Here is a 56204-nt window from a genome sequence, read left to right on the forward strand (position 1 = left end):
GACGCGCCAGTCCCGTTCCCGCGAGAGGCCGTCGGCGAGCTCGGCGATGATCTCGATGAGGTCGGCAATCTCTTTGCCGTCGCGCTTTCGGAGGTTGTCGGCTGACAGCAGGTACAGCGAGACCACGGCGACGCCGACATCGTCGCACCACCCCAGGAACTCGCGCATCTTGGCGGCCCCCGCGCGATGCCCGTGGGCGGCGCTCGCGTAGCCGAGCTGACGCGCCCAGCGACGGTTGCCGTCGATCATCATCGCGACGTGCTGGGGAACAGACTGAGCCGCGAGGCGCCGCCGAAGGCGGTTGATGTAGATGCGGTAGAGCGGCCCTCGCCCCTCGTTCGCACGCCCCGTGATCACGCCCCCACGCTACCGGCAGCCGGCTGTGTGCCACCATCGGCATGCTGTTGGCACTACTCTGTCTAGCCATGACCCGACGGCTCACGTCCCGACGGCGGGACGCTCGGACGCCCGATGTCCCGCAACTCCCTCTTCTGGAGTCGGCGGACGCCGACGCGCACGCCGAAATCAAGCCGACGTGGCGCGGCTGGATCCACGCCGGAACGTTCCCCGTGGCGATCGCCGCCGGCGCCGTGCTGATCGCGCTCGCCGACGGCACGCCCGCCAAATGGGCGTGCGCGGTGTTCGTGGCCTCGTCGCTGCTGCTGTTCGGCAACTCGGCGCTGTATCACCGCTTCGACTGGCAACCGCGCGCCAAGGCCGTGCTCCGCCGCATCGACCACGCCAACATCCTGCTGCTCATCGCGGGCACCTACACGCCGCTGGCCGTGCTCGGGCTTGCGCCCGAGAAGGGCACCGTGCTCCTGGTGGTCGTGTGGTCGGGCACGCTGCTGGGCATTCTGTTCCGGGTGTTCTGGACGCAGGCGCCGCGCTGGCTGTACGTCGCCCTCTACCTCGCGCTGGGCTGGGCGGCGGTGATGTACATCGTCGACCTGTTCCTGGCGAACTCCGCGATGATGCTGCTCGTCCTCGTCGGCGGCGTGCTCTACACCGTCGGCGCCGTCATCTACGCGCTCAAGCGGCCCAACCCGTGGCCGGGATCGTTCGGCTTCCACGAGATCTTCCACGTGTGCACGGTGCTGGCTTTCCTGTGCCACTGGACGGCGTGCCTGCTCATCGCGATCGAGCCGCTGCGCCCGTCGCTCGGAATGCCCGCCTAGCCAGCGGGGGGCGCGCCTCCCGGACGCGACGGCCCGGAGGAGGCATCCGGCCCCGCGTCGCCGGACTGCTCGGCCAGCTCAGCGTCGAGTTGCGCGCCGATCTCCGCCCGGTACCGGGCGCGGCGGATGCGGCGGAGCATGTCCCACACCAGCAGGATCACCGCCACGGCCATGAACACCACCGCGGCGAAGCCCCACGGGCCCGGTGTCACCAGATCGGGGTCGACCGGAGGCGCCGTTGGCGTCGGGGTTGCGGCGAGGACGGCGATGGTCAGAACGCGCATCGTGGTTCCCCGTTTCTGCGCCGCAGCGCCTAGCCTGGAATCCAGCCTAAGCCGACCACCGCGCCCGAGAGCACATGACGACGCCAGCCGATCTCGATGACCGATACGGTCGCCGCGCCGACCCGCGGCGCCGGCGCGCGGTCTGGATCGCGGCCGTCGCGGCCGCGGCGGCCGTGGTGGGATGGTTCGGCTGGCACACGGTCGCCAACCCGGACAACGGTGTGCGCGCCGATGGCACGTCGTTCCACCTCGAAGAGCGCGCCGTGACCGTCGACTTCCAGCTCACCGCCCCGCTGCGCTCGCGGGTCGCGTGCGCCATCGAGGCGCTGGACGAGGACTACGGAGTCGTGGGGTTCAAGGTCGTGGAGTACCCAGCCTCCGACTCCCCCGTGCGCGCGTACTCCGAGCGCGTGCCCACCCTCGCGGCGGCCACGACGGGTTTGGTGAACTCCTGCTGGGTCACGTAGCCTGGGTCGGACTCCACACTTGACGCCCTGGCGGACGCCGGGGCGTCTCGTTCATCCCGGCGGGATCGCACCCGCCGCAGTCCCCCGAAGGAGGCAGACGTGACCGACAGCCCAGTGACTTTCCTCACCCAGGACGCGTACGACCGCCTCGCCGCCGAGCTCGAGCGCCTGTCGACCGTCGGCCGCGAGGAGATCGCGAAGCGCATCGAGGCCGCCCGAGAGGAAGGCGACCTCAAGGAGAACGGCGGCTACCACGCCGCGAAGGACGAACAGGGCAAGCAGGAGGCGCGCATCCGCACGCTGCAGGCGCTGCTGAAGGACGCCACCGTCGGCGAAGCGCCGGAGAGCACCGGCACCGTGGAGCCGGGCACGGTCGTCACGGCGATCGTCGCCGGAGGCGAGGAGGTGTTCCTGCTCGGCAACCGCGAGATCGCGGCCAACTCCGAGCTCGACGTGTACAGCGAGGCCTCGCCTCTGGGCAGCGCGATCATCGGCCTCAAGGAGGGCGAGAAGTCGTCGTACACGGCCCCGAACGGCCGCGAGATCTCCGTCGAAATCGTCAAGGTCGAGACGTACGACGGGCGATAGCCGGCCTCGCTAGTCGGGGACGACCACCGGGGAGAACCCGGCGTCCTGCAGTGTCTTCAGCGTGAGGGCCTTGTGGTCCTCGCCGCGGGTCTCCACGCTCAACTGCAGCACCACTTCGCTGATCTGCATGCCCTGCCCGTGGCGGGTGTGCAGCACCTCGATCACGTTGGCCCCGGCCCGCGCGAGCAGCTCCGACACCCGCGCGAGCTGGCCGGGCCGGTCGGGCAGGCCGATGCGCAGCGTCATGTAGCGGCCGGCTGCAGCCAGGCCGTGGGCGACGACACGCTGCAGCAGCAGCGGGTCGATGTTGCCGCCGGACAGCACCGCGATCGTCGGGCCGGCCGCCTGCACCTTGCCCGCCAGGATCGCCGCGACGCCGACCGCGCCGGCGGGCTCGACGACGACCTTGGCGCGCTCGAGCAAGGCCAGGATGGCGCGCGCGATGTCGTCGTCGGTCACGGTGACCACGTCGTCGACGAGGTCTTTGATGATCGCGAACGGGATGTCGCCCGGTCGGCCGACGAGGATGCCGTCGGCGATCGTCGGCCGGGTCTCCACCTCGACGGGGCGCCCCGCCTGCAACGACGGCGGGTACGGGGCGGCGTTCTCGGCCTGGACGCCGATGACGCGGACGGTGCGGCCCGCCTCGGCGGCGCGGGCCTTGAGCGCCGCAGCGACGCCGGCGATGAGACCGCCGCCGCCGATGCCCATGACGACGGTGTCGACCTCGGGGAGGTCGTCGAACAGCTCGAGCCCGAGCGTTCCCTGGCCGATCACGACGTCGCGGTGGTCGAACGGGTGGATGAGGACCGCACCGGTGCGCTCGGCGAAGTCCGCGGCCAGCCGCAACGATGTGTCGACGGTCACTCCCTCGAGCACCACCTCCGCCCCGTACCCGCGCGTTGCGAGCAGCTTCGGCACCGGCACGCCGAGCGGCATGAAGATCGTGGCGGGGATGCCGAGCTCTTGCGCCGCCAGCGCGACGCCCTGGGCGTGGTTGCCGGCCGACGCGGCCACAACGCCGCGCGCGCGCTCCTGCGGTGTCAGCCGGGAGAGCCGGTAGGTCGCGCCGCGGACCTTGAACGAGCCGGTGCGCTGCAGGTTCTCGAGCTTGACGTGCACCGGCACGCCCAGCACGTCGGAGAGCGCCTGCGAGGGCTCGAGCGGAGTGTGCTCGATGAGGCCCGCAAGGGAGTTCGCGGCATCCTGGAACTCCGCCAGCGCCGGCACGTCCGTCATCGTCATCGGTTCCTCTTCCTCGGGACGGTGCTCCAGATCAGGTCGGCGTCCTCGGGACGCGCGCCCGTTTCCCATCCGCGAGCAGACAAGTACACCGCGACGACGTTGACGAACGCGGCCAGCGGCACGGCGAACAGGGCGCCCGGGATGCCGGCGATCATCGCGCCGCCGGCGACCACGAGCACGACCGCGAGCGGGTGCACCTTGACGGCCGAGCCCATGAGCAGCGGCTGCAGCACGTGGCCTTCCAGCTGTTGCACGCCGAGGACGACCACGAGCATCCACAGCGCGATCCACGGCCCGTTGTAGACGAGGGCCAGGAACACGGCCAGCGCGCCGGTGACCACGGCTCCGACGATCGGCACGAACGAGCCGAGGAAGACCAGCACCGCCACGGGAATGGCCAGCGGGACTCCGAGCAGGAACGCCCCGAGGCCGATGCCGACCGCGTCGATCGTCGCCACGAGCAGCTGTGTGCGCGCGTAGTTGACGACCGTCGCCCACCCGGCGCGACCGGCCCCGTCAGCGGCAGGGCGCGCCGTCTTCGGGAACAGGCGCACGCCCCACCGCCAGATGCCGTTGCCGTCGGCGAGCAGGCACAGCAGGATGAACAGCGACAGCACCAGCCCGGTCGCGACGTGGCCGAGAGTCGTGCCCAGCGCGAGGGCGCCCGACCACAGCAGCTCGGCCTGCTGCTGGAGGAGCGCCCACGCCTGCGCCAGGTAGCCGTCGATCTGGGCGGCAGTCAACTGCAGCGGGCCGTCGATGAGGTACTGCCGGAGCTGGCGCACCGCCGCGCCGGTGCGCTCCTGCACCGAGCTCCACTCGCGTGTGATCTGCCACACCGCCAACGCCAGCAGTCCCGCGACGATCGCGAGCGTGCCGACGACGGAGATCACAATGGCGAGCCAGCGCGGCACGCGGTGGCGCAGCAGGAACGAGAACGCCGGCCACAGCAGGGCGGTGACGAGGATGGCGACCAGCAGCGGGATGACGAGCAGCTTGAGCTGGATCACCAGCCACACGCAGAGGGCGATCGCGGCCGCCACGACGAGCAACCGCCACGCGTACGCGGTCGCCGTGCGCAGGCTGCGCGGCACGGTCGACCCGATGTCCGTCGTCACGGTGCGCTCGGGGCTGCGCAGCGCGTCCAGAAGCGAGCGGCGCGGCTTGTCGTTCTCGGCCACCCGGTCAGTCTATTTCGCGCGTATGCGCCGAGGGGAATGCCACGCTCGCGTCCCGCCCCGCGCGGATGTGGCGCTGCGCGCCGCATCCCTTCTCCTGACCCGGCACGGCCCGCCACCTTCGCCCCGCGAGCTGACGCCCGTCGGCACGATGTGGCTACGGTGGGAGGGTGAGGCGAGGGGCGGTCATCGGCATCGTCGTGGGTGCCGCTGTGCTGGCCGCCGGGGGCGGCCTCGCGTGGTGGCTCATGCACGGCGAGAGCGCCGCCGACGCCGCGCACCGCTATGTCCACGCCCTCGAGGAAGGCGATCGCGACACGCTCGCCGGCTTCTTGCCCGACGACGCCGATCGCGACCGGCTGTTGGACATGTTTGACGGCGCCACCGGGCGCGTCGCGGATGCGAAGCTGTCGGCGCCGGCGAGCGACGGCGGCTTCAGAGCCGCGGTGACGATCGACGGCCAGCCGGGCGTGGTGCTGTTCATGCTCGACGACTCGTCGGGCGCGTGGCGGCTCTCCGGCGACTACCTCGGCTCGCTCGAGGCCACCGCCACCATCGGCAACGGCGTCGAGATCGGCGGCGTCGCCGTCGCCGCCGGCGCGACGACCGTGCTCCCGGCGGTGTACCCGGTGCGCGCGTCGCCCGTGGAGATTCTCTCCGGCCAGGCGACCGTCGCGGTGACGAACGAGCGTCCCGTGTCGGTCCGGGTCGAGGCATCCATCTCCCCCGACGCGACCGCGCTCGCCCAGGCGCAGCTCGACGAGTACGCCCACCAGTGCGCGCGCTCGGCGACCGCGGTGCCCCCGCACTGCGGCCTCAAGGTGCCGTGGGGCGCCGACCTCGCCTCGCTGACGAGCCTCGACTTCCGCATCGAGCAGACGCCCCAGGTCGAGCTCGCCGCTGACGCGGCGTCGTTCTCCGCCACCGACGGCGTGATCGTCGCGACCGCGCGCGGAGTGGCCCGCGACGGCGGCGAGGGCGAGTTCACCTACCGCGCGGACGACTGGTCGCTGCGCGGCTCGGTGCGCTTCGACGAGAGCGGCATGGTGCTCGCCGTCCGCTGAGCCGCCCCCGAGCCACGCCACGCCCGACCGGCATCTGCGCGGCGGGGCCGCGCCTTAGAACTGGACGCGAGGCGGCTCGGAGATGGCGGCGCCGTCGACCACCTCGAAGAACTCGCGCTCGTGGAAGCCGAGATTGCGGGCGAAGAGGTTGTTCGGGAACACCTTGATCTTCGTGTTCAGCTCACGCACGCCGCCGTTGTAGAAGCGCCGCGACGCCTGGATCTTGTCCTCGGTGTCGACGATCGACTGCTGGAGCTGCAGGAAGTTCTGGCTCGCCTGAAGTTGCGGATATGCCTCAGCAACCGCGAACAGGCTTTTCAGCGCCTGTTGCAGGTGCCCTTCCGCGACTCCCGCGTCGGCGGGGCCGGACGCTGCCAGCGTTTCGGCGCGGGCTCGCGTGACGTTCTCGAACACGGCCTTCTCGTGCGCGGCGTACCCCTTCACCGTCTCGATGAGGCTCGGAATGAGATCGGCACGCCGTTTGAGCTGCACGGTGATGTCGCTCCACGCCTCGTCGACGCGCACATTCAACTGCACGAGCGAGTTGTAGGTCGCCCAGAGGTAGATTCCGACAATGACGAGAAGTGCGACGACGATCAGGACTGGTATCAGCCATTCCCACATGACAGGAGTCTCCGTTCGTTGGTGAGCACATTCTACCGACGAGGTCGCCGCCGCCGAGCGATGTGCGGACGACTCACAGCGACCCCGAGGCGAGGACGGAGCCAACACTTCGCCTACGAGCGGGCCCGCCAAGTCGCCGGCCGCGGGATCACGGTCAACGCGTACGATCCCGGGCTGATGCCGAGCACCGGCCTCGCGCACGGGTATCCACCCGCCGCCCGGGTCGCCCACCGGATGCTGGCTCCGGCGATCACGACCCTGCTGCCCGGCGCGCGCACGGCCCGCGGCGCCGCCCGGCATCTGGCCGAGCTCGTCGTCGGGGCACGCTTGGCCGGACGAACCGGGCTGCACGTGGTAGGGCCACGAGTCGCGGAGTCCTCGCCGCAGTCGCACGACGCCGAAGCGGCCGCGACGCTGTGGGCCGAGTCCGAAGCGCTCATCGCGGCGACCGCCGCGGATCAGGTCGGACAGGACTGATGGTGTTCGAGAGTCTGGGCCGGTTCACCTCCCGGCGACGGTGGTGGGCGCTGATCGCCGCGGTGCTGCTCACCGTTGGGTGCCCCCGCTGGGACTCGAACCCAGACTGGAGCGGGTTTAAGCCGCCTGCCTCTGCCGGTTGGGCTACGGGGGCCCTGTGCCCACCCTAGACGCGCCCGGGGGAGGACATGCGCCGAGCGCAGGAACACACCCACGGGAACATCCTGCGCCCGGCACATCTCCTGCGCTCGGGCGCGCGACGACCGCGGGCTACGCCGACGCGGCGGCCTTCTCGGTGCCCTTGCCGGCCTTCTCGGCGCCCTTGCCGGCCTTCGCGGGCGCCTCGTCCTTCGCGGGCTCGGCGGCCGGCTGCGGCGGACGCGGGCGGGCGGCGAACTCCTCGAACACGTAGCGCGGGTCTTGAACCGCCTCGAGGTTCACGAGGTCGCGGCCGAGCCACAGGTTGTTCCACCACCCCCACAGCACGCGCCACTTGCGCTCCCACGACGGCATCGCCAGGCCGTGGTAGCCGCGGTGCGCGAGCCACGCAATGAAGCCCTTGAGGGCGATGTTGCCCGACTGGAACACGCCGTTGTACAAGCCGAGGCCCGCGACCGCGCCCAGGTTGTGGTGCACGTACTCGCGCGGCGCTTCGCCGCGCAGCACGGCGACGAGGTTCTTGGCCAGCAGCTTCGCCTGGCGCACCGCGTGCTGCGCGTTCGGCACGCAGAACCCGCCGACCCCGCCGCCGGAGAGGTCGGGAACGGCGGAGATGTCGCCGGCCGCCCACGCGCCGTCGAGGATCTCGTCCTCGGTGCCAACCCGCAGGTCGGTGCGGGTGCGGATGCGGCCGCGCTCTTCGACGAGCAGGTCGCTGCCGCGCACGACAGTCGGGTTCGCCATGACGCCGGCGGTCCAGATGATGAGGTCGGACGGGATGACCTCCCCCGTCGACAACTCGATGTTGCCGTCGATCGCGCCAGTGACCTGGGTGTCGAGGTGCACGAACGCGCCGCGCTTGGCGAGGTCCTTCAAGACCCACTCGCTCGTGGGCAGCGACACCTCGGGCATGATGCGGCTCATCGCCTCGACCAAGTGGAAGTGCGTGTCGTCGAACGAGAGCGCCGGGTACTTCGAGATGAGGGCAGAGGCAAGCGAGCGCAGTTCGGCGAACACCTCGATGCCCGCGAAGCCGCCGCCCACCACGACGACGGTGAGCAGCCGGTCGCGCTCGGGGCCAGGGGGCAGCGCGGCCGCCTTGTCGAAGTTCGCCATCAGCCGGTCGCGGATCGCGACGGCCTCTTCGATGGTCTTCAGGCCAATCGCGTTGTCGGCGATGCCCGGGATCGGGAACGTGCGCGACACCGCGCCGGCCGTCACGACGATCTGGTCGTACTCGTGCTGCCAGGGCTCGCCGAGCGCGGGCGTGATGGTGGCGACGCGGTTCGCGTGGTCGATCGCGGTCACCTTCGCCGTCACGACGTTCGTGCGCTTGAGGTGGCGGCGCAGCGCAACGACCGCGTGGCGCGCCTCGATCGAACCCGCCGCGACCTCCGGCAAGAACGGCTGGTACGTCATGTACGGCAGCGGGTCGACGATCGTGACCTCCGCCTCGCCGCGACGCAAATGCTTCTCGAGCTTCCACGCGGTGTAGAAGCCGGCGTACCCGCCGCCGACGATGAGGATCTTGGGCACAGCCTTGCCCGCGGTGCTGGTCACGATCGGGGTACTCCTTGACGGTTCAACTGCTCGACGCGCCGGAGGAGCGCGCCGATCGGATGCGTCGGACAGCAGCGGTGACTCCGAGCCCGATCAGAATAGCAGGGACCGTCACGACGATGAGAGGCAATGTTCCGTAGCGGATCGTGTCCGGCGTGGGCAGCAGGGGCGAACCCGCCGCGGTGGGCGGCTCCGCCGGCGGGAGGGACGGGATGTCGACGGGGCCGACGGACGGCTCGTCGCTCGGCTGGGACGCCGCCCGGCGGAACACGCGGATCCACTCCGACAGGCTCCCCATCGGGTTCTCGTCGACGCGCTCAACCGTCGCCGAGACCGCTCGCTTCGCGTCGACGAGCCCGTGGCCGTAGAGCAGCGACGTCTTGCCCGAGTCGAGCCGCGCCGTCTCGACGATGCGGTTGATGACGTTGGCCGCGTCGAGGTCGGGATGCGCGGCCCGCACCAGCGCGACCACGCCCGCCACGATCGGCGCCGCGCCGCTCGTGCCGCGCCAGTCCACCACACGGCCGTCGGCGGAGACGCCCACCAGCTCTTCGCTGGGCGCGGCCACTCCCAAGGTGATGCCCTGGGTCGAGGCTTCGACGCTCGCCCGGCCCTGGCGATCGACGCCGGCCACCGTCAGCACGCCGGGAATCGTCGCGGGCGCGCCGACGCGCGTCGTGCCGGCGCCCCGGTTGCCGGCTGCGACGACGACCACAACGTCGTTGTCGAACGCGTGCAGGAACGCGTCGTCCCAGCTCTCGTCCCAATCGGGCCGGTTCGTGGTGAGCGACAGGTTGATGACGTCGGCCCCGTTGTCCACCGCCCAGCGCATCGCCTCGGCAATCTGGTCGGTGAACGGCGTCGTCGCCGACGACCCGAACCCCACCGAGATCGAGAGCAGTTCGGCGTCGGGGGCGACGCCGATCATGCCCTTGCCCTTGCCGGCTCCGCGCGCGGCGGCGAGCGAGGCGACCCAGCTGCCGTGGTCGCTGTCGGCCGAGCCCACCGGGGTCCGGCCGTCAGCCGAGCCGAGGCCGGAGACATCCGTGCCGCCGACGACCGCGCCCTCGAACTCGGCCGGCCCCTTGCCGATGCCGGTGTCGATGATGGCGATCTTCACTCCCTTTCCGCGCGTCGTCTTCCACGCGTCGCGGATGCCGTAGTCGTCGATCCAGTACTCGGCCGCGCGCACGGGGTCGCTGCTGTGCGCCAGGCCGGCGGAGACCGCTGCGGGCGCGGGATCGATCTGCGGGCCCGCCACGGCCCCTCCCGAATCCGCTCCCCCGGCCGCCACCGCCGCGCTCACCGCGGCGAGCGCGGCCGCGGCGGCGATGCGCCGCATCCCGACCGCTGTCATGCGGCCTCCCCCGGCGACGCGCACGCGCAGCGGCTGGGCGACCACCTCGACCGCGCGAGCGCGGCGTCGCCGATCGGGTTCACTCCGGCGCCGGCAGCCAGCGCGTGCGCGGCCAGCGCGTGCAGGCACTTCACCCGTGTCGGCATGCCGCCGGCCGAGACCCCCGCGATCTCCGGGACGTCGCCGTAGCGTGCGCGGTCGGCAAGGTACGCGGCGTGGGCGGCGCGGTACGCGGCGGCAGCCTCCGGGTCGTCGAGCGCGGCGGCCAGCTCGGGCATCGCCTGGTCTGCCTCAAGCCGCGACATCTCGGCGGTCGCCTCCGGGTGCGTCAGATAGTAGAACGTGGGAAACGGCGTGCCGTCGGGCAGTCGCGGCGCCGTGGCCACGACGGTCGGGTTGCCGCACACGCAGCGCGCCGCGACCCCCACCACTCCCCGCGGCGGGCGGCCGAGCTGCGCGCCGACGACAGCGAGGTCGATCTCCTCGACGGGCGCGTACGGGGGCGTTGGCACGGGCACTCCTCCGTTCGAGCCTGGCACTCCACGATCGGGGCCAGGCTACCCCGGCGCGCTGGGACGGGACTGTCAGCCGGTGCGGGTCGGCGTCGGGTCGGGCACGCCGACGGTGAGCTTGGTCCGGGCGGTGGTCGCCGTGCCGGCCGAGGCGACCGAGCGCACGAGCTGCGTCATCCAGTCGGACTTCGTCTCCTGCAGCGTGTCGCTCACCGATGCCTCCTCCTGCGGACGGTCGGCCGCGTCGAGGTCGTTGTCGACGAGGTAGACGATCTCGCCCGGCTTCACGTAGTACAGCCGCTCGCGAGCCTGCGTCGTGATGTAAGCGGGATCGTTCCAGCGCGACCGCTCCTGCTCGAGGGCGGCGACCTCGTCGGCGGTCACCTCGACCGACTCCTCGAGCGCGGCGATCTGCTGCCGCTGGTCGATGTACGTGCCCAGCGTGGGCACCAGCACGAACGCCGCCAGCACCACGAGGCCGAGCATGATGACCATGAACCCCGAGAGGCGGATGCCGCCGAGCCATCCGCGCACGTCGACGCGGCGCTCCGCCGCTCTCGCGCTCTGCCGCGCCCGGCGGGAGCGAGAAGGGGGAGCCGTTCTCGCCATCGGCTCCCCCTTTCCCTCTGGTGCGTCAGCCCGTGAAGCGCGGGAAGGCTGCCCGGCCGGCGAACTCCGCCGCGTCGCCCAGCTCCTCCTCGATGCGCAGAAGCTGATTGTATTTCGCGACGCGCTCGCTGCGGGCGGGCGCGCCGCTCTTGATCTGACCCGAGTTCACCGCGACGACGAGGTCGGCGATCGTGGTGTCCTCGGTCTCGCCCGAGCGGTGCGAGAACATCGTGGTGTAGCCGGCGCGATGGGCCATGTCGACGGCGTCGAGGGTCTCCGACAGCGTGCCGATCTGGTTGACCTTCACCAGCAGCGAGTTGGCGACGCCGAGCTCGATGCCCTTGCGCAGGCGCGCCGGGTTGGTGACGAACAGGTCGTCGCCGACCAGCTGCACGCGCGTGCCGAGCTTCTCGGTGAGCGCTCCCCAGGCATCCCAGTCGTCCTCGGCGAGAGCGTCTTCGATCGTGACGATCGGGAACGAGTCGACGAGGTCGATGTAGTAGTCGGTGATCTCCTCAGCGGTCCAGTCGCGGTTGTCGAGGCGGTAGACGCCGTCGTCGAAGAACTCGGTGGCGGCCACATCAAGGCCGAGCGCGATGTCGGCGCCGGGTGTGAATCCAGCCTTCTCGATCGCCTTGACGAGGAAGTCGAGGCCCTCGCGGTTGCTCGGCAGGTCGGGGGCGAACCCGCCCTCGTCGCCGAGGCCCGTGGCAAAGCCCGCGGCCTTCAGCTCGCCCTTGAGCACGTGGTAGGTCTCGGTGCCCCAGCGCAGCGCCTCGGCGAACGACGACGCCCCGATCGGGGCGAGGAAGAACTCCTGCATGTCGATGCCGTTGTCGGCGTGCTCGCCGCCGTTGATGACGTTGAACAGCGGCACCGGCAGCACGTGCGCGTTGGGCCCGCCCAGGTAGCGGAACAGCGGAAGGTCCGCGCTGTCTGCTGCGGCCTTGGCGACCGCGAGGCTCACCCCCAGGATGGCGTTCGCGCCCGCGCGCGACTTGTTCTCGGTGCCGTCGGTCTCGATGAGGATCTCATCGACAATGCGCTGCTCGCTCGCCTCGACGCCCTCGATCGCCGGGCCGAGCTCGTCGACGACCGCGTCGACGGCCTTTGTGACGCCCTTGCCGCCGTACCGCCCCTTGTCGCCGTCGCGCAGCTCGTACGCTTCGAATGCTCCGGTGGACGCGCCGGAGGGGACGGCCGCGCGCTGAACGGTGCCGTCATCCAGCAGCACCTCCACCTCGACGGTCGGGTTTCCGCGCGAATCCAGGATTTCGCGCGCGTTGACTGCCTCGATTAGTGCCACAGAGGACTCCTTGGGTGTGAGGGTGGTTCGCGGGCAGGTCGGCCCGGTCCCACTCTAGTGACGACCCCCGCTTCGCGCGCGGGGCGAGACTCAGCCCGCGGCGTCGGTGACGATGGCGATCGCGACGCCGTCCCAGCCTTTGCGGTCGAGCGTCTGCAGCGCGGTGGCGTCGAAGCGCGGATCGCCGCCGAGCAGGGCGAGCCCTGCGCGCGTGCCCACGACGTCGGACCTCGGCGTGGCGCCGTCGGCCACGAGGCCGCCACGCCCGACGTTGTCGACCACGACGACGGTGCCTGGCCGCCCGAGCCGCGCCGCCCAGTCCAGGTAGAGGGTGTTCGACTCTTTGTCGGCGTCGATGAACACGAGGTCGAAGGGCGGCTCGCTGCCGTCGCGGATCGGCTCCTCGAGGGTCGGGAGCACGTGCTCGCCGCGGCCGAGGCGGATCTCGACCCGCTCGCCCACCCCCGCCCGGTCGAGGTTGGCGCGGGCGACGGCCGCGTTGCGCGGCTCGGCCTCGATCGTGACGACACGGCCGTCGGCGGGGATGGCGCGCGCCATCCAGATCGTGGAGTAGGCGCCGAGCGTGCCGATCTCGAGAACGCGCCTCGCGCCGGAGATGCGGGCGAGCAGGTGCAGGAGCTTGCCGCCCACGGGCGCGACTTCGATGGCGGGCAGGCCCGCGTCGTGCTGCGCCGCGACGGCGGCCTCGAGAGCGGGGTCGTGGCCGACGAGAATGTCGCTGAAGTACGCGTCGACCGCCCGCCAGGCGTCGGGGGTGGGGTCGGTCATGCGTTCCACCCTCGCCGGGTCGGCGTCATCCGTCAACCGCGCTCGTGCCGGACGGGCTGTCCGGCGCGTCGGTGATCGACTCCAGAGCGGCGCGGAGGGCTTCCAGCCGCTCGGCGCCGTGGAGCGCCCGCCATTCGGCCTCCACGTCGGCGAAGATCCGGCGAACCGCGCGCTGGCTCCGCGCGCCGCGCGCGGTGAGCACCACGCTCTTCGCGCGGCCGTCGCTGTCGTCCGGGCCGACGATGAGATAGTCGCGGGCCGCGAGGTGGGCGATCTGCTGGCTGATCGCCTGCTTGCTGACGCCGGACAGCCGCGCGATCACGGCGATCCGCACGGGCCGGTCGGGGCTGAGGTGCCGCAGGATGTTCGCGCCGTGCGCGATCCTCAGGTCCGAATAGCCGGCCGCGGCCAGGCGCGCCTCGCATTCCGCGACGTAGCGCGCCTGGACGCGGCCGAGCAGGGCCCCCAGCGGGTACCGGGGCGGCGAGGTCATACCGACATCATGCCCGTGACGCCGCAGACGACGGCGCGCGCTCGCCGGAGCGCGCCGTACGCGCCATGGCGGGGATGTAAGCCGCGCCCAAGGCCAGGTGCATTGCCAACAGCCACATCCGGTCGCCTGCTTCGATCTGGGGCGTGAGCAGCGGCCCGGACAGCGACAGCAGGACGACGAGGGTGGCGACCGCTGCCCAGATCCGGCACGGACGGGCGAGGCGCCACTCCAACAGCGCCAGCAGCCCCCAGCCGGCGAGCCCGACAGCGAGCGCGACCAGCGCCGCCTGCCACAGCGGCAAGTCGGCCGGCGCCCCGGTGAGAGGCACTTGGATGCCGCCGGCGAGCAGAGCCAGCGCCCACACGATGGATGCCGCGAGAGCTCCCGCGACGACGACGGCGATGCGCGTGGTGATTCTGTGCTTGTTCATGTCAACCTCCTCATTTAGTCAACTGCTTGTCTAATTTACCCACTGAGCACAATTAGTCAAGCGCTTGACTGTTTACAAGCGCGTCGGTTGCCGCGTTCTGCAGCCCCGCACCGCGGATCGCGACAACTGAACAGCCGCTTGCGGAGCGCGCCGTCAGAACCTCACACGGCGGCGCGATAGCGGCTCGGCGTGAATCCCAACACGGCGCGGAAGTCGTGCGTCAGATGCGCGTGGTCGGCGTAGCCGAGCTCGGCTGCGACGTCGGCGAGATCCGCGCCCGGGTCGTCGCGCAGCCGTTGCGCGGCCTCTTGCAGCCGGCGACGCCGGATCATCGCCGCGGGTGAGACGCCCACGTGCGTGCGCGCGACGCGTTGCAGGGTGCGCACCGACACCGACAGCCGCTCGGCGGCGTCGGCCACCCGCAGGATCGCCGCGTCGGCGATGAGCAGCTCGGCCATCGCGTTCGCGAGCCGCCCGTGCGCGTCGACCACGGGGATTCGTTCGATGAGCCAGGCCGAGAACGCGTGCACGACGGCGGCGTGCCGCGCAGCCGCCGGCGAGCGCGCCATCGCCGCGACGACGGCCGTGTGCAGTTCGGGCTGGTCTTGGGGGACGTACGCGTCGACCGTCGCGGCGGGATCGGGCACGAGCGCGGCGACCGCCGCGGGACGCAAGTGCGCGCCCACGGCCCAGCCTCGCCCCGTGAGATCGCGGTGCGAGCGGCGGGTGGTCGGGCCGGCCAGACCTACAGCGGCGGGCTCGACGACCAGGTGGGATGCCGGGTAGCCCACGATCTCCTGACGCGAGGACCGCCCGGGGGCGAGGTTCCACTCGGGGATCCAGAACCACTCCACGAGCTCGGCCGCGACCGGGGGCGGCGGCAGGCGGGTGAACGTCGGAAGCCGCGTCGGGTACAGCACGCCGCGCGAGGGGTCGACCACGACTCCAGGCTAAGCGGCGGTGGCGGCGATCGGTCGCGAATCTCCAAGCCCGCGGCATCCGCCCGCCCGTACCGTGGGCGCATGGACGAGACATCCCGCACTGCCATCCCCCGTGCCGCCGACGGCCGCCACACGACCGACGGAAAGCCGCACGGCGTGACGAGCATCACGCCGTTCCTCGCTGTCCCGCGCGCCGGGGAGGCGGTCGCGTTCTACCGCGACGTGTTCGGGGCGCGCGTGGTCGACGTGACCGAGTCCGGCGGCGTCGTGCACCACGTCGAGCTCGACTTCGGCGACGGCCACCTGCAACTGGGCGAGCCCGTTGCCGACTACCACCTCGTCGCGCCTCCGGCGGGCGAGGACGACTGCTACTCGATCGGGCTGTACGTTCCCGACGTCGACGCGCTCACCGCGCGCGCCGCCGATGCCGGAGCGACCGTGCGCGAGGCTCCGTCGACGTTCGTGTCGGGCGACCGGTTCTCGAGCATCCGCGACCCGTTCGGCGTGCGCTGGTCGATCATGACCCGCGTCGAAGACCTCTCGGAGGACGAGAGCGCCGCGCGCGTCGCGGAGTGGGCCAAGCAGCTGGGCGCCGGGGCCTGAGTCAGCTCAGAGGCTTGAGCTCGAGCGCGTCCGCGCCGGTGCCGGCCGCGACCGTCGCGAACTCCGTGTAGCCGTCGGCAGCGGCGCGCTCGAGCAGCGCCTTGAGGTTCTTCGTGCGCTGCTCGACGCGCACGCGCGCCCCGTCGCGCACCAGCGCGGCTTTGAGCGCCACGAGTTCGGCGACCGGCGCGTCGCGATCGTGCACGAGCACGATCGCGCGCTGCGCGCCCTCGTGGCCGGCCTCGACGAGGTCGACGATCCGCTCGAATCCGATCGAGAAGCCGACCGCCGGCACGTCCTGCCCGAGGAAGCGGCCGATCATGCCGTCGTAGCGCCCGCCGCCGCCGAGGGAGTAGTCGACGCTCGGGTGGGCGAGCTCGAAGATCGTTCCGGTGTAGTAGCCCATGCCGCGCACGAGGAACGGGTCGAAGGCGAGCGGGATGGCTGAGCCTGTCCCGGCCCCTGACCCTGTCCCGGTCCCTGAGCCTGTCCCGGCCCCTGAGCCTGTCGAAGGGCGCGCTGCCGCCACCGCCGCGCCGATGCCGACGAGGTGGGCGACGAGCTCGTCTGGCGCGCCCTCCGGCAGGGCCGCTCGGATCTGGCCTTCGCCGAACGGCGCGCCATCGTCCGGCCGCGGACGCTTCACGAACGCCTCGAAGGCGTCGATGGCGGCCGGCGTCGCGCCGCGGTCGCGCAGCTCTGTCGCGACGCCGTCCGGCCCGATCTTGTCGAGCTTGTCGATCGTGATGAGCACGCCGGGTCGCTCGTCGGCGGCGAAGCCGAAGGCATCCAGCATCCACTCCAACGCGCGCCGGTCGTTGACGCGCACCGTACCGCCCTCGAGTCCGAGCGCGTCGAGGGTGTCGAGCGTCGCGACGACGAGCTCCGCCTCCGCGCGGGGCGACGGGTCGCCGATGATGTCGATGTCGCACTGCACGAACTGGCGGTAGCGGCCCTTCTGCGGGCGCTCGGCGCGCCACACCGGCGCGATCTGGATCGCGCGGAACACCGCGGGCAGCTCGGCGCGGTGCGAGGCGTAGAACCGCGCGAGCGGCACGGTCAGGTCGTAGCGCAGGCCGAGGTCGGCGAGGGCGGCCGAGGCGTCCGCGGCGGCCCGGATCGCATCGGCATCCAGCCCGCGCTTGAGCACGTTGTAGGCGAGCTTCTCGTTGTCGCCGCCCATGCCGGCGTGCAGGCGCCCGTGCTCCTCCATGACCGGCGTCTCGATCTCGTCGAAGCCGTGCGCGCGATAGCGCTCGCGGATCACGGCGAGCACGCGCTCGCGCCGGGCCTTTTCTGCGGGGAGGAAGTCGCGCATGCCGCGCGGAGGATTGACGGATGCCACGCCTCCATCTTTCCAGGCCGTGAGACTCCATACGGCCGCCGAGAAGGTGGGGGGCGCCCGCGCTCTCGGCGACCGGGTGGAGTCTCAGCGATGTGCGGGGCCGGGGCCTTCGGCGACGCGGATGTCGTGCTGCAGCGAGCGCAGGCGCGCGCGGAGGGCGCGCTCGGCATCCCACCCACGCTCCCGGGCGACGGCGACGAGGGCGAGGAGCGCGTCGCCGAGCTCGCGCTCGCTCGCGGGGGGCTCGGGGGGCGGCCCTTCGACAAGCTCAGGGGCCGAGACAAGCTCAGGGGCCGAGACAAGCTCAGGGGCCGGGACAAGCTCAGGGGCCGGGACAAGCTCAGGGGCCGGGACAGGCTCAAAGGGATGGACCTGCGCCGCCTTGGCGAGGAGCTTCTGCGCGAGGGCGAGGGATGGCATCCGCTCGCTGACGCCGTCGAGCACACTCGTGCGCTCGTGCTTCTCGGCGGCTTTCGCGGCGTTCCACAGCACCAGCACCTGTTCCGGAGTTTCCGCCGTCTCGCCCGCGAAGACGTGCGGGTGGCGGCGCACCATCTTCGCCGTCAAAGCGCGTGCCACATCGTCGATGTCGAACGGGTCGTCCGCGTCGCGAGAGGCGATCTCGGCGTGGAAGAGCACTTGCCACAGCAGGTCGCCGAGCTCTTCGCGCAGCTCGGCGCGCGTGCCCTCCTCCACCGCGTCGATCAGCTCGGCGCTCTCCTCGACGAGGTACGGCACGAGCGCGCGGTGGTCGATCTGCTGCGTCCACACGCAGCGGTCGCGCACCGCGCGCATCGTCTCGGCGGCCTCGCGCAGCGGATCCATCGTCCCTCCCTGCTGGTCACCGGCCACCGTACACGCCCTCCGCCCCGTCGCCGCGCGCCTCCGCGCCGCCACCTGCTCTGCCGACGTCTGCTCTGCCGACGTCTGCAATCCGCCGATACCGCCGGTTGCGCGCGGCCAGCAGGATCGCCGCCAGCACGGCCGCCAGCACCGAGCCGAACAGGATCGCGACCTTGGCGCGGCCGTGGCGCGGATCGGCCGACGCGAAGCTCAGCTCCGTGACCAGCAACGACACCGTGAACCCGATGCCGCCGAGAAGGCCCACGCCGACCAGATCCGCCCACCGCAGCGCGGGGTCGAGGCGGATGCTCCGCAGCCTCGTGACCGCCCACGTCGTGGCCACGATGCCGACCGGCTTTCCGACGACGAGGCCGAGCACGACGCCGATCGCGACAGGATCGGCGAGCGCGGCCGCCATCCCCTCCCCTCCGCCGAGGGCGACGCCCGCGGAGAAGAGCGCGAACAGCGGCACGGCCACGCCCGCCGACAGCGGCCGGAAGCGATGCTCGAACACTTCGGCGAGGCAGGGCTCGCCCACAGGGCCGCCGTCGCGGCGACGGACGGGAATGGTGAAGCCGAGCAGCACGCCGGCGACTGTCGCGTGGATGCCGGAGGCGTGCACGAACGCCCACGCCACGATGCCGACGGGCAGGAGGATCAGCCACGCGGCGGCGGGCCTGACATGGAAGCACTGCCGGCGCCGCTGAGCGAGCGCGCCGTACACGCAAACCGCGAGCAGCCCGAGGCCGAGGGGAACGAGCTCGATCTGCTCGGTGTAGAACACCGCGATGATGCCGATCGCGATGAGGTCGTCGACGACGGCGAGCGTGAGCAGGAAGACCCGCAGCGCGCTCGGCACGTGCGACCCGATGATCGCGAGCACCGCGACGGCGAACGCGATGTCGGTGGCCGTCGGGATGGCCCATCCGCGCAGCAGGGATGGCTCGTGCCACGTCGCCCCGAGGTAGCACAGCGCGGGAACGGCGACGCCGCCGGCCGCAGCGGCCACAGGGACGATCGCGATGCGGGGGTTGCGGAGGTCGCCCGCGACGAACTCGCGCTTGAGCTCGAGCCCGACGAGGAAGAAGAACACCGCGAGCAGGCCGTCCGCCGCCCACGCGCCCAGGCTCAGCCGCAGGCGCCAGGGCTCGTAGCCGACCTCGAGGTCGCGCAGCCAGAAGTAGCCCTCCGCCCACGGCGAGTTCGCCCACACGATCGCCACGACCGCCATCGCGACCAGCAGCGCGCCGCCCACAGCCTCGGTGCGCAGCAGCGCGCCGAGGCGAGTCGTCTCCGCCCCGCCCGGGGGAAACGGCAAGGAAGGGACCACAGCGCTCCGATCGGTCAACAAGGACATGCCGACCAGACTTCCCGGCGCACCGCGGCCAGTGTAGCCCGCGGCGCGAGCGCCTGCGCTCGGCCGCGGTGCCCGCTTACACGCTGCGCAGCGCGGTCGTGGGCGGCAGCCGGGCGGCGCGGATCGCCGGCTGCAGGCCGGCGAGCGCTCCGACCACGACCGACAGGCAGATTCCTGCGAGCATCGGCTCCGGCGGCAGGGCGACCGGCTGGCCGGCGAGGGCTGCGAACACGGCCGCCGCGGCGGCGCCGAGGGCGAGCCCGGCCACCCCGCCCAGCAGCGAGAGCGCCACCGCCTCGAGGACGAACTGCCCGGCGATGTGGCCGGGGGCGGCGCCCAGCGAGCGGCGGAGGCCGATCTCGCCGCGGCGCTCGAGCACCGCGACAACCATCGTGTTGGCGATGCCGACCCCGCCAACCAGCAACGCGATCCCGGCCAGGGCGAGCCCGAGCGCGGCGAGAGAGTCGCCCGTCACCTCGCGCGCCCCGGCCAGGTCGGAGAGCTTCGACACCGCGACATACGGCGACCCGGGGCTCGCCGCGGCCGCGAGGATGGCGCGCACTGCGTCGATCCGGCCGGGCGCGGCGCGCACGTAGACCTCGGCGATCTCGCCCACACCGTCGTCGTCCGCGAAGCGCTCGCGCACGTGCGCGTCGCCGAGGATCGCGGCGGTGTCGACGGATGCCGCAAGCCCCGCCGAGCGCAGAATCCCGAGGACTCCGTACCACTCGCCGCCGATCCACACCCGTCCCCCGGCCTCGTCGATTCCAAGCCGCTCCGCCGCCGTCGCGCCGAGCACGACAACCGGCAGCCGGCGGGTGGCCTCGTCGAACCAACGCCCGGCCGCCATCCGCGCCCCGATCGCGTCGAGCACGGACGGCCGCGCCACGGCGAGCCCGATGCCGTTGGTCTCGCCCTCGGGCACGAGGTCGGTGCGGTACACCGCGACGCCCTCGGGCGCGGTCTCGAACACGCCCACGCGCTCGACCCCGTCTTGGCGGGCGATCGTGTCGGGCGCCGTCGCCGGCAGCGGAACGGGCTCGTTGTCCGGACCCTGTCCCGGAGCCACGACGGCGAGGTCCGCGCCCATCGCGTCGAGCTCGGCGAGCAGCTGCGCGCGATTCGACGCGGAGACGCCCGTGAGCGCGACGAGAGCCGCGACCCCGAGCGCGACACCGAGGGCAGCAAGCGCGGCGCGCTGCGGCCTCCCGGCGACCCCCAGCCACGCGGTGCGGGCGAGGTCGGTCGCGCGGATGCGGCTCATGCCGCCGTCCCTCGCTGCTCGGTCGCGACTCCGTCGCGCAGGCGGATGCGGCGGGAAAAGCGCGCGGCGACCTGCTCGTCGTGCGTCACCACGACCACGGCCGTGCCGCGCCCCGCGATGCCGGCGAGAAGTGCCACGACACTCTCGCCGGTGGCGCTGTCCAGCGCGCCGGTCGGCTCGTCGGCGAACAGGATGCCGGGTTCGCGCACCAGCGCGCGGGCGATCGCGACGCGCTGCTGCTCGCCGCCGGACAGCTCGCCCGGCCGGTGGCGGAGGCGCCTCGCCAGCCCCACGGCCTCCAGCGCCTCCGCGGCCCGACGCCGGCGCTCCGCGTGCCGCGTTCCCGAATAGAGCAGGCCAGTCGCGACGTTGTCCACCGCGCTCAGCGTCGGCATGAGATGGAACTGCTGGAACACGAAGCCGATCCGCTCCGCCCGCAGCGCGCAGCGCTCGCGCTCGCGCAAGCCCGCGACATCCCTTCCGTCCACGAGCACGGCGCCCGCGCTCGGCTCGTCCAGCGTGCCGAGGATCGCCAGCAGCGTGCTCTTTCCCGAGCCGGACGGCCCGACCACCGCGACCTGCTCGCCGGGCGCGATCCGCAGACTGGTCGGGCGCAGCACGGTCGTCGGCGGCGGGCCGGGATAGGTCTTCGACGCGCCGCGCACCTCCACGACCGGCGCGCTCATCGCGCCAGCACCACGTCGTCGCCCGCGGCGAGCGACCTGCCCGACCCGGGCACGAGCTCTGACCCGCTGCGCAGCACTTGCGCCCGCGCGTCGGCGACGAGCCCGATCTCGACCGGGACGCGCACGACCCCCTTCTCGTCGACGACCTCCACCGCGTACCCCTCGTCGGCGGTCGCCAGCAGCGCCGTCACCGGCACGACGAGAGTCTCGTGCTCGTCCGCGTTGTCGCGCACCAGCACGCGCACCGCCGCCTGCCCGGCCGCACGCACCGCGGACTGTCTCTTGAACGACACCACCGCGTGCGCCGGGGTGACCTCGTCGCCCTCGCCGGCGGGTGCCCCGCCCGGATCCACCTCCGCGAGCTTTGTGTCGATCTCGTCGCCGCCGGGCAGCACGACAGTCACCGGCGTCCCCGCGACGAGCTCGCGCGCCTGCGCCGATGTGAGGCTCACGATCGCCCGCAGGCTCGTCTCTGTGTACGTGGCCGGGCTCACGTTCCCCTCGCCGAGCCGTGCGGAAACGCTCGCGATGCGGATGCCGGGGGCGTCGGCGACGACGACGGATGCCGCGGCGAACTCCCCCGTGCGCGGCGCGCCCAGCGACTCCTGCCAGTCGCGCACCGCCTCGGCCGTCATGGCGTCGTAGTCTCTGTCGGGGTCCCCGGAGAAGAACCCCAGCCGCTTCAGGTTCTGCTCGAGCTGGCGCACGTCCTTGCCGTCGGGCGATTGCACGGACAGGTCGCGCCAGAAGGGGCGCTTTCCGCGGAAGAGCACCACCGGCTGCCCGTCCGCCTCGTACACGCGCTCGCCCGTCTTCACGACGGCGCCCGCACGCGGCAGCGCCGTGAGCATGCCCGCCGCAGCCGGGAGCGGGACGGCATCGCCGTAGCCCAGCCGCCCGTTCAGGCGCACGTGGCTCACGAGCGTCGCACGCTGCACCGGGGCCGTCACCCGGGGGGATGCGGCGGGTGACGGCGGTGGATCCCACGGGCGCAGAGCGACGACAGCCACGGCGACGAGCGCCGCGACGAAGGCGGTCGCCCACAAGGGCGCTGCCCGCCGCCGGCGGCCCGTCATCCCTCGCCCCCGCTCTCCTCGACGACCGAAATGCCCCCGGAGCCCGGGCCGCCGGCGAACTCCTCGAGCACCGCGTTGAGGTCGAACCCGAGTGTTCCGGACGTCGCCCAGCCGAGCGGCTTCTCCGGGTCGTAGCACTCCTCCAGCGCCCCGCGGAAGTCGTCCTCGGCAAGGGCCGCGGGCAGCTCGACGGCGCCGCCGGCGTCGGGCGCCGGATCGCTCACCCACGAGAACCCCGCGTCGCGCGCGCACCGCGCGAACTCGAGGGCCGCCGCCGTCATCTGCTCTTGCACCTCCTGCATCTGCGGGTCTGACATCGGGTCGGACTCGGGCTGCTCGAAATCGGGGAACTGGTGCTCGCACGCGGCATACGCGTCTTGCGTGTCGGGGTCGTCCACGAAGTAGCCGGACGACTCGACCGCGATCCAGAAGTTTCCCTGGTCGTCACCGGTCGCGAACAGCAGCTTGCCGTCTCCGGTCGTCACGGCGCCCTCCGCCGCCTCCTCTGCGGAGCCGATCTCGAACTCCGTCCCTCCCGTCGACTCCCGTTTCACGAGAACGTGGCCGGCATCCCCCACGGTCGCGTCCACACCCGCGCTTGTCAGGCACGCGACGAAGGCGGCCGCGGCCTTCGCGTCCGGTGTGCTCTCGCCCGCCTCCGGTGCCGCCGCAGCGCACCCCGCCAACGCGAGCACCGCCGTCGCCGTCGCGACGGCGCATCCGATCGTCTTCCTCATCCCCGTTCCCTTCGTCTTCGGTGCAGCCACCCTCTCCTTCGCCGGGTTCGGCGGCGGTCCCGCCCGGCTTGACCGGAAACTGACCGGGAGGGGAGATGCTGGATGCCAGGAGGTGGGCGGATGCGGCTGCTGCTCGTCGACGACCAGCGCGACCTGGCCGACGGCCTCGCCGAGGGCCTGCGGCACGAGGGGTACGCGGTCGACGTCGCCTACGACGGGGGCACGGCGCTTGCCCGGATCGCCGACACCGACGCCGAGCTGATGGTCCTCGACCGCGATCTGCCCGTGCTCACCGGCGACGCGGTATGCCGCATCCTCCGCGAGCAGGGCCACCCGGTGCGAATCCTCATGCTGACGGCCGCGGGAACCCTCGACGACCGGGTGGCCGGGCTCGACCTCGGCGCCGACGACTACCTCGCCAAGCCGTTCGCGTACGTCGAGCTGCTCGCCCGGCTGCGCGCGCTCGCCCGGCGCGGCAGGACGGGCGGGCCCGTGCTGGAGTCGTCGGGGGTGCGGGTCGACACCGTGCGACGGGTCGCCGAACGCGACGGCAGGCCGATGCGCCTCACCCCCAAGGAGTACGGCGTGCTCGAGACGCTGCTGGCCGCGCGCGGCGGGTACGTCACGGTCGACGAGCTGCTCGACGAGGTGTGGGAACGCGGCGAGGAGCGCGGCCGCACGGTCGTGAAGGCGGCCATGCACACGCTGCGCCGCAAGCTCGGCCCTCCCGACGTGATCGACAGCGCGGTCGGCCACGGCTACCGGATCGAGGTGGGAGCGTGAGGTGGGGCTTCCGGGCGCGGCTGGCCGCGCTCATCGCGGGCGTGTTCATTCTCGGCGGCGCGGTGCTGCTGGGCGTGCAGTACCTGCTCGTGCGCGGGTTGTTCGAGCACGGCATCGACACGCTCATGACCGGATGCGTCACCGAGCTGCCGGACGGCGCGGCCGTGTCGGTGACCGGGGAGTCGAGTGCGGCGGAGATCGACGAGCTGTGCGCCCAACACGCTGTGACGGTCGGCGGCACCGGCGACGTCACCTCGATCGTGCTCGGCCAGACGATGAGCCTGTCGCAAGAAGTGCTGTCTGGCCTGCTCGTCGGGTCGGCCATCGTGCTGCTCGTTTTCGCGGCGGTCGCGGTGCTCGCGGCGTGGTGGCTGTCGAAGCGAACGCTCGGGCGCATCGCGCGCATCACCGAGACGTCGCGCGAGATCTCGCGCGACGACCTGCACACCCGGCTGTCGCTGCCTGGGCCTGACGACGAGGTGAAAGAGCTCGGCGACACGATCGACGCGATGCTGGACCGGCTCGAGGACGCGTTCACCCGCCAGGAGCGCTTCATCGCCGGAGCGTCGCACGAGCTGCGCACGCCGCTCGCCACGACCCGGACGCTGCTGGAGATCCCGCTCGAGCAGGGCCGGATCCCCGCCGAGCTCGAGCCCGACGTGCGGCGGGCACTGGCGGCGAACGAGCGCAGCGAGCAGCTGATCGCGGCCCTGCTGACCCTTGCCCGCAGCCGCACAGCGCATGAGCCCCGCGCCGCCGACCCGGCCGACCTGACCGCGGTGGCCCGCGACGTGCTCGGCGAGCACGAGCCGCTGGTCGGCGGGCTCGCGGTGACCCCGCCGGGATCAGGGCCCGTGCTCGCGGTCGCCGATCCCGGCCTCCTGCGGATCGCGGTGGCCAACCTCATCGAGAACGCGATCCGCCACAACCACGACGACGGGATGGTCGCGGTGCGCACGGGAGGCGACGACTCGGAGTCGTGGATCGAGGTGGAGAACTCCGGCCGCGACCTCGCCGGCCAGGACCTGCGGGCGCTCGCCGAGCCGTTCCACCGCGGCGAGCACACGCGGCTGGCCGCGGACGCGGCCTCCGGGCAGGGGCTCGGGCTGGGCCTCGCCCTCGTCGAGTCCGTCGCGCGCAGCCAGGACGGCACGCTCGCACTGTCGGCGCGCGACGGCGGCGGACTCGTCGTGCGGCTCACGCTTCCCGCGCCGGCCGCGCGAGCCTCCCGCGTGATCTGAACGAAACACGACGTGCCCTAGCGTTGAGGGATGCCTGAGCCCACCACCGTCACCGAGGCGATCCGCGTGCTCGGCCGCTCCGAAGCCGGCCAAGAGCTGCCCGCGAAGCTGCGCGCGGACGTGCGCATGCTCGGCGCGCTGCTCGGCCGAGTGCTGCGCGAGAGCGGCTCCCCCGGCCTGTACGAAGACGTCGAGCGGTTGCGCGCGGCCACGATCCACGCCTACACCGACGACTCGCCCGAGGCATTCGCCCGCGCCGAGGCGATCGCGGGATCGTTCACCGTCGAGCGCGCGGACGAGGTGGCGCGCGCGTTCACCGTGTACTTCCATCTCGCCAACCTCGCCGAAGAGCACCAGCGCGTGCGGGCGTTGCGCGATCGCGACGGCCAGCCCGACCGCGCAGGCGGCGCGGACTCGGTCGCCGGGGCGTACGCCCGCCTCGCGGCAGAGACGGATGCCGCGACGGCGCTGCGCCGGCTGCAGTCGCTGCGCTTCCATCCGGTGTTCACAGCACACCCGACCGAAGCGCGCCGCCGCGCGATCTCCACGAGCGTGCGCCGGCTCGCGGCGATGCTCATCGAGCACGATTCGGCGAGCGAGGGCGGAGCCGACGCGCGGCGCGCGCAGCGGCGGATGCTGGAGGAGATCGACACGCTGTGGCGCACCGCGCCCCTGCGCGCCGAGAAGCCGTCGCCGACCGACGAAGTGCGCGCGGTCATGGCGATCTTCGACGAGACGCTGTACACGGCGGTGCCCCGCTTCTACCGCCGCGTCGACGACGCGCTGCAGGGCGGAGAGGGCGGCGCGCGCGCGCCGCTCGTGCGCCCGTTCGTGCGCATCGGATCGTGGGTCGGCGGCGACCGCGACGGCAACCCGTTCGTCACCGCCGATGTCACGCGCGCCGCCGCCGACATCGCGAGCGAGCACGTGCTGCGCGGGCTCGAGAACACCGCCAACCGCATCGGCCGCACGCTCACCCTGGACGCGGCGACGACCCCGCCCAGCGACGAGCTCGTCGGGCTGTGGCAGCGGTTGCGCGAGGCGGACCCCGACGCGGCGGCGGAGATCGCCAAGCGCTCCCCCGACGAGCCGCACCGCCGCATCCTGCTGCTGGTCGCGCGCCGGATCGCCGCGACGCGCACAGGCGACGCCCGCCGGGCGTACCGCGACCCCGACGAGCTGCTGGCCGACCTCGAGACTCTGCAGCGCTCGCTGGTGGCCGCCGGCGCGGCGCGGCAGGCGTACGGCGGGCTGCAGCAGCTGGTCTGGCAGGTGCGCACGTACGGTTTCCACCTCGCCGAGCTCGAAGTGCGCCAGCACTCCGCCGTGCACCGGCGTGTGCTCGACGAGCTCGCCGCAGGCGGCGCGCGCAGCGCCGAGGCCGAGGAGGTGCTCGACGTCTTCCGCGCCATCTCCGACCTGCAGCGGCGCTACGGCCCCGAGGCCGCCGGCCGCTACATCGTGTCGTTCACCCAGTCGGCGGACGACCTCGCGAACGTCCACCGGCTCGCGCGGCACGCGGCCGGCGCCGACGCGGCCCCGGTGCTCGACGTCATCCCGCTGTTCGAGACCTTCGCCGACCTCCAGGCTGCGCCGCGCGTCCTCGCCGAAGCGGTGGAGCATCCCGAATTCGCCCGGCGGCTGGAGGAGACCGGCCGGCGCATGGAAGTCATGCTCGGGTATTCGGACTCGTCGAAGGATGTCGGCCCGGTCGCCGCGAACCTCGCCCTCTACGACGCGCAGGCGGCGATCTCGGAGTGGGCCCGCCAGGCCGGCATCGAACTCACGCTGTTCCACGGGCGCGGCGGAGCGCTCGGCCGCGGCGGCGGGCCGGCGAACTCCGCCATCCTCGCCCAGCCGCCGCACTCCGTCGACGGCCGCTTCAAGCTCACCGAGCAGGGCGAGGTGATCTTCGCGCGGTACGCCGACCCCGCGATCGCGATGCGCCACATCGACCAGGTCGCGGCGGCGATCCTCATGGCATCCGCCCCGTCCAACGAGGAGCGCAACCGCAAGGCGTCCGAGCGGTTCGCCGCCGTCGCGGCGACGATGGATGCCGCCTCCCGCGAGCGGTTCTTCTCGCTCGTGAAGGCCGACGGGTTCGCACGGTGGTTCGCGACTGTGACGCCGATGGAGGAGGTCGGCATGCTCGCGCTCGGCTCGCGCCCGGCTCGCCGCGGACTGTCGGTCGAGTCGCTCGAGGACCTGCGGGCCATCCCGTGGGTGTTCGCGTGGACGCAGGCGCGCATCAACCTCGCGGGCTGGTTCGGCTTGGGCTCGGCGCTCCAGGCCGTGGGCGACCAGGAACTGCTGCGCGATGCGTACACGCAGTGGCCGCTGCTGCGCACCCTCATCGACAACGTGGCGATGAGCCTCGCCAAGACCGACAGGCGCATCGCCCGCCGCTATCTCGAGCTCGGCGACCGCGACGACCTGGCCGAAATCGTGCTCGACGAGCTGGAGTTGACGCGGTTCTGGGTGGAGGCGGTCACCGGTGGAGAGCTGCTGCACAACAAGCCGGTGCTGCAGCGCGCGGTGAAGATGCGCAGCCCGTACGTCGACGCGCTGTCGCTGCTGCAGCTGCGCGCGCTGCGCGCGCTGCGCGAGGCGCCGGAGGGCGCGCCGGCCGACGCCAGCCAGCAGCGACTGCTGCTGCTGTCGGTGAGCGGGGTGGCCGCCGGGCTGCAGAACACGGGCTGACCGCTTCGCGCGCGTCGCTGCCACCGGCGCCGCGCCCCGCGGCTACGGTCGATGGCATGACGAGGACGTCAGAGATGATCGTGGAGGTGTGCCCGGTGTGCGCCTCACTGGATGTGCGCGCGCTCGAGCCCGGGTGGTTCGCGCTCGATCTGGCCCGCGAGACAGAGCTCCGCGATGTCGCGAGCGTCGAGTTCGCGTGCCGCGACTGCGGCAGCACGTGGCACTGAACCGGGCGTCCCAGACACTCAGTCGAGTCGCCGGTCCTCCGCGTGGCGCGCAAGGCTCTGGCCGTAGCGCTCGGTCAGCTGCACCATGAGGTCGGGGGTCTCGCGGTCGACCCCGAACACAAACCCGGGGAAGTCCAGCTCCGGCTGCGCCGCGCCGATCTCCTCGTGCTGGTCGGGCGACAGCAGCCTCGCCGGGTCGCCCACCGCGACCCACCCGATCGGGACGACCGTGCCCTCCGGCAGCGCGGTGCGCCGATGGACGATCGCGTTGATGCGCACTTCGCACCTCCGCCCCACACTCGCGCCGTTGAACACGCGGGCGCCGGAGGCGAGGAACACCTCCTCGCCGACCCGTGCGCCGGCGATGCTCGCGAGCGTGCCGACGAGTGTGTGGTCGCCGATGCGCACGGGGTCAGCTGCGGTGGCGCGGATGAGCGCGTTCTCCATCACGATGACACTGCGCCCCAGCGTGATCGGGCCGCCCTGGGCCGTCACGACCGCGCCGTGCAGGACGCGGCAGTCCGGGCCGATCGTGACATCCCCGCTGATGACGGCGGTCGGCGCGACAACCGCGGACGGATCGATGCGCGGCGACGCGCCCAGGTGTTCGAAGAGCATGGGCCTTCCCTCCTGCTGAGGGTCAGCGTAGCGCGCGAGCACCGATGAACGCCCTCGGGCAGCGCCCCACCTGAGGCCGGGCAGCGCCCCACCTGAACGCAGGCAGGGTCAGGCGACGAGATCGTATCTCGCGCGCCCACCCAGCCGCGGCCGTCGCTCGGCATCGAGCCACGGCGGTGGAATGAACCACGCCTTCGCCGTCGTGCCCTTTCCCTCGATGCGGATCTCCCACCCGTCGTCGTGCACGCGATGGTGGCACGACACGCACAGCAGGATGCCGTTGCCCAGATCGGTCGACCCGCCGTCTCTTGCCCACCATCGGAGGTGATGGCCGACCGCCATCGACGGCGGCGCCCCGCAGAATGCGCAACCGCCATCGCGCTCGACCAGAGCGAGCTTCTGCGCGGGGGTGAACAGCCGCTTGGCGCGGCCCCAGTCGAGGATCTCACTCTCGCCGCCGAGCACGCACGGGATGATCTGCGCGTCGGCGGCCATCCGCCGCACCGTCGCGATGGACACCGGCTGGTCGATGCCGTCGATCATGCCCGCGCCGACACCCGCCTCGAGCTCTTCCAGGCTCACGCGCACGACCACAGTGGCGGACGGCGCCGTGGGCGCGCGGTCGCAGCCGAGCGCGTGACGGCACAGGTCGGCGAGAGCGTCCACGCGCATCTGCGCGACCACGCGCTGATCCGCTACCAGGCTCGGAGCGCCCTCAGCGCCTTCGTGCGCGCAGTCGGCGCGCTCTGCCCGCTCGCAGCGGGCAAGCATCCCGCCCACCAGTCCCTCGATCGCGGCCTTGATCGGCGCGCCCGTCTCGGGGTCGCATTTGCCGTTGAACACGAACATGCCCGACCGGTCGGTGTGGAAACTCATCGAGCGCACGCCCCGGAGCTCTTGCTCGCGCGGCTCGACACCGTCGGGATCGAGGTGCGCCTCGGCGCGGGCGATGAGTTTGTGCAGTTGGTCGAGTGTGAGCCCGGGAGCGGCCTCGGCCAGTCGCTGCTCCATGGCATCGAGCGCCGCCGGATCGGCCCGCAGCGCGACCTTGTCGAGCATCGCGATGATCGCCGACGCCGCCGGCATCCCGATCGCCCCCGCGCGCATCGCGGCCGCCACGTGCGGGCGCTTGGCCGGCATGCTCTCGCCCGTCAGCGTCATCCGCGGAGCGGTCGCCTCGCCGACGGCCACCGTGCGCACCGCGTCGCCGACGCTCACCCCGGTCGTCGCCGAGATCAGCGTCGCCGGCGTGCGGAAGCCTTGCTTGCGAGCCAGCGAGTCTTTGCCCAACTCGGGCCTGGACTGCCTGCCGATCTCGCTGGCCACCGGCGCGTACGCGGCATCCACCGTGCGCTTGAGCAGGCCGAACGCGCGGTTCACGGCCATCAGCTCCCCCGGAGCGAGCCCCTCGACGCCGCGCTCCCCGACCGCGGCGCGCAGCGCGTCGAGCGCTGCGCCCACCGCGTCGAGCGCTGCGCCCACCGCGTCGAGAAAATCGTTCATAGTTTCGATAGTAATCGATCCATATCGCGCATCCAAGCGATTTTCAGATAGATCAATTATTCTTCTTGACCCGGCATTCACCTCAGGCGAGAGCAATCAATCAAGACACGTTATAGCTCTTATCTTCGAGTCTCGACGCCGCTTCCGCAACGTCGGAGAATCGCGCCAATGTCGGAGGATTCGCGCCCAATCCTCCGACATGGGCTCACGTCTCCGACATTGCGACGGGGTCAGGCCGGCGTCACCGGCTCCGGCCACAACTGGTCGAGCAGCTGCCCGACCCACGCGACCAGGCCGGCATCCGGCACCCGTTCCCCGCCCGCCGTCGGCAGCGGCACGACGACCGCCTCGCCGCCGGAGAGCAGCTTCGCCTTCGGGTGCAGCCGCTGCAGCCGCACGCGCATCGAGTCCGCAAGGCGCGCGGGCGCGATCCGCAGGTTCGGCCCCATCGCCACGACATCGGTGAGGCCCGCGCGCGCCGCGCGCCGTCGCAGCCGCGCGACGGAGACGAGCCCGAGCACCTCGGCGGGCGGCTCGCCGTAGCGGTCGCGCAGCTCCTCCACGACGAGGTCGATCGCGTCGTCCGGCGCGCCGACGGCGGCCGCGGCGGAGAGCTTCTGGTACGCCTCCAGCCGCAGCCGCTCGCTGTCGATGTACGCCTCGGGAATGCGGGCCTGCACGGGCAGTTCCAAGCGCAGCTCGGCGGGCCCGGAGACATCCTCCCCCCGGAAGGCGGAGACGGCCTCGCCGATCATCCGCAAGTAGAGGTCGAAGCCGACGCCGGCGATGTGCCCCGCCTGCTCCGCGCCGAGGAGGTTCCCCGCGCCGCGCAGCTCGAGGTCCTTCAGCGCGACCTGCATTCCGCTGCCGAGGTCGTTGTTGACCGCGATGGTCTCCAGCCGGTCGGCCGCGGTCTCCGACAGCGGCTTCTGGTCGTCGTAGAGGAAGTAGGCGTACGCGCGCTCGCGCCCGCGCCCGACGCGCCCGCGCAACTGGTGCAGCTGCGACAAGCCGTGCTTGTCGGCGCGGTCGATGATGATCGTGTTGGCGTTCGAGATGTCCAGGCCCGTCTCGATGATCGTCGTCGACACGAGCACGTCGGCGCGCCGCTCCCAGAAGTCGTCGACGACCTGCTCCAGCTGGTGCTCGCCCATCTGCCCGTGTGCGACCACGACGCGCGCCTCGGGCACCAGCTCGGCGAGCTCGGTCGCCACGCGCTGGATCGACTTCACACGATTGTGCACGTAGAAGACCTGCCCCTCGCGCAACAGCTCGCGGCGGATGGCCGCGGCGATCTGCTTGTCGTTGCGCGGCCCGACGTAGGTGAGGATGGGATGCCGGTCCTCCGGCGGAGTCTGCAGCGTCGACATCTCGCGGATGCCGGTGACTGCCATCTCGAGCGTGCGCGGGATGGGCGTCGCGCTCATCGCGAGGATGTCGACGTTCGCCTTGAGCTTTTTCAGCTGGTCTTTGTGCTCGACGCCGAAGCGCTGCTCCTCGTCGATGATGAGGAGCCCGAGGTCTTTGAACACGACCTTCTCGGTGAGGATGCGGTGCGTGCCGATGACCATGTCGACGGAGCCGTCGGCGAGCCCCGCCACGGTCTCGCGCGCCTCTTTGTCGCTCTGAAAACGCGACAGCGGGCGCACCTTCACCGGGAAGCCGGCGAAGCGCTCGCTGAAGGTCTCCAGGTGCTGTTTGACCAGCAGCGTGGTGGGCACGAGCATCGCCGCCTGCTTGCCCTCCTGGATCGCCTTGAACGCGGCGCGCACCGCCACCTCGGTCTTGCCGAAGCCGACATCGCCCGACAGCAGGCGGTCCATCGGGATCGGCCGCTCCATGTCGGCCTTGATCTCGTCGATCGTCTGCAACTGGTCGGCGGTCTCGGCGAAGGGGAACGCCTCCTCCAGCTCGCGCTGCCAAGGCGTGTCGGGCGCAAAGGCGTGGCCCTTCGACGCCATCCGCGCCGAGTAAAGCTTGACGAGCTCGACGGCGATGTCGCGCACCGCTTTGCGCGCGCGGCCCTTGGCAGCGGCCCAGTCGCTGCCGCCCATCTTCGACAGGGCGGGCGACTCGCCCCCCACGTAGCGCGAGAGGAGGTCGAGCTGGTCGGTCGGCACGTACAGCTTGTCGCCTGGATGGCCGCGCTTGGACGGCGCGTACTCGAGCACGAGGTACTCGCGCACGCTCTTGACCGGATTGCGACCACCGCTGGAGACCTCGCGCTGCGTGAGCTCGACGAACCGGCCGATGCCGTGCGTCGCGTGCACGACGAGATCGCCGGCCTTCAGCTGCAGCGGGTCGACGACGTTGCGCCGTCGCGAGGCAAGCTTCCTGACGACGCGCTGGTCGCTGCCGATCGTGCGCCCGTAGAACTCGGCCTCGGTGAGCACGGCCAGGCGCGGCTCCGGAGCCTCGAACCCGCCCTCCAGCGAGGCCACGACGACGACGGCAACGCCCGGCTCGGGGCCGTCGACGAGGTCGTCGGCCCGGCGGGCGGCGATGCCGCGCTCGGCGAGCACGTCTCGGGCGCGATCGGCCAGCCCCGCGCCGGATGCCGCGACGACGACGCGCCACCCGGCGGCGAGCAGTTCCGCCACGTGCGCCGTGGCGCCGTCCACGTTCCCGTGGAACGAGGGGACGGATGTCGCGTCGATGCGGGTGTAGCCCGGCCCTTCGACAAGCTCAGGGGCCGAGACAAGCTCAGGGGCCGAGACAAGCTCAGGGGCCAAGACAAGCTCAGGGGCAGGGGCCGAGACAAGCGCCGCGCCCGAGTCGAACGCGCTGAGCGTCCACCACACGCCGCCGCGGGCGCGCGCGGCATCCCGCAGCTCCGGCAGCGTGACGAACTCGGCCGCTCCCGAGTCGACGGGCGCGCTCGCGCCGGCGGTCGCCGCGCTCCACGCCGCCTCCAGGAACTCGCGATTGGTCTCGGCGAGCGTGATCGCGCGGGTGACCGCGCGCTCGGGGTCGACGAGGGCGACCGCCGCGCCCGTCGGCAGATAGTCGGCGAGCGTGGCCATGCCGTCCACGAGCGCGGGGGTGAGCGACTCCATCCCCTCGACCGGGATGCCTTCGGCCATCTTCTCCAGCATGCCCCGCACACCGGGCAGCTTCGCGGCCAGCTCGCGCGCGCGAGCGCGGACGCCATCCGTCAACAACAGCTCGCGCGCCGCCACCAGCTCCACTTCGCGGATCTCGCCGGGGAGCGAGCGCTGGTCGGCGACCGAGAAGGCGCGGATCTGGTCGACCTCGTCGCCGAAGAACTCGACGCGGCAGGGGTGGGCGGCCACGGGCGGGAAGACATCGAGGATGCCGCCGCGCACGGCGAACTCGCCACGCCGCGACACCATGTCGACCCGGTGGTAGGCGCGTTCCACGAGCTGCGCCGCGACGTCGGCGAGCCCGTCGCCCCGCTCGCCCACCGCGAGGGTGAGGGGAGCGAGGTCGGCAAGCCCGACGGCGAGCGGCTGCAGCGCGCTGCGCACCGACGCTGTGACAACGAGCGGGGCGGCGCCGTCCCAGTCCGCGACCCGCCGCAGCACGTCGAGCCGGCGGCCGACGGTCTCGGCGCTCGGGCTCAGCCGCTCGTGCGGGAGTGTCTCCCACGCCGGGAAGTCGAGCACGCTCGCTCCCGGCAGCAACGCCTCCAAAGCCGCGCCGAGGCTTTCGGCACGTCGGCCCGTCGGCGCGACGACCAGCGCGGCTGCGGGTTTTCCACTCTGCCGGCGCTTGTCGAGGAGGGCGGCGATGACCGGCGCGTCGAGCCCTATGACCAGCGAGAAGTCGGAATCGATGGATGCCGCGGCGAGCGCCTCGTCCAGGACGTCGGCCTGCGCCAGGGCGCGCGCGATCCCGGAAACTGTCACCGCAGAAGTCTACGTCCGCCGTCGCCGGGGCCCGCCTCGAGCGCGGGCCCCGCGCTTAGCGGTGTCGCGCGCACGCGCCGTGCGACACTAGACGGGTGAGCGATCCGCAGCAGCCTGTGCCCCCGCAGTGGGCTCCCCCGCCGCTACCGCCGGCGGCGCCGTCGGCGAACGGCGCGCCGCCGATCCCGCCGTACGGCGGCGCGTACGCCGCCCCGTACACGGCTCCCGTGCATCCGCAGTACAGCGGCGCCCTCCAGCAGCCCGCGCCGCAGCGGCCGGCTGCGCTGGGGATCATCGCGGTTGTCTTGGCGAGTATCGCCGCCGTCACCACGGCGCCCGCCGCGATCGCCTCCTACCAGATCGGAGTCGGCGCCGGCGCCGGGCTCCTGTCCCTGGGCGCGGGCGACCCGTTCGACATGGGGATCCTCTCCCCCGTGCGCGACTGGGTGCTCCTGGCGGAGGTGTCGTTCTGGACCGGCACGGTGCTGGGCGTGTGGGCGATTGTGCAGGGCATCATCGCGATCGCCAAACGGCGCGGTCGCGTTGCGGGCATCGTCGCGGTGGTGATTGCCGCGCTCGCGCCGTTCGTCTTCACGCTGACGACCTGGCTCGCGTTCTCCTTCGGCCTCACAGAAGGAAGCGGCGCCTTCGTCTTCAACACCTGACGCGCGTCACGCGCGCGGCGCGTGGTGCTTCTGCTGCGCGGCGACCAGACCCTCGCCGACGAGGAGCTCGACGGCGTCCGCCGCGTCGGCGACGATGATCGGCAACTCCTTGCGCTCTGCGGCGCTGAACGGGTCGAGCACCCAGTCCGCGGCATCCTGCCGTCCGTTCGGCCGCCCGATGCCGACCCGCACGCGCGCAAAGTCAGGGGTGTCGAGGGCTTTCACGACATCCCGCACTCCGTTGTGGCCGTTGTGGCCACCGCCGGTTTTGAGCTTGACGCTGTCGAAGGGGATGTCGAGCTCGTCGTGCACGACGACCACCCGCTGCGGTTCGATGCTGTAGAACCTCGCGAGACTCGCGACCGGGCCACCCGAGACGTTCATGAACGTGTTCGGCTTGGCGAGCACGAGCTTCGGCCCGCCGGGCCGCAGCCACGTCTCGGCGACACGGGCGTTCGCCTTGTGGGTCTTGAAGGCCTCGCTGCGACGGCCCGCGAGCTCGTCGACCACGAGCTGCCCGATGTTGTGCCGGGTCACCTCGTAGCGCGGGCCGGGGTTTCCCAGCCCGACCACCAGCCACGTCTCGGCCATGGTCCGGTCCCCTTCGACTCTCTGCCTCCGCCGCCCGCGAGACTGCAACGGCGTGACGAGACTGCGTCAATAGGCCGCGGTCTCGTCCCGCACGTGCAGTCTCGCGGAGTGGCGCTGGGCAGGCCAGCGCTACTCCGCGGCCTCCGCGGCAGGCTCGGCAGCCTCGGCGTCGCCCTCCTCGGTCTCGTTGTCCGCGGCGGCGGTGGCCGCCGGGACGGAGATCGCGACCACGAGCAGCTCGGGCTCGGCAAGGAGCACCGCGCCCTTGGGCAGCGTCAGGTCGGCGGCGGTGATGTGCGTGCCGTCTTCCAGGCCCTCGACGTCGACCTCGACGTGCTCGGGGATGTGCGTGGCCTCGACCTCGAGCGAAATGCTCGGGGCGTCCAGATTGGCGATGGTGCCCGCGAAGGGCTCGCCGAGCACGACGACGGGCACGTCGACCTGGATCTTCTCGCCCTTCTTCACGACGAGCAGGTCGATGTGCTCGATGACCTGGTGCACCGGGTCTTTCTGCACGTCTTTGACCAGCGCGAGCTGCTCCGTGCCGTCGACGTCGATCTCGAGCACGGCGTTCGCGCGGCGGATGAGCAGCGACACCTGGTGGCCGGGCAGCGCGACATGCTGCGGCGCCGTGCCGTGGCCGTAGATGACGGCCGGGATCTTGCCGGCGGCACGGAGGCGGCGGGCAAAGCCCTTGCCGAAGTTCTCTCGCGTCTGGGCGTGGACCTTGTTGTCTTCCGACATGTGGATTCTCCTCGCGGACGTCAGGCAGACGCCCAGTGTTGTGAAGGTCTGGGGTTTCGACTCGAACGCGCACGCGTGAGGAAAGCCGTGAAGCCTGCCGACCGCGTCGATCACGGATGCCGTGGCATCCCTCGCCGAAGTTCAGTCGCCCACTCTACCAGCGCACCGCTACGCTGAAGGCACACCGACCGACGGAGGAACCATGCTCTTGGACTACGGCGCCGCCTCGCACCTGCTGGCATGGGCAATAGGCGGCATTGCCATCCTCGGTTTCACCGGCACCGTGCTCGCCTTCTGGGGCATGGGCCGCCAGGGCCACCGCAAAGACTGACCCGCTGCCGCCCGATCGGGCTGGCGCGTCCGCGAAAAATCTGATCATACTTATATTCGGCGGCTGACGCCGCCGTCTGTGAGTGAGGAGTTCTCGTGGCCGACCCGATTGCCGTGGGCTTCGTGGGCCTGGGCCGAATGGGCGCCCCGATGGCCCGCCACCTGATCGACGCGGGGCACGAAGTCGCTGTCTGGAACCGCACCCCGCACCGCGCGGAGCCGTTCGCCCGCGATGCCGTGATCGGGAAGACGGCGGCCGATGTCGCCCGGCCTGTCGTGATCAGCATGCTGACCGACCTCCCGGACGTCGTCGAGGTCGTCCACTCCGACACCGGTCTTCTCGCCGGCTGGCGGCGCGCGAGAGTCGCCGATCCCGTGCTCGTGGTCATGGGGACGGTATCGCCCACCGACCTTCGGGAATTCGCGTCCGGCCTCCACGCCGCGCACGGCGTGCGTGTCGTCGACGCGCCAGTGAGCGGAGGCGACGTGGGCGCGCAGCGCGGCGATCTCAGCATCATGGTGGGCGGCGCCCAGGCCGACGTGGACGCCGTCATGCCCCTGTTCTCCGCCATGGGCTCGGTGATCCGCCACGTGGGGCCATCGGGAGCCGGGCAGACCGCCAAGGCCTGCAATCAGGTCCTCGTCGCCGCCACCGCGGCGGCGGCCGCGGAAGCGATCACGCTCGCCGAGCGCTCCGGTCTCGACGTCTCCGCACTCCTCGAGCTGCTGTGCGGCGGGCTTGCCGGAGGCGAGCTGCTGCGCCAGAAGGGATGGCGCTTCGTCGAGAAGGACTACGAGGGCGGCGGCGCACTGGTGAACCAGGTGAAAGACCTGCGATTCGCCCTGGCGCAGGGCGCCGCAAGCGGTGTGCCGTTGCCCATCGCGGCCGCCATGGCCGAGTTCTTCGCCACGCTGGTGTCGATGGGTCGCGGGCACCTCGACCACACCGCGGCACAATATCTCTACGAGCTGCACAGCGGCGTGGTCTCGAACGACCAGCGCCCGTGAGTGCCAGCTCGCGGACGAAGGGCGAGAGATGAGCGATGCGGCAACGAACGACGGCGAGTACATCCCCCTCGACGAGGATCTCCCGCACTCCCTTCGGCTGCCGCGGCGAGGCTTGCACGCCGAAGTGACCTCGAGCCTCGGCCGCGACATCGTGGCGGGCGTGCTGGCGCCGGGCGCCTCGATCAACACGGAGGAGGTGTGCGCACGTCTCCAGGTCTCGCGCTCGGTGGTGCGCGAGAGCCTGCGCGCCCTGGAGAGCGTGGGGATGATCAGCGCCAAGCCGCGCATCGGCACGCGGGTCAACCCGCCCTTGATGTGGGACATGCTCAATCCCCAGGTCGTGGCATGGCGGGGGTCGGGAGCCACCTACCTGCAGCAGATGCGCGAGATGCTCGAGCTGCGGCTGGGAGTCGAGGTGGCCGCGGCCGGGCTGGCGGCCGAGCGGATGCCGGCAGCGCGCGTCGAGGATCTGCGGACCCGGCTGGCGAATATGAACGTCGCGGTCGCCCGAGACGATGTGAACCGTTTCGTGGAGGAGGATGCCGCCTTCCACACGATCATCATGACCAGCTGCGAGAACGCGTTCATCGCGCAGATCGCCACTCCCGTGACGGCGGTGCTGGCGACGCGGCAAGACGACGACGCGCGATTCTTCTCCGCGCACACGCCGCACTCCCTCGACCAGCACGAGCAACTCGTGGACGCGATCGCGAGCGCTGACCGCGACAGTGCCGAGAAGTGGGCGCGCGCGATCGTCCAGGAGACGTTGGGCGAGTTCGGGGAACGCGCCTCGCGGTGATCCGACCGCCGTTCGCGGGAGACTTGCCGCTCCGCAAATTAGGCATATAATCTGACTTGTGGGCTACGTGCGCCCGCAGTTAGGGAAGAGGTCGACGCTGACATGAACCTCCACGCGCTCCTTCAAGGCAGACAGAACGACGGCCGTCCCATCCGGGTCGGGCTCATCGGCGCCGGCAGGTTCGGCACGATGTACCTCGCGCAGGCGCCGCGCATCCCGGGCATCGAGATCGTCGCGATCGCCGAGCTGAACCGGCATCGCGCCGAGGAGGCACTGCGCCTGGCCGAGTGGGATCCGGCGCGCATCGTCGACGACATCGCCGACGCGCGCGACGGCAAAGTCGCGCTGGTGGGCGACGCGAACCTGCTCTTCGACGCACCCCTCGATGTGGTCATCGAGGCGACGGGGAACCCGATCGTCGGCACGCGGCACGCGCTGCGCGCGATCGAGGCGGGAAAGCACATCGTGATGGTCACGGTCGAGGCCGATCCTCTCGCCGGCCCGGCTCTCGCCGAGCGCGCACGGCGCGCCGGGGTGGTGTACTCGCTCGCGTATGGCGACCAGCCCGCGGCGATCTGGGAGCTCATCGACTGGGCGCGCACCAACGGGTTCGAGGTGGTCTGCGCCGGCAAGGGCGCCAAGTTCCTCCCGCACTACCACGAGATGAACCCCGACAACGTCTGGGAGAACTGGGAGTTCAGCGCGGAGCTGACGCAGTCCGGCCACCTCAATCCCCGCATGTACACGGCCTTCCGCGACGGCACGAAAGCCGCGATCGAGATGGCCGCGGTGGCAAACGCCGCCGGCCTGCGGCCCTCCGACGACGGGCTGAGCTTCACGCCCGGATCGCAAGCGGACATCCCCAAGGTCTGCCGCCCGAAAAGCGCCGGCGGAGTCCTGGACCACTCCGGCTCGGTGGACGTGATGTCGAGCATGACGCGCGACGGCCAGTGGGTGGACCACCACACGCAGGAGGGCGTGTTCGTGGTCGTCAAGGCGACGAACCCGTATGTCGCCGAATGCCTGTCGGACTTCCCGGGCTGCAGCGACGAGACCGGGGAGTACGCGGCGCTATACCGCCCGCACCACTTCGTCGGGCTCGAGGTGAACACGTCGGTAGCCCACGCCGCGCTCAACGGCGCCGCCACCGGAGCGCCCATCGGCTTCTACGCCGATGTCGTAGCCGTCGCCAAGCGACCCCTCGCCGCCGGCGAGGAGCTCGACGGCGAAGGCGGCTACACGGTGTGGGGAAAGCTCGTCTCGGCCGCCCACTCTCTCCGAGAGAACGCCTTGCCGATCGCGCTTGCGCACGGCGTCACACTCACGAAGGACATCGCGGCGGGCGAGATCGTGTCGCGAGACGACGTCGTCATTCCCGCCGGCCTCGAGGAGGCCCTGCAATTGCGCGCCGAGACCGAGGCGCTTGTTCAGGAGGTGGCATCGTGAACGTCGTGGTGGTCGTGCATTTCGAACCCGTTCCCGGCCGCGAGGCCGAGCTCGAGCAGGCGCTCATCGACTCCCTGCCCGCCGTGCACGAAGAGCCGGGATGCCTGCTCTACGCGCTGCACCGCGACGCCGACGGCCGCATCGTGCTCATCGAGAACTGGGAGTCCGAGGCCGAGCTCGACGTGCACGGCGCCGGGCCGGCTGTCGCCGCGCTGGACGCCCGCATCGAAGGGCTCACGGCGTCCCCACCGCACGTGGCGCGTCTCTCGCCGCTCCCCGCCGGCGACCGCCAGCGCGGCGCTCTCTAGCGCGATGCGCATCAGCATCTTCCCGAAGGGAGAACTCGAGGCGCTCGTGGAGGGCACGCTCGAACTCGACGAGTGGATCGCGCGCGCGGCGGAGCTGCCCATCGAGGGCGTCGAGTTGTACTCACGGTTCTTGAGCGACGACAGTGCCGTCGACCGCGCCCGCGCCGCGCTGGACGCACACGGGCTCGCGATGCCCATGCTGTGCTGCTCCCCCGACCTCAGCAATCCCGACCCGCGCGTGCGCGCCGCCGAAGCGGCGCGCATGCGCGAGCACATCGACGTCGCGCGCGCTCTCGGCGGGCCGGGGGCGTGCTGCCGAGTCCTGACCGGACAGCGCCATCCCGGGCTCGATGCGGAGGAGACGATCGGCATCGTTGCGGAAGCCATCATCGAACTCGTCTCGTACGCGACGGGCGCCGACGTGGTCCTCGGACTCGAGAACCACTACAAGGACGGGTTCTGGCAATACCCCGAGTTCGCGCAACGCCCCGAGGTGTTCCTCCGCGTGCTGGACGCGATCCCGTTGACTCCGCACTTCGGCGTGCAGTTCGACCCGTCCAACGCGCTGACGGCCGGGACCGACTCCGCCGACTTCCTCGAGCTCGTCGTCGATCGGGTCGTCACCATGCAGGCGTCCGACCGCTACCTCGCCGACGGGCTGACCCTCGACGGGCTCCGCGCGGCCGACGGCACGATCGGCTACCACGAGGGGTTCCGGCATGGCGTCATCGGCCGCGGGCTCAACGACTACGGCCGAATCTTCACAACCCTCGCGGAATCGGGGTACAACGGCTGGATCAGCGTGGAGGACGGCGTGAACGGATGGGACGAGATGGCCGCGTCGGTCGAGTTCCTCAGAGCCGCGCGCACGGAGCACTTCGGCGGCTCGTTCGGGCTATCCGTGCCCGCGTCCGCCGTGGCGGAAAGACAAGGCAGCGAACGGAGAGCCCGATGAAAGCGCTCATGAAGGTTGCCCTCGACGGTGACGGCGTCGAGATCCGCGAGTTTCCCGCGCCGGAGCCTGACCCGTGGCGGGTCGTGGTCGACACGGCCGCCGTCGGCGTGTGCGGATCCGACATCCATCTCTGGCGCAACAAGCACAGCTGGGAGGTGTCGCTGCCCGTCGTCATGGGCCACGAGATCGCCGGTGTCGTCTCGCACGTCGGCGCGAACGTCGTCGGCTGGCACGTGGGCGACCGCGTGGTCTGCGAGACCGCGTCGCAGGTCTGTGGCGTCTGCGCCTACTGCCGGAGCGGCGCCTACAACTTGTGCCCTGAGCGGCTGGGGTACGGCGCGAAGAACCACGGCTTTTTCACCGAGCAGGTGAGCGTCGAGCCGCGCATCCTCCATCGCATCCCCGACGCCGTGCCGTTCGAGGCAGCGGCGATGTGCGAGCCGTTCGCGGTCGCCTTCAACGCGCTGGTCGAGCGCGCCACCGTCACCCCGGGCGACGTCGTCGTCGTCCAGGGCGTCGGCGCGATCGGAGTGCTGTGCGCGCAGATCGCGAAGCTGCAGGGGGCGAGCACGGTCGTCGCGCTGCACACCGACAACGACGAGCGTCGCTTGGCCGCCGCGCGCCGCCTCGGCGTCGACCTGTTCGTCAACATCCAGCGCGACGATCCCGAGAGCGTCGTCCGCGGGATCGGCGACGGGAACGGCGCGCACATCGTGGTCGACGCCACCGGCGTCTCAGCCGCGTTCTCCGACTCGATGCGCCTCGTGCGCCCACTCGGCTCCATCGTCAAGGTGGGCTGGGGCCCGCAGCCGCTCGAGGCCAGCCTCGACCCGCTCGTCGCCAAGGCGGTGACCGTGTACGGCTGCTTCTCGCACACGTGGGAGACGTGGGAGCGCGTGCTCGACCTCATGGCACGGGGTCGGCTGGAGGTGGATGCCGCGCTCGGCGGCCTCTACCCGCTCGACGCGTGGCTGACGGCGTTCGAAGACATGGAGTCGGGACGCAACGTGAAGTCCGTCATCCGCTTCTCCCCAACCGACGCATCGTAGCCGCGGCTCACAGCCGGTAGAAGCGCGCCGCCGTGCCGCGGAACATGTCGTCGCGCTCTGCCGCGGAGTACGACTCCGTCAACGCGTCGAAGGCGGCGTAGAGGCGCTCGAGCGTCGAGTACATGCCGTCGACCGGGAAGTTGCTCGCGAACATCACGTGGTCGGGGCCGAACGCGTCGATGGTCTCGTGCACGATCGGCTGGATCGACGCGGCCGTCCACGTGTGGTCGTTGGTGCCGAGAGCCGAGACCTTCACAACGACGCGGGGATGGCTCGCCAGTCGGCCCATGTCGGCGCGCCACGCCGCGAGCCCCTCGGGGTCGCGTTCGATGGGCATGCCGGCGTGGTCGAGCACGATCCAGGTGTCGTCGAACTCGTCGGCGAGGCGCGAGGCCGCCGCCAGTTGCGCGGGGAAGACCTGGAGGTCGAACGACAGCCCGAGCCGGGCCAGCCGCGCGAACCGATTCCGCCACACCGGCTCGTCGATGATGCCGTCCCGGTCGGTGTGCGAGTAGACGGGGTCGGGGTGCCAGTTGAGGATGTGCCGGATGCCGCGCACGAACGGCATCGCGGCGAGCTCGTCGAGCTGCGCATCCGCCCCCGGCGCGCCGAGGTCGGTTCGCGCGACGTGCACGACCGGGAACGGCAGCTCGCCGAGCACTCCGGACAGCCAGGAGGCCTCGGCGATCGCGTCATCAGCGCCGGCCTCGACGTGCACCGCGCCGACGACGGGCAGACCGCCCACGTCGGCGAGATAGTCGGCGGGCAGATAGTCGTGGCGCAGCACCGTGTCGTCGCCGTGGTAGCGCCGTTGCGCCGGGCCGCGCAGCCACGGGTAGGCGGGCGCGCCCGTCATGCTCCACAGATGGAAGTGCGCGTCGATGAGCGGGGGTAGCATGCCGACTCCATTCACTCGAGGTAGGCGTGCAGAGCGTGCGGGGCGACGTCGTCGAGCACGACCGTCGCCTCGAACCCAAGCACGTTCCGCGCGCGGGCGAGGTCGAGCGCGACCGACCGCCCCTCGATCCCGACCACCGGGACGTGAGGGGCGAGGGCCGCCAACACCTCGGCCGTGTCATCGCGAAGGTACGTCGTGGGCGCGGCGACCAGCACTGCGCACTCGGGGTGCGACGGAGCCACGAGCGCGGCGCTGACGGCACGAGCAGCGTCGTGGAGGTCCAGGTAGCTGAACCCGTCGCACGCGGCGCGGCGGGGGTCTTCCCGCATGAGGTCTGCCACGTGCGTGCGGAACGGCTCGCCACCGCGCGCGCCGAGATCTCGGACGAGCGGGTACCGCAGCCCCACCACGTCGACCGGGAAGCGGGCCGCGACGACACGGGCAAGGTCTTCGCCAGCGGCCTTCGACGCGGAGTACCAGTCGCCCAGCTGCGCGGGCTCGAGCTCGTCGTAGGGGAACGCGCGCGGCCAGCGCGGCTCGGGGTGGAGCGGGATGCCGCTCGCGTTGATGCTCGAGGCGTACACGATGCGCGGCACGCCGGCCTCGGCCGCCGCCCACAGCACACGGAACGTGCCGACCGTGTTCGTCGCGTAGACCTCGTCGGGCGTGCCCTCCCACATGCCGGGGTAGGCGGCGAGATGGACGACAGCGTCGGCATCGGCGAACGCGCGCGGCATCCACGTCGCATCCATCACGTCGGCCGATGCGACCGAGCTCCCGTCGCCATCCCTGTCGTACGCTGCCACGTCGTGGCCCTCGGCGACGAGATGGCGATGGACCGCCTTTCCGATGAGGCCGGCGGCACCGGTCAGGACGATCCGGCTCACGTGACCTCCGCCTCGCGTCGCTCGCCTGGCGGCGTCTCGGGCTCGACGCTGTCAGGATCGGGGCGCTGGGATGCCCGCCGGAGCATCGACCACTCCTTGGCTCCTTGGTCGAGGGCGACGGCGAGGATGACGACAGTGCCCGTGACGATCTGCTCGTAGAAGCTCGGCACGTTCAGCAGCACGAGTCCGTTCGTGAGCGCGCCAAGGATGAGCGCGCCGACGATGGTGCCGGAGATCCTGCCCTCGCCGCCCATCAGGTTCGCGCCGCCGATCACCGCGGCCGCGATCGCGGTGAGCAAGTAGGGGCTGCCCCCGGAAGTCTGAGCCGCGTCGATGCGCGCGATCAAGACGAGCCCGGCGAGCGCGGCGAGCCCGCCGGAGAGCGCGTACACGCCGATCTTGACGAGGTCGACACGGATGCCGGACAGCCACGCGGTCTCCTCGCTCCCGCCGACCGCGATCACGTTCTGGCCGAACAGCGTGCGGCGCAGCAGCGCCCAGGCCAGCACGCCGAGCACGAGCACGATGATGACCACGACCGGGATGCCGGAGATGTAGCTGCTCAGCATGATCGAGAACGACTTCGGGATGTTGTAGACCGGGATGCCGTTGGTGACGACGTACGCCGCACCCTGGAACACGCTCATGGTTCCGAGCGTCGCGATGAACGGGGGGAGGCGGAGCTTCGTGATCAGCACGCCGTTGAGCACTCCGCACAAAAGCCCGAGCACAATCGCGAGCACGAGGACGAGGACTGGCGGCCACTCCAGATACACCATGAGGCTCGCGGCGACGACGCCGACGAAGCTTGCGATCGAGCCGACCGAGAGGTCGATCCCGCCGGTGATGATGACGAACGTCAACCCGATGCCGATGATCGCGTTGATGGATGCCGAGATGGCGACATCGCGCAGGTTCGAGAACGTCAAGAAGTTCGAGTTCAGCACGCCGAACACGACGAATATCAGAATCGCCGCGCCGAAGATCCCCGTGGACTGCACGTCGAGCCGTGGCAATCGGATCCCCGTGTCGCGCCTGGTGTCCTCAGACATCACGACATCACCTCTTCCTCTGCTATTCCCATCGCGCTCGCCACGAGCGCCTGTTCGTTGATTCGGTCCCCGGTGTGCTCGGCAACGATCCGCCCATGCCGCATGACCAGCACGCGCCCGCTCAGGGCGATGAGCTCGGGAAGGTCCGACGACACCACGACGACGGCCTTTCCCGCGGTCGCGAGCTCGTCGATGAGCTGGTAGATCTCGACCTTTCCGCCGACGTCGACGCCCTTCGTGGGCTCGTCGAACAAATAGACGTCGGCGTCACGGCGCAGCCACTTCGCGATGACGAGCTTCTGCTGGTTGCCGCCGGAGAACTGCCGCGCCCGCAAGTCCACGTTCGACGGCCGCAGCGACATCCGCTCCGTGACGCGCCGCGCCGCCTCGCGGCGCCGGCGGGGGCGGACGATGCCGCCTGTGGTCTGGGCGAGCGTCGTCGTCAGGCCGATGTTCTCGGCGGCGGACATGATCAGGACAAGACCCTGTTTCTTGCGGTCCTCGGGGATGAGCGCGATCCCGCGGCGCAAGGCGTCGCGAGGCCCGTGGATCCGCACGGGCTTGCCGCGCAAGCGCACCCGTGACGACGCGCCGCGGTCGGCGCGCACGATGGCGCGCAGCAGTTCGGTGCGACCGGATCCGACGAGCCCGGACACGCCCAGCACTTCGCCGGCGCGCACCTCGAGCTCGGCGGGGCCGACGCCGGCGGGATGGACCGCGTCTGCGACGCTGAGCACCACGTCGCCGAGTTTTTCGTGATGCTGTTCTCGTCGGAAGGTGAGCAGCTCTCTGCCGACCATCTGCCGAACGATCTCGCTTTGCGATGTCGCCGCGATCTCGGAACGGTAGCTGACCCGCCCGTCGCGCAGCACGACGACCGAGTCCGACACCGCCATGACCTCGGGCATTTTGTGCGAGACGTAGAGGAGCGCGACCCCCCGCTCCGCGGCTGCGCGCCGGATGAGCCGGAGCACGCCCTGGACGTTCTGGTCGATCATGCTCGTGGTCGGCTCGTCGAGAGCCACGATCCGCGCGTCCGCATTGAGCGCCCTCGCGATCGTCACGGCGTGCCGCTCGGCCGGGCTCAACCGTCCCATCGGCCGGTCGGGGAGGATGTCGAATCCCATCTCCTGCAGGTCGGCGTACGTGCGCGGGAGCCGTTCCCGCGCCGCGGCGCGGTCCGCGCCGCGCTTGCCGATCAGCAGGTTCTGCTCGACCGTGAGCTGCGGGACGACGGCAGGCTCCTGGTGGGCGATGATGACGCCTTCGGCGAGTGCCCGGCGCGGGGTGTGCTCCCCGCGCCGGGCGCCTTCGATGATGATCTCGCCCGCATCCGGGCCGAGCGCCCCGCCGAGGATCGCCAGCAGAGTGCTTTTGCCCGCGCCGTTCTCGCCGGCGATCGTGCACACTTCGCCCGCCGCGACCGTGAAGCTCACGTCGACGAGAGCGCGCACGCCCGGAAAGGACTTGGCGACGTTGCGGAACTCGAGAATCGTCATCTGTCTTGCTCTATCCTCTGGCGGAGCCGGTCACACCAGCGACGATCAGGGCATGCCCTCGGCGTAATCGTCGACGTTCTCCTTGTCGATGATGAACGCGGGCACCTCGATCCACCCTGGGACCTCCTTGCCGGCGAGCAGCCACAGTGCCGCGTCGACGCCCGCGCTGCCCTCGACCATGGGCTTCTGGCTGACCGTCGCGGTCATGTTGCCGTCCATGATCTCTTTCTTCGCCTGGGGGATTCCGTCGGTTCCGACCAAGATGATCTCGCCGGTCTTGTCCGCCTGCTCGATCGCCGCGGCGACACCGAACGCCATGCCGTCGTTCTGGACGTAGAACGCCTTGATGTCCGGGTTGGCGGTGAGCATCGCGGTCGCGATCTCCTTCGCCTTCGTGGCGTCCCACTTCGCGGTCTGCGACGCGACCAGCTCGAGGTTCGGGTGCTTCTCGAGGCCGTTCTTGAAGCCCTGGCCCCGGTTGATCGCGTTGGACGAACCCGGGTCGCCCTCGACCATGGCCACCTCGCCGCCGTCCGGCAGGAGCCCGGCGATGTAGTCGGCGGCGGTCTCGCCCGTGATCAGCGAGTCGGGGCCGGAGTAGACCGTTCCGGGCAGCGTGCCCTTCGCGTCGTTGAGGATGATCGCCGGAATCCCCTTCGCGATTGCGGGCTCGAAGACCGAGTCGAGCGAGGTCGCGGAGATCGGCGATGCCAGCAGCGCGTCGCAGCCCTGGTTGTCGACAGCGCTCTTGGCTTTGTCCAGCTGCTCGGTGATGGCCGCCTCGTCCGTGATGTCGAACGTCTGGAACTCCGCGCCGAGCTCGGCGGCGCGCGCCTCGAACCCGTCCTTGACGAAGGCCCAGTACTCATAAAGCGTGCGGGTGACGTAGCAGAGCTTGACGCCCTTGCCGTTGTCGGGCTCTCCCAGCTCGGTGAGCAGCGTGTCGATGTCCTGCTTCGCGTCCGCGTCGACCAGCGAGACGATGCCGGACGCGGAATCGGCGGACGGGTCGCCGCCTTCCGCCGTCGCGGAGCAGCCGGCCAGCGCCACCATGGACGCGACCGCCGCGCCGATTCCCACGAGATGCCACCTTCTGTGCGTCATTGCGATTCCCTTCTCGGTGCCGACTCATCGCCTGCTGAGAGCACCATGCGCTCAGCGCCCCTACGGGTCGTGCGTTCCCGCTCGAGGTCGCGCGAGCCGACGTCGGCGCCGTGGCACCTTCTCGTTACTGCGCTGTATCGAATAATCGGATAGTCAGATAATAATGCTATATCGTCGCCTGTCAAGGCCGCCCTCCCCCGCCCGCGAGAGAACACCCGGTCGCCGAGGGGTAGTGGGCCTCCCTACCTCTCGGCGACCGGGTGTTCTCTCGGCGGAGTACGGCCGGCTACCGCTCGGGCTGGCGGGGCTACCGCTCGCCGAACGCGAGCAGCACTTTCGACGACTGCGAGGCGTCTGCGGCGACCTCGAAGGCCTTCAGCGCGTCGGCCGCGGCGAACTCGTGCGTGACGATGCCGGACACGTCCAGCGAACCGTCGGCGAGCGCCGCGATGACCTCGTCGAACTCGTCGGCGAAGCGGAACGATCCCGTGATCGTCAGCTCGCGCGTGATGGCGGTGGCAAGCGGCGCGGGAACGTCGCCGGCCCGCTGCAGGCCCAACAGCACGACGGTCCCGCCGCGCCCCGCGGCCGACACCGCCGCGGAGAGCCCCGGCGCTGTGCCGCTGGACTCCACGACGACGTCCGCATGCAGAGCCGCAATCGCGTCGGCGTCGCGCGCATCGAGGACAGACGCCCCCCGGCCCGCCGCGATCTCGCGAGGCAAGGGATGCAGATCGGTCACCGTGACGCGGGAGGCCCCGTGGCGCTGCGCCACCGCCACGACAAGCTGGCCGATCGGACCGGCCCCGATCACCGCGACGCTCTTGCCGCGGACATCGCCCGCTCGCGCGAGCCCGTGCCAGGCCACCGCGGCGGGCTCTGCCAGCGCGGCGGTGCGCAGGTCGAGGCCGTCCGGCAGGGCGTGCAGCATGCGAGCAGGCAACGCCACCCGCCTGCCGAACGCGCCCTGCGTGTGCGGCAGGTGCATCGCGGAGCCGAGGTAGGTGGAGGCGGGCGCGAGGTTGGGACGGTCGGCCGGCCACGGCGTCGACCCGTCGCCGCGCGGCGTCAGCGGGTGCGCCGCGACGCGCGTGCCGGCATCCGGCCCGCTGCCGTCCGCGGCGGGGACGACCACCGTGCCGGAGACCTCGTGGCCGAGAATCAACGGCTCGCGCAGGATCGAGGCGCCGGCCGCGCCGTGCAGCCAGTAGTGCAGGTCCGACCCGCACACTCCGCCGTACGCGATCTCCACGATCGCCTCGTCGTGTGCCGGGCGCGGGCGGCCCAACTCCTCCACTCGCATGTCGTTCGCGGCATGCACCACGACGCCAGGATTCTCCACCCGTTCCCGTTTCCCTCCTGACCACGTCATCGCGCGGCCGAGCGGTCAGACCACCGCCGTCATGCCGCCATCGACATACAAAGTCTGCCCGTTGACGAAATCGCTCGCCGCGCTGGCAAGGAACACCAGCGCGCCGACCAGGTCGCGCGTGTCGCCCCATCGCCCGGCGGGCGTGCGCGTGCGCACCCACGCGGAGAACTGCTCGTCTTCGACCAGTGGCCGGGTGAGCTCGGTCGCGAAGTATCCCGGCGCGATCGCGTTGGCCTGGACGCCATGCGGCGCCAGATCGGCACAGAGGCCCTTGGTGAACATCACGATGGCCCCCTTCGTCGCCGAGTAGGCGGCAATCGACGGGCGAGCCAGCTGCGATTGGACGCTGCCGATCTGCACGATCTTGCCGGAGCCGCGCTCGATCATGCCGCGGGCGACACGCCGAGACAGGTAGAACACGCTCGACAGGTTGGTGCGCACCAGCGCGTCCCAGTCCGCATCGGCGAACTCCGCGATCGGCGCGCGTCGCTGCACCCCGGCGTTGTTGACCAGGATGTCGGGCGTGCCCGACTCCGCCTCCACCCGCGCGATGCCGGCGTCGACTGCTGCGGCGTCGGTCACATCGAAGACGACGCTGCGCACGTCGGCGCCGGTGGCGGAGGCGATCTCATCGGCCGCGGCCGCGGCCTTCGCCGCGTCGCGGCCGTGCACGATCACGGAGGCGCCTGCCGCCGCGAGCCCTTCGGCCAGAGTGCGCCCGATGCCCTGGCTCGAGCCGGTCACCAACGCCGTGCGCCCGGTCAGATCGAACGCCGCAAGACCGTCCGCGGTCATCCGCGCGGCCTCGACGACAGCTTGTCGACCCCCTGCACGGTGACCCGCATCACGTACAGCCGACTCGTCGCGGTGAGGTACAGCATGTTGCGCTGCGGCCCGCCGAACTCGAGATTGGACACCACGTGGGGCATGGGCAGCCTGCCCAGCAACGCTCCGTCCGGATGGTAGATGTGCACGCCGTCCTCCGCGGCGGCCCACACCCGCCCTTCCGTGTCCACGCGCAGCCCGTCGTAGACGACATCGGCTGTCGCGAACGTCGTCTGCCCGCCGAGGCGCCCTCCGTCGACCGAGAAGCGCGCGATGCTCTTGCGCTCGCTGTCGCTGACGTACAGGAGCGTCTCGTCGGGCGAGAAGGCGAGCCCGTTGGGCCCGTCCAGCGCGTCGGATGCCACGGCCAGGCCGTCGTCCTCGCGCCAGCGGTAGACGTTGCGGCTGCCGATCTCCTCCTCGCCGCGATGCCCCTCGTAGTCGTTGCGGATGCCGTAGTGCGGGTCGGTGAACCACAGGCTGCCGTCGGAATGGGCGACGACGTCGTTGGGGCTGTTCAGCCGCTTCCCGTCCCACGCGTCCGCGATCACCGCCGGCGAGCCGTCGTGCCCGAAGCGCACCACGCGACGACCGCCGTGCTCGCACTGCACGAAACGGCCCTCCCGGTCGACAGTCCGGCCGTTGGTGAAGCCGGCCGGCGAGGCCCACGTGTCCACCGAGCCGCTCAGCTCGTCGTAGCGCAGCACGCGATCGTTCGGGATGTCGCTGAAGAGCAGGAACCTGCCTTGCGGCGAGTAAGCCGGGCCTTCGAGCCACCTGCCGTCGTCGAACAGCACGCGCAGTTCGCGATCACCGCCGATTCCCTCGAATCGCGAGTCGAGCGACTCGAAGCGCGCCGGGATCCGTTCCCGCGTCATCCGTGATTCCTCCCGAGCGGCGGGCCGTTCACTTGCCCCACACTGACTTGTAGACGTCACGATACTTGCTCGGCGGGTCGAACACGTCGCCATCGGGCACGTTCTGCTTGGTGACCAGCGCGGGCAGCGCGACGAACCCGGAGTCCTCCTCGCCGGCGATGGCGCGGTTCGCCTCGTCGACAAGCTGCCAGCCCTGCAGCAGGAGCGGCTCGGCGACCGTCGCGGCCTGGTAGTCGACGTTGCGGATGCGCTGGAACTCCGCCGCATCCCCATCGCCCGCGGCGACCGACTTGGGCGGGCCCGCCGGATCGACCCCTGCCGCCCGCAACGCCTGCTGGGCGCCGCCGAAGTAGTTGCCGTTGATGGCGAGGAGGTAGGTGAGGTCGTCGCCGTTGGACTGCAGCAGCTGCGAGATGATGCCCGGCATCCGCTGGTCCGCTTCCGCGATCGGCGAGTCCTGGTACGACAGCACCGTGCACGTCTCGCACGCCTCCACGTAGGCCTGCATCGCTTTCGCCTTCTGCACCGCGATGTCGTACTGCCCGTCGGTGAAGATCGCGACGCCGGCCTCGCCGTCGGAATCGGCCACCGCGTAGGCGGCGGCCAGCTGCGAGACCTGGAGCGGATCAGTGGTGATGTTCGTGAACAGCCCATTGCCCGGGCCCACCGTGGAGCCGGCGTGCCATCCGATCACGGGAATGCCCGCGTCGCCCGCCTGCTGGATCGTGCTGGCCTGCTCGGTCGGGTCGAACCCGCCGAGGATGATCGCCGCAGGCTGCGCCGCGATCGCCTGGCTGAGGGCGTCGGACCGGCCCTGAGTGGTGCCCTTGCCGTCGTACGCGTCGACGGTCCAGCCGATGGCCTCCGCGGCCTCCAGCACGCCCTTTTGCACGGTGTTGATGCCGCCGTTGGTGAGGTCGCTGCCCACGTACGCGACGTGCGCGCCAGGTTGCTGGGCCGTCGGCCCCGTCGACGGCGGCGTGAAGCCGTCGGTCGAGTTCAGGCTCTTGTCGACGAGCTTCTTCGAGAAGTCGACGGCGTCGCCGGTCGGCAGAATGGCGGAGTAGTCCGACACCTCCTCGGCGGGCTTGTTCCCGCCGGTGCCGACCTTCGGGCTGTTGCACGCGGCAAGGCTGAGCGTGAGAGCCAGAGGGGCCACGATCGCGGCGAGCACGATCCTGCGCGGCTTGCGAGTGATCATCACTGGGTGTCCTTTCCCGATTCCGCGGCTCTTGCCTCGCTCGCCTCGTGCTCGACGCTGGCTATCGCCTGGGTGTCGAGAGGCTCCGGCCCCGGCGGTTTGGCCGTCACCGGCGCGCTGTCGGCTCTGGACACGCGTTTGCGAGTCGCCATCGACGCGATCGTGATCGCCGCGACGAGTGTCAGGCCGTTGAACAGCGGCTCGAGGAAGAACTGGCCCGGGAACACCTGCTGCAGCCCGGAGATGCCGATCGTCGTGATCGCGACGCCCAGGATCGTGCCGAGGCCGTTCACGCGGCCGGGGCGAATGGTCGTGGAGCCGAGGAACGCCGCCGCGAGGGCGGGAAGCAGGAACTCGGGGCCGATGTTCGCCTGCGCGACGCCGGCCTGCCGGGAGGCGAGCAGGATGCCGGCCAGGCCCGTGAGCATGCCGGAGGCGACCATCGCGCCGACGACGTACTTGCGGCGCGGGATGCCGGTGAGCCTCGCCGCCGCCGGGTTCGCGCCGACCGCGTACAGGTAGCGCCCGACCGGCATGTAGTCGAGCACGAGCCACACGACCAGCGCGAGCACGAGCGCGATGACGAACGGGCCGGGGATCGGGCCGAGGGTCCAGCGCGTCAGCTCGTCGAAGTAGAGCGCGCGCTCGCCCTGCGAGTCGGTGACCTGCTGGCCGCCGGTGTACCAGTAGGTGATGGCGTAGATCACCTGCCCGGTGGCGAGGGTCGCGATGAAGGCGTCGACTTGGGCGAGCTCGACCAGCAGCGCGTTGAGCAGGCCGATGACCCCGCCGCCGATCAAGACCAGGAAGATGGTCAGCCGGTAGTCGAGTCCGTGCATCTGCCAGGACAACGCCATCACCTGCCAGAGCCCGACGCCGTAGCCGACCGACAAGTCGATCTTGCCGGCGACCATCGGAATCGTCACCGCGATCGCGAGGATCAGCAGCACGGACTTGCTCGAGGCGAGCAGCTGGAAGTTCAGCAGCGAGGCGAAGGTGTCGGGGCGAAGCAGCACGAACAGCAGGAACAGCGCGAGCGTGAGCAGCACCATGCCGTAGTTGCTCGTGAGCTTGTGGAAGAAGCTCGCCCCCGGCCCCGGCTCCAGCGCGGTCGATTTGACGGACGTGTTCATGCTCATGCTGCACTGACTCCTTCAGATGAAGCGGCGTGGCCGACGCTGGCCAGATCGGATGCCGCGGAGATGAGATTCGGGATGGTCACGTCCGAGCCAACGAGCTCGGCGACGATGCGGCCGCGGCCCATGACCACGGCGCGGTGGGCGATCTTGGCGACCTCTTCCATGTCGGTGGAGACAACGACCGCGCCGGCGCCGGTGGAGACGACTTGCCCGAGCAGGTCGTAGATCTCGGCTTTCGCGCCCACGTCGACGCCCATCGTGGGCTCTTCGAGCACGACGATGTTCCGGCCTCGGCCGAAGCAGCGAGCGAGAATGGCCTTCTGCTGGTTGCCGCCGGAGAACGTGTCCAACGACAGCTCGGGGTCGGCGGGGCGGATCTGGTACGGCGCCAGGATCTCGCGGGCCTCGGAGCTCTCGTCGCGGACCGTGCGCGGCTGCCACCACTTCCGGCCCCACACGGCGGGGTTGTAGAACAGGTTCTCGCGCACCGTCAGCCCGGCGCCGACGGACTCCGACTCTCGGTTGGAGGTCGCGAACGCGACTCCCGCGTCCACCGCGTCGCCAGGGTCGCGCGGGCGGTACTCCTGCCCGTCGAGAGTCATCCGGCCACCGGTCGGCGACGTGGCTCCGGCGATCGCGCGGCCGAGCGCTTCCTGGCCCGCGCCGCGCAGACCGCAGATCGCGAGCACCTCCCCCTCGCGCACGGCCAAGTCGATCGGCTCGGTGTCGCCCACGCGAAGCCCGGAGAGCACGAGCCGGTCCCGCTCCCCCGGCGCCCCGATGCGCGGCACCGTGGTCTCGTGCCCGACGATGAGCTCGACCATCTCCTGCGGGGTGAGGTCGCTGACCACACGCTCGGCGACGAGCCGCCCGTTGCGCATGATCACGGCGCGCTGGCAGATGTCGTAGGTCTCGTCCAGGCGATGCGAGACGTAGATCATCCCGACGCCGCTCTCGCGCAGCCGTCGCAACACGACGAACAAGCGCTCGACGTCTCCCTGTGGCAGCGAGGCGGTGGGCTCGTCCAGCACGAGCAGCTGCGGTTTGCTGACCAATCCGCGCGCGATCGCGAGCAGGCTCCGCTCGGCGCGGGGCAGATCGAAGATGCGCGTGCGCGGGTCGATGCCGCCGCCGATCGTGTCGAGCACCTCCTCCGCCTGGTCGACCATCGCCTTCTGGCCGATGGTCCCGAGCCGGCCGCGCGGGTAGCCGAGGCCGAGCGCGATGTTCTCGGCGACCGTCATCCACTCGATGAGGCCCAGGTTCTGGTGGACGAACGAGACCTGCTTTCGCACGCCGGGCGCGTCGATGTCGGCGCCCGAGAGCAGTATCGTCCCGGAATCCTGCTTGTAGACGCCGGCGAGCATCTTGATCACGGTCGACTTGCCGGCCCCGTTCTCGCCCATCAGCGCGACGATCTCGCCGCCGTGGATGTCGAACGAGACATCGTCGACTGCCCGTGTCGCGTAGAAGGACTTGGTGAGCTTCTGCACGCTCAGCAGGGGTGCCCCGTCGGACCCCGCAGTGTTCTCCACATCATCTCCTTCGACAGTGGTGCTCTGGGACGAAGATACCGGCCGAGCGAACAGAGTTCAATACTCTGAACGATTTCCTGTCGACGATCTGCCGCCGTGGATCGCTCAGCGCTCGCCGAACGGCTGCATCGGGTTCTCCATCAGCCGCTCCAACTCGAACAGCTCCTCGAGGATCGTGGCCTGCTGCAGATCAGAGGTCGCGGCCGTCAGGAAGGTGCATCCGATCGCGAGGGCGGGCGAGGAGCTGGAGCGGGGCGGCATCCGCACCGCCACGCCGGAGATGCCCGGGTGCACCCCGTTCTCGTCCACGGCATAGCCGCGCTCGCGCGCTTTCTCGAGCTTGACGAGCAGATCGGGCAGCGTGCGCACACTCTGCGCCGTGCGCCGCGGAAAGGCCGCGGGGTCGCTGAACAGGCGCACGACCTCCTCGTCGGGCAACGCGGCAAGCAGCGCGTTGCCCACCGCGGTGGGAGCCGCCGGAAACCGGTCGCCGATCCCCGCCGTGAGCCGCAGCGGCGCCGTTCCCTCGTGCCGGGCGAGGTAGAGCACGTCGGATCCGTCGAGCATCGCGATCTGCACAACCTCGTGCGAGAGCGCGGGGGCCGTGGCGCAGAAGCGGTAGAACTCGCGCACCTCGTTGAACGAGCGGATGTACGCTCCCCCGAACTCGACAGTGCGGTGCCCAAGGAGGTAACCGGCATCCACTCTCCGGATCAGCCCGGTCTCCTCCAGCACGACGCACAGATTGGACGTCGACGACTTGGGCGCGCTCAGCGCGCGAGCGATCTCCGTGACCCCGACCGGCCTGCCCTGCGCCTCGGTCAGGACGCCGAGGATGCGAACGCCACGGCGCAGCGCCGGGGCAAGATCGCGGGCGGAGCTGTCATCGTCATCGATGGACATGCCGGTCCTTTCCTACGGTCAATAGAACTCGACAGTGTCGACGACCGCACGCAACGGCTGCCCGTCGATGAGCCTAGACGCGTTCTCGGCGAAGCGGCGCGCGACGCGCTCTTCCTCCTTGCCGTCGAGCGCCGCGGTGTGCGGGCTCACCAGCACGCGGGGATGAGACCACAGCGGCGACGATGCCGGCAGCGGCTCGATTTCGAACACGTCGAGCGCGGCGAACGACACGCGCCCGTCGTCCAGCGCCGCGACCAGCTCTCGTTCGTCGATCACGCTGCCGCGGCCGACGCTGGCCAGGATCATGCCCGGCTTGACCGCGCGCAGAACCTCGGATCCGACCAAGTGGTGGGTGCGCGCGGTTCCCGGCAGGGCGACCACCATCGCATCGACCTCGGCCACAGCCTCGGCGAGCCGGTCGAGCGGAACCAGGCGCTCGACGCCATCGACCGGCACCCCGCTGCGGGAGGTCCCCCACACTCGCGCGCCGAGCGCGTCGAAGCGGCGGGCGCACGCAGCCCCGATGCCGCCCAGGCCGACCACGAGCACGGTCAGCTCTTCGAGCTGGCGCATCTCCCACCGCGGGCTCCACGTGCCCGCGGCCTGGTCGGCAAGCAGCCGCGGGAGGCCCTTGGCTCCGGCGAGCACGCTGAACACCGCGAACTCTGCGAGCGGGCCGCCGTGAACGCCGGCGCTCGTGGTGAACACGACGCGCGCCAACGCCTCCGCATCGAGGTTCGCCGCCTTGATCTGGCCTCCCCCGCCGGCCGCCGTGGTCATCACCCAGCGCAGGCGCGGGTTCGCGGCGACGGTGCGCGCGAGCGCTCCCGGGTCGACGTCGGGGATGCCGAACAGCACGTCCGCGCTGTCCACCAGCTCTTCGAACGCGGCCTGCTCGGCGGG

57 protein-coding genes and 1 tRNA gene (2 of these 58 running past the window's edge) are annotated in these 56204 nt (G+C 71.3%); 18 read left to right on the plus strand and 40 right to left on the minus strand.

What is annotated here, in order from left to right; all coding sequences use genetic code 11:
• On the minus strand, window positions 1-357 hold the start of the coding sequence (locus tag QM611_RS10150) for an isoprenyl transferase (protein ID WP_415079795.1). Its footprint begins 429 nt before the window's first position; only the first 357 of its 786 coding nucleotides appear in the window; its start codon is at window positions 355-357; its stop codon lies off the left edge, out of view.
• Between the two features lie 68 nt (window positions 358-425).
• Between QM611_RS10150 and trhA the strand changes: the two genes are divergently transcribed.
• Window positions 426-1178, plus strand: coding sequence for a PAQR family membrane homeostasis protein TrhA (gene trhA, locus QM611_RS10155; RefSeq protein WP_415079796.1), 753 nt, complete (start codon window positions 426-428; stop codon window positions 1176-1178).
• Here the strand turns inward: trhA and QM611_RS10160 are convergent.
• The gene (locus tag QM611_RS10160; protein ID WP_415079797.1) at window positions 1175-1462 is read right to left on the minus strand and encodes a hypothetical protein; all 288 of its coding nucleotides are present in this window, start codon (window positions 1460-1462) and stop codon (window positions 1175-1177) included. The two genes, trhA and QM611_RS10160, sit on opposite strands and share 4 nt — an antisense overlap.
• A gap of 74 nt (window positions 1463-1536) precedes the next feature.
• Between QM611_RS10160 and QM611_RS10165 the strand changes: the two genes are divergently transcribed.
• Both QM611_RS10165 and greA read left to right on the plus strand, forming a co-directional pair.
• Window positions 1537-1929 carry a DUF4307 domain-containing protein gene (locus tag QM611_RS10165; RefSeq protein ID WP_415079798.1) on the plus strand — a complete coding sequence of 131 codons (393 nt, stop codon included), beginning with the start codon at window positions 1537-1539 and terminating at the stop codon, window positions 1927-1929.
• 99 nt (window positions 1930-2028) lie between these two features.
• The gene (greA, locus tag QM611_RS10170) at window positions 2029-2517 is read left to right on the plus strand and encodes a transcription elongation factor GreA (protein WP_415079799.1); all 489 of its coding nucleotides are present in this window, start codon (window positions 2029-2031) and stop codon (window positions 2515-2517) included.
• Window positions 2518-2526: 9 nt separating this feature from the next.
• On the opposite strand, the gene ilvA is transcribed toward greA, so the two are convergent.
• Entirely contained in the window at window positions 2527-3756 is a 1230-nt protein-coding gene (gene ilvA, locus QM611_RS10175; RefSeq protein ID WP_415079854.1) for a threonine ammonia-lyase, read from the minus strand.
• A 2-nt stretch (window positions 3757-3758) separates the two neighbouring features.
• On the minus strand, window positions 3759-4943 hold the full coding sequence (locus tag QM611_RS10180) for an AI-2E family transporter (protein ID WP_415079800.1): 1185 nt from the start codon (window positions 4941-4943) through the stop codon (window positions 3759-3761).
• Window positions 4944-5110: 167 nt separating this feature from the next.
• Here QM611_RS10180 and QM611_RS10185 point away from each other — a divergent pair, with 167 nt between their 5' ends.
• Window positions 5111-6004 (plus strand): hypothetical protein, encoded by an 894-nt coding sequence (locus tag QM611_RS10185; RefSeq protein WP_415079801.1) that lies wholly within the window; start codon window positions 5111-5113, stop codon window positions 6002-6004.
• 54 nt (window positions 6005-6058) lie between these two features.
• Here the strand turns inward: QM611_RS10185 and QM611_RS10190 are convergent, their stop codons facing one another.
• A complete protein-coding gene (locus QM611_RS10190) occupies window positions 6059-6628 on the minus strand; it encodes a LemA family protein (RefSeq protein WP_415079802.1) in 570 nt (189 codons plus the stop codon).
• A 177-nt stretch (window positions 6629-6805) separates the two neighbouring features.
• Here QM611_RS10190 and QM611_RS10195 point away from each other — a divergent pair, with 177 nt between their 5' ends.
• A complete protein-coding gene (locus QM611_RS10195; RefSeq protein WP_415079803.1) occupies window positions 6806-7105 on the plus strand; it encodes a hypothetical protein in 300 nt (99 codons plus the stop codon).
• A gap of 80 nt (window positions 7106-7185) precedes the next feature.
• Here QM611_RS10195 and QM611_RS10200 read toward each other — a convergent pair.
• The 10 genes from QM611_RS10200 to QM611_RS10245 form a co-directional block, all read right to left on the minus strand.
• Window positions 7186-7259, minus strand: a tRNA-Leu gene (locus QM611_RS10200).
• 116 nt (window positions 7260-7375) lie between these two features.
• Window positions 7376-8800: an NAD(P)/FAD-dependent oxidoreductase gene (locus QM611_RS10205; protein ID WP_415079855.1), complete on the minus strand. Its 1425-nt coding sequence runs from the start codon at window positions 8798-8800 to the stop codon at window positions 7376-7378.
• Between the two features lie 46 nt (window positions 8801-8846).
• Window positions 8847-10181, minus strand: a complete 1335-nt coding sequence (locus QM611_RS10210) for a S8 family peptidase (protein ID WP_415079804.1) — start codon at window positions 10179-10181, stop codon at window positions 8847-8849.
• On the minus strand, window positions 10178-10693 hold the full coding sequence (locus QM611_RS10215) for a DUF501 domain-containing protein (protein WP_415079805.1): 516 nt from the start codon (window positions 10691-10693) through the stop codon (window positions 10178-10180). The genes QM611_RS10210 and QM611_RS10215 overlap by 4 nt, the downstream gene beginning before the upstream one ends.
• Before the next feature lie 72 nt (window positions 10694-10765).
• Window positions 10766-11302: an FtsB family cell division protein gene (locus tag QM611_RS10220; protein ID WP_415079806.1), complete on the minus strand. Its 537-nt coding sequence runs from the start codon at window positions 11300-11302 to the stop codon at window positions 10766-10768.
• A 25-nt stretch (window positions 11303-11327) separates the two neighbouring features.
• Window positions 11328-12608, minus strand: coding sequence for a phosphopyruvate hydratase (gene eno, locus QM611_RS10225; RefSeq protein ID WP_415079807.1), 1281 nt, complete (start codon window positions 12606-12608; stop codon window positions 11328-11330).
• A gap of 90 nt (window positions 12609-12698) precedes the next feature.
• The gene (locus QM611_RS10230; RefSeq protein ID WP_415079808.1) at window positions 12699-13397 is read right to left on the minus strand and encodes an O-methyltransferase; all 699 of its coding nucleotides are present in this window, start codon (window positions 13395-13397) and stop codon (window positions 12699-12701) included.
• Window positions 13398-13422: 25 nt separating this feature from the next.
• The gene (locus tag QM611_RS10235) at window positions 13423-13890 is read right to left on the minus strand and encodes a MarR family winged helix-turn-helix transcriptional regulator (RefSeq protein ID WP_415079809.1); all 468 of its coding nucleotides are present in this window, start codon (window positions 13888-13890) and stop codon (window positions 13423-13425) included.
• 7 nt (window positions 13891-13897) lie between these two features.
• Entirely contained in the window at window positions 13898-14320 is a 423-nt protein-coding gene (locus QM611_RS10240; protein ID WP_415079810.1) for a DUF6069 family protein, read from the minus strand.
• 161 nt (window positions 14321-14481) lie between these two features.
• The gene (locus tag QM611_RS10245; protein ID WP_415079811.1) at window positions 14482-15261 is read right to left on the minus strand and encodes a helix-turn-helix domain-containing protein; all 780 of its coding nucleotides are present in this window, start codon (window positions 15259-15261) and stop codon (window positions 14482-14484) included.
• 81 nt (window positions 15262-15342) lie between these two features.
• Between QM611_RS10245 and QM611_RS10250 the strand changes: the two genes are divergently transcribed.
• A complete protein-coding gene (locus QM611_RS10250) occupies window positions 15343-15864 on the plus strand; it encodes a VOC family protein (RefSeq protein ID WP_415079812.1) in 522 nt (173 codons plus the stop codon).
• Between the two features lies 1 nt (window position 15865).
• On the opposite strand, the gene QM611_RS10255 is transcribed toward QM611_RS10250, so the two are convergent.
• The 7 genes from QM611_RS10255 to QM611_RS10285 all read right to left on the minus strand — a co-directional run bounded on the left by QM611_RS10255 (window position 15866) and on the right by QM611_RS10285 (window position 23172).
• The gene (locus QM611_RS10255; protein ID WP_415079856.1) at window positions 15866-17182 is read right to left on the minus strand and encodes a histidine--tRNA ligase; all 1317 of its coding nucleotides are present in this window, start codon (window positions 17180-17182) and stop codon (window positions 15866-15868) included.
• A 111-nt stretch (window positions 17183-17293) separates the two neighbouring features.
• Window positions 17294-18034, minus strand: coding sequence for a MazG nucleotide pyrophosphohydrolase domain-containing protein (locus QM611_RS10260; RefSeq protein ID WP_415079857.1), 741 nt, complete (start codon window positions 18032-18034; stop codon window positions 17294-17296).
• A gap of 16 nt (window positions 18035-18050) precedes the next feature.
• Window positions 18051-19370 carry a Na+/H+ antiporter NhaA gene (gene nhaA, locus QM611_RS10265; protein WP_415079813.1) on the minus strand — a complete coding sequence of 440 codons (1320 nt, stop codon included), beginning with the start codon at window positions 19368-19370 and terminating at the stop codon, window positions 18051-18053.
• Between the two features lie 115 nt (window positions 19371-19485).
• On the minus strand, window positions 19486-20673 hold the full coding sequence (locus QM611_RS10270; RefSeq protein ID WP_415079814.1) for an ABC transporter permease: 1188 nt from the start codon (window positions 20671-20673) through the stop codon (window positions 19486-19488).
• The gene (locus QM611_RS10275) at window positions 20670-21359 is read right to left on the minus strand and encodes an ABC transporter ATP-binding protein (protein WP_415079815.1); all 690 of its coding nucleotides are present in this window, start codon (window positions 21357-21359) and stop codon (window positions 20670-20672) included. The genes QM611_RS10270 and QM611_RS10275 overlap by 4 nt, the downstream gene beginning before the upstream one ends.
• Complete coding sequence (locus tag QM611_RS10280; RefSeq protein WP_415079816.1) at window positions 21356-22435, minus strand: peptidoglycan-binding protein; 1080 nt, start codon at window positions 22433-22435, stop codon at window positions 21356-21358. The genes QM611_RS10275 and QM611_RS10280 overlap by 4 nt, the downstream gene beginning before the upstream one ends.
• Window positions 22432-23172, minus strand: a complete 741-nt coding sequence (locus QM611_RS10285; protein ID WP_415079817.1) for a hypothetical protein — start codon at window positions 23170-23172, stop codon at window positions 22432-22434. Before QM611_RS10285 ends, QM611_RS10280 begins: the two co-directional genes overlap by 4 nt.
• Before the next feature lie 120 nt (window positions 23173-23292).
• Between QM611_RS10285 and QM611_RS10290 the strand changes: the two genes are divergently transcribed.
• From QM611_RS10290 to QM611_RS10305, 4 genes are read left to right on the plus strand one after another with little or no spacing between them, the layout of a single operon-like run.
• Window positions 23293-23955 carry a response regulator transcription factor gene (locus QM611_RS10290; RefSeq protein WP_415079858.1) on the plus strand — a complete coding sequence of 221 codons (663 nt, stop codon included), beginning with the start codon at window positions 23293-23295 and terminating at the stop codon, window positions 23953-23955.
• Window positions 23952-25196, plus strand: coding sequence for a sensor histidine kinase (locus QM611_RS10295; RefSeq protein WP_415079818.1), 1245 nt, complete (start codon window positions 23952-23954; stop codon window positions 25194-25196). The genes QM611_RS10290 and QM611_RS10295 overlap by 4 nt, the downstream gene beginning before the upstream one ends.
• A 30-nt stretch (window positions 25197-25226) precedes the next feature.
• The gene (locus tag QM611_RS10300) at window positions 25227-27896 is read left to right on the plus strand and encodes a phosphoenolpyruvate carboxylase (protein WP_415079819.1); all 2670 of its coding nucleotides are present in this window, start codon (window positions 25227-25229) and stop codon (window positions 27894-27896) included.
• A 56-nt stretch (window positions 27897-27952) separates the two neighbouring features.
• The gene (locus QM611_RS10305; RefSeq protein WP_415079820.1) at window positions 27953-28123 is read left to right on the plus strand and encodes a hypothetical protein; all 171 of its coding nucleotides are present in this window, start codon (window positions 27953-27955) and stop codon (window positions 28121-28123) included.
• 18 nt (window positions 28124-28141) lie between these two features.
• Here the strand turns inward: QM611_RS10305 and QM611_RS10310 are convergent, their stop codons facing one another.
• From QM611_RS10310 to mfd, 3 genes are all read right to left on the minus strand, one after another.
• Window positions 28142-28741 carry a gamma carbonic anhydrase family protein gene (locus QM611_RS10310; protein WP_415079821.1) on the minus strand — a complete coding sequence of 200 codons (600 nt, stop codon included), beginning with the start codon at window positions 28739-28741 and terminating at the stop codon, window positions 28142-28144.
• Between the two features lie 108 nt (window positions 28742-28849).
• The gene (locus QM611_RS10315) at window positions 28850-30244 is read right to left on the minus strand and encodes a DUF222 domain-containing protein (protein WP_415079822.1); all 1395 of its coding nucleotides are present in this window, start codon (window positions 30242-30244) and stop codon (window positions 28850-28852) included.
• A gap of 230 nt (window positions 30245-30474) precedes the next feature.
• Window positions 30475-34113, minus strand: a complete 3639-nt coding sequence (mfd, locus tag QM611_RS10320) for a transcription-repair coupling factor (RefSeq protein WP_415079823.1) — start codon at window positions 34111-34113, stop codon at window positions 30475-30477.
• 95 nt (window positions 34114-34208) lie between these two features.
• Here mfd and QM611_RS10325 point away from each other — a divergent pair, with 95 nt between their 5' ends.
• Window positions 34209-34778, plus strand: coding sequence for a hypothetical protein (locus QM611_RS10325; RefSeq protein ID WP_415079824.1), 570 nt, complete (start codon window positions 34209-34211; stop codon window positions 34776-34778).
• 6 nt (window positions 34779-34784) lie between these two features.
• Here QM611_RS10325 and pth read toward each other — a convergent pair whose 3' ends face one another.
• Together pth and QM611_RS10335 are read right to left on the minus strand one after the other, a co-directional pair.
• Window positions 34785-35369, minus strand: coding sequence for an aminoacyl-tRNA hydrolase (gene pth / locus QM611_RS10330; protein ID WP_415079825.1), 585 nt, complete (start codon window positions 35367-35369; stop codon window positions 34785-34787).
• Window positions 35370-35498: 129 nt separating this feature from the next.
• Entirely contained in the window at window positions 35499-36113 is a 615-nt protein-coding gene (locus QM611_RS10335) for a 50S ribosomal protein L25/general stress protein Ctc (RefSeq protein WP_415079826.1), read from the minus strand.
• A 202-nt stretch (window positions 36114-36315) separates the two neighbouring features.
• On the opposite strand from QM611_RS10335, the gene QM611_RS10340 reads away from it, so the two are divergent.
• From QM611_RS10340 to QM611_RS10370, 7 genes are all read left to right on the plus strand, one after another.
• Complete coding sequence (locus QM611_RS10340; RefSeq protein WP_415079827.1) at window positions 36316-36444, plus strand: hypothetical protein; 129 nt, start codon at window positions 36316-36318, stop codon at window positions 36442-36444.
• Window positions 36445-36539: 95 nt separating this feature from the next.
• Window positions 36540-37451 (plus strand): NAD(P)-dependent oxidoreductase, encoded by a 912-nt coding sequence (locus tag QM611_RS10345; RefSeq protein WP_415079828.1) that lies wholly within the window; start codon window positions 36540-36542, stop codon window positions 37449-37451.
• Window positions 37452-37479: 28 nt separating this feature from the next.
• Window positions 37480-38250, plus strand: a complete 771-nt coding sequence (locus tag QM611_RS10350) for a FadR/GntR family transcriptional regulator (RefSeq protein ID WP_415079829.1) — start codon at window positions 37480-37482, stop codon at window positions 38248-38250.
• Between the two features lie 102 nt (window positions 38251-38352).
• Window positions 38353-39696: an NAD(P)H-dependent oxidoreductase gene (locus tag QM611_RS10355; RefSeq protein WP_415079830.1), complete on the plus strand. Its 1344-nt coding sequence runs from the start codon at window positions 38353-38355 to the stop codon at window positions 39694-39696.
• A complete protein-coding gene (locus QM611_RS10360) occupies window positions 39693-40004 on the plus strand; it encodes a putative quinol monooxygenase (protein WP_415079831.1) in 312 nt (103 codons plus the stop codon). Before QM611_RS10355 ends, QM611_RS10360 begins: the two co-directional genes overlap by 4 nt.
• A 4-nt stretch (window positions 40005-40008) precedes the next feature.
• Window positions 40009-40959 (plus strand): sugar phosphate isomerase/epimerase family protein, encoded by a 951-nt coding sequence (locus QM611_RS10365; RefSeq protein WP_415079832.1) that lies wholly within the window; start codon window positions 40009-40011, stop codon window positions 40957-40959.
• Window positions 40956-42008, plus strand: a complete 1053-nt coding sequence (locus QM611_RS10370; protein WP_415079833.1) for a zinc-binding dehydrogenase — start codon at window positions 40956-40958, stop codon at window positions 42006-42008. The genes QM611_RS10365 and QM611_RS10370 overlap by 4 nt, the downstream gene beginning before the upstream one ends.
• Before the next feature lie 7 nt (window positions 42009-42015).
• On the opposite strand, the gene QM611_RS10375 is transcribed toward QM611_RS10370, so the two are convergent.
• The 13 genes from QM611_RS10375 to QM611_RS10435 all read right to left on the minus strand — a co-directional run.
• Entirely contained in the window at window positions 42016-42906 is an 891-nt protein-coding gene (locus tag QM611_RS10375; protein ID WP_415079834.1) for an amidohydrolase family protein, read from the minus strand.
• 11 nt (window positions 42907-42917) lie between these two features.
• Entirely contained in the window at window positions 42918-43793 is an 876-nt protein-coding gene (locus QM611_RS10380; RefSeq protein ID WP_415079835.1) for an NAD-dependent epimerase/dehydratase family protein, read from the minus strand.
• Window positions 43790-44845, minus strand: coding sequence for an ABC transporter permease (locus QM611_RS10385; protein WP_415079836.1), 1056 nt, complete (start codon window positions 44843-44845; stop codon window positions 43790-43792). The genes QM611_RS10380 and QM611_RS10385 overlap by 4 nt, the downstream gene beginning before the upstream one ends.
• Window positions 44845-46344: a sugar ABC transporter ATP-binding protein gene (locus tag QM611_RS10390; protein ID WP_415079837.1), complete on the minus strand. Its 1500-nt coding sequence runs from the start codon at window positions 46342-46344 to the stop codon at window positions 44845-44847. The genes QM611_RS10385 and QM611_RS10390 overlap by 1 nt, the downstream gene beginning before the upstream one ends.
• A gap of 45 nt (window positions 46345-46389) precedes the next feature.
• Window positions 46390-47448 carry a substrate-binding domain-containing protein gene (locus QM611_RS10395; RefSeq protein ID WP_415079838.1) on the minus strand — a complete coding sequence of 353 codons (1059 nt, stop codon included), beginning with the start codon at window positions 47446-47448 and terminating at the stop codon, window positions 46390-46392.
• A 307-nt stretch (window positions 47449-47755) separates the two neighbouring features.
• Entirely contained in the window at window positions 47756-48790 is a 1035-nt protein-coding gene (locus QM611_RS10400; protein ID WP_415079839.1) for a zinc-binding dehydrogenase, read from the minus strand.
• Window positions 48791-48835: 45 nt separating this feature from the next.
• Window positions 48836-49615, minus strand: coding sequence for an SDR family oxidoreductase (locus QM611_RS10405; protein ID WP_415079840.1), 780 nt, complete (start codon window positions 49613-49615; stop codon window positions 48836-48838).
• The gene (locus tag QM611_RS10410) at window positions 49612-50523 is read right to left on the minus strand and encodes an SMP-30/gluconolactonase/LRE family protein (protein WP_415079841.1); all 912 of its coding nucleotides are present in this window, start codon (window positions 50521-50523) and stop codon (window positions 49612-49614) included. The genes QM611_RS10405 and QM611_RS10410 overlap by 4 nt, the downstream gene beginning before the upstream one ends.
• Window positions 50524-50551: 28 nt before the next feature.
• Window positions 50552-51724 carry a substrate-binding domain-containing protein gene (locus QM611_RS10415; protein ID WP_415079842.1) on the minus strand — a complete coding sequence of 391 codons (1173 nt, stop codon included), beginning with the start codon at window positions 51722-51724 and terminating at the stop codon, window positions 50552-50554.
• On the minus strand, window positions 51724-52863 hold the full coding sequence (locus QM611_RS10420; RefSeq protein ID WP_415079843.1) for an ABC transporter permease: 1140 nt from the start codon (window positions 52861-52863) through the stop codon (window positions 51724-51726). Before QM611_RS10420 ends, QM611_RS10415 begins: the two co-directional genes overlap by 1 nt.
• Window positions 52860-54398: a sugar ABC transporter ATP-binding protein gene (locus tag QM611_RS10425; RefSeq protein WP_415079844.1), complete on the minus strand. Its 1539-nt coding sequence runs from the start codon at window positions 54396-54398 to the stop codon at window positions 52860-52862. Before QM611_RS10425 ends, QM611_RS10420 begins: the two co-directional genes overlap by 4 nt.
• Before the next feature lie 105 nt (window positions 54399-54503).
• Window positions 54504-55301 carry an IclR family transcriptional regulator gene (locus tag QM611_RS10430; protein ID WP_415079845.1) on the minus strand — a complete coding sequence of 266 codons (798 nt, stop codon included), beginning with the start codon at window positions 55299-55301 and terminating at the stop codon, window positions 54504-54506.
• A gap of 18 nt (window positions 55302-55319) precedes the next feature.
• Window positions 55320-56204, minus strand: the 3' portion of a protein-coding gene (locus QM611_RS10435; protein ID WP_415079846.1) for a D-2-hydroxyacid dehydrogenase. 174 nt of this gene lie beyond the right edge of the window; 885 of the gene's 1059 nt are visible here — the last part of the coding sequence; its start codon lies beyond the right edge, outside the window; its stop codon occupies window positions 55320-55322.

It is taken from the genome of Microbacterium sp. (assembly GCF_047606685.1).
In the GTDB taxonomy this organism is placed as follows: domain Bacteria; phylum Actinomycetota; class Actinomycetes; order Actinomycetales; family Microbacteriaceae; genus Microbacterium.

Coding starts and splice junctions, on each gene's coding strand:
- QM611_RS10220 (WP_415079806.1), bottom strand. CDS start 11,302: ATGGCGAGAACGGCTCCCCCTTCTCGCTCCCGCCGGGCGCGGCAGAGC.
- QM611_RS10195 (WP_415079803.1), top strand. CDS start 6,806: ATGCCGAGCACCGGCCTCGCGCACGGGTATCCACCCGCCGCCCGGGTC.
- QM611_RS10270 (WP_415079814.1), bottom strand. CDS start 20,673: ATGAGCCGCATCCGCGCGACCGACCTCGCCCGCACCGCGTGGCTGGGG.
- QM611_RS10190 (WP_415079802.1), bottom strand. CDS start 6,628: ATGTGGGAATGGCTGATACCAGTCCTGATCGTCGTCGCACTTCTCGTC.
- QM611_RS10255 (WP_415079856.1), bottom strand. CDS start 17,182: ATGCGCGACTTCCTCCCCGCAGAAAAGGCCCGGCGCGAGCGCGTGCTC.
- QM611_RS10260 (WP_415079857.1), bottom strand. CDS start 18,034: ATGGATCCGCTGCGCGAGGCCGCCGAGACGATGCGCGCGGTGCGCGAC.
- QM611_RS10305 (WP_415079820.1), top strand. CDS start 27,953: ATGACGAGGACGTCAGAGATGATCGTGGAGGTGTGCCCGGTGTGCGCC.
- QM611_RS10420 (WP_415079843.1), bottom strand. CDS start 52,863: ATGAGCATGAACACGTCCGTCAAATCGACCGCGCTGGAGCCGGGGCCG.
- QM611_RS10315 (WP_415079822.1), bottom strand. CDS start 30,244: ATGAACGATTTTCTCGACGCGGTGGGCGCAGCGCTCGACGCGGTGGGC.
- QM611_RS10370 (WP_415079833.1), top strand. CDS start 40,956: ATGAAAGCGCTCATGAAGGTTGCCCTCGACGGTGACGGCGTCGAGATC.
- ilvA (WP_415079854.1), bottom strand. CDS start 3,756: ATGACGGACGTGCCGGCGCTGGCGGAGTTCCAGGATGCCGCGAACTCC.
- QM611_RS10290 (WP_415079858.1), top strand. CDS start 23,293: ATGCGGCTGCTGCTCGTCGACGACCAGCGCGACCTGGCCGACGGCCTC.
- QM611_RS10300 (WP_415079819.1), top strand. CDS start 25,227: ATGCCTGAGCCCACCACCGTCACCGAGGCGATCCGCGTGCTCGGCCGC.
- QM611_RS10210 (WP_415079804.1), bottom strand. CDS start 10,181: ATGACAGCGGTCGGGATGCGGCGCATCGCCGCCGCGGCCGCGCTCGCC.
- trhA (WP_415079796.1), top strand. CDS start 426: ATGACCCGACGGCTCACGTCCCGACGGCGGGACGCTCGGACGCCCGAT.
- QM611_RS10395 (WP_415079838.1), bottom strand. CDS start 47,448: ATGACGCACAGAAGGTGGCATCTCGTGGGAATCGGCGCGGCGGTCGCG.
- QM611_RS10430 (WP_415079845.1), bottom strand. CDS start 55,301: ATGTCCATCGATGACGATGACAGCTCCGCCCGCGATCTTGCCCCGGCG.
- QM611_RS10335 (WP_415079826.1), bottom strand. CDS start 36,113: ATGTCGGAAGACAACAAGGTCCACGCCCAGACGCGAGAGAACTTCGGC.
- QM611_RS10415 (WP_415079842.1), bottom strand. CDS start 51,724: ATGATCACTCGCAAGCCGCGCAGGATCGTGCTCGCCGCGATCGTGGCC.
- QM611_RS10275 (WP_415079815.1), bottom strand. CDS start 21,359: ATGAGCGCGCCGGTCGTGGAGGTGCGCGGCGCGTCGAAGACCTATCCC.
- QM611_RS10280 (WP_415079816.1), bottom strand. CDS start 22,435: ATGACGGGCCGCCGGCGGCGGGCAGCGCCCTTGTGGGCGACCGCCTTC.
- QM611_RS10410 (WP_415079841.1), bottom strand. CDS start 50,523: ATGACGCGGGAACGGATCCCGGCGCGCTTCGAGTCGCTCGACTCGCGA.
- QM611_RS10340 (WP_415079827.1), top strand. CDS start 36,316: ATGCTCTTGGACTACGGCGCCGCCTCGCACCTGCTGGCATGGGCAATA.
- QM611_RS10375 (WP_415079834.1), bottom strand. CDS start 42,906: ATGCTACCCCCGCTCATCGACGCGCACTTCCATCTGTGGAGCATGACG.
- QM611_RS10355 (WP_415079830.1), top strand. CDS start 38,353: ATGAACCTCCACGCGCTCCTTCAAGGCAGACAGAACGACGGCCGTCCC.
- QM611_RS10365 (WP_415079832.1), top strand. CDS start 40,009: ATGCGCATCAGCATCTTCCCGAAGGGAGAACTCGAGGCGCTCGTGGAG.
- QM611_RS10230 (WP_415079808.1), bottom strand. CDS start 13,397: ATGACCGACCCCACCCCCGACGCCTGGCGGGCGGTCGACGCGTACTTC.
- QM611_RS10310 (WP_415079821.1), bottom strand. CDS start 28,741: ATGCTCTTCGAACACCTGGGCGCGTCGCCGCGCATCGATCCGTCCGCG.
- QM611_RS10405 (WP_415079840.1), bottom strand. CDS start 49,615: ATGACCGCGGACGGTCTTGCGGCGTTCGATCTGACCGGGCGCACGGCG.
- QM611_RS10350 (WP_415079829.1), top strand. CDS start 37,480: ATGAGCGATGCGGCAACGAACGACGGCGAGTACATCCCCCTCGACGAG.
- QM611_RS10160 (WP_415079797.1), bottom strand. CDS start 1,462: ATGCGCGTTCTGACCATCGCCGTCCTCGCCGCAACCCCGACGCCAACG.
- QM611_RS10285 (WP_415079817.1), bottom strand. CDS start 23,172: ATGAGGAAGACGATCGGATGCGCCGTCGCGACGGCGACGGCGGTGCTC.
- QM611_RS10165 (WP_415079798.1), top strand. CDS start 1,537: ATGACGACGCCAGCCGATCTCGATGACCGATACGGTCGCCGCGCCGAC.
- QM611_RS10390 (WP_415079837.1), bottom strand. CDS start 46,344: ATGACGATTCTCGAGTTCCGCAACGTCGCCAAGTCCTTTCCGGGCGTG.
- QM611_RS10240 (WP_415079810.1), bottom strand. CDS start 14,320: ATGAACAAGCACAGAATCACCACGCGCATCGCCGTCGTCGTCGCGGGA.
- QM611_RS10250 (WP_415079812.1), top strand. CDS start 15,343: ATGGACGAGACATCCCGCACTGCCATCCCCCGTGCCGCCGACGGCCGC.
- QM611_RS10385 (WP_415079836.1), bottom strand. CDS start 44,845: ATGTCTGAGGACACCAGGCGCGACACGGGGATCCGATTGCCACGGCTC.
- pth (WP_415079825.1), bottom strand. CDS start 35,369: ATGGCCGAGACGTGGCTGGTGGTCGGGCTGGGAAACCCCGGCCCGCGC.
- QM611_RS10235 (WP_415079809.1), bottom strand. CDS start 13,890: ATGACCTCGCCGCCCCGGTACCCGCTGGGGGCCCTGCTCGGCCGCGTC.